The organism is Gemmatimonadota bacterium (assembly GCA_021295815.1).
GTDB lineage: Bacteria > Gemmatimonadota > Gemmatimonadetes > Longimicrobiales > Gaopeijiaceae > JAGWBQ01.
On record JAGWBQ010000004.1, the window covers coordinates 57672 to 115342 of the forward strand.

Here is a 57671-nt window from a genome sequence, read left to right on the forward strand (position 1 = left end):
CGTTTCCTCCGTCTGCTCGACGAATTCAAGGACCGCACCCAGTTCATAGTCATCACCCACAACCCGCGCACCGTCGCTTCGGCGGACTGGCTCTACGGCGTCACGATGGAGGAGGCCGGTACGAGCACGCTCGTCACCATGCGGTCGGACGGCGAACCTCTAAGCGAAGACCGGGGATCCGGCTCGGAGAAACCCGCAGCCTGACGCACCACCCGCGGCTCAGCGTGGACTCGCCGTCTGGCGCACCGCCAAACCAGGGAGAAGAGACGAAGATGCTCGTTGTCATGAGGCGTGACGCGCTTCCGGAGCAGATCAAGGCCGTGACCCGCGCGATCGATGAGATGGGCTACACCGCGCGTCCGATTCCGGGCGGGCAGAGAACGGCCATCGGAGTGGTCGGCAATCGCCGCGGAGTGGATCCCGGGGGGCTGCCCGCGCTCGCCGGCGTGCTGGAGGTCATCCCTGTCACGCACCCCTACAAGCAAGTGTCACGGGAGTGGAAGGCCGACGACACGATCGTGAACATCGGGGCGGGGGTCGCCTTCGGCGGTCCTCACGTGCCTCTGATCGCGGGGCCGTGCTCGGTGGAGGGTGAGAGCGAGATTCTGGAGATCGCCCACATGGTCCGGGCCGCCGGGGCCCACGCGCTCCGAGGGGGAGCGTTCAAACCCCGCACCTCGCCGTATTCCTTCCAAGGACACGGTGAACGCGGTCTCGAGATGCTTGCTCGAGCCCGGGAGGAGACCGGGCTGCCCGTGGTCACCGAGGCCGTCGACCCCGACGGCGTGAACTTGGTGGCCCAGTACGCCGACGTGGTCCAGATCGGGGCTCGCAACATGCAGAACTATCCCGTCCTCAGAAGAGCCGGGAGGTGCGGAAAGCCGGTTCTGCTCAAACGGGGGCTCTCCGCGACCATCGAGGAGTTTCTGCTGGCCGCCGAGTACGTCCTCGCCGAGGGCAACTCCGACGTCATTCTGTGCGAACGAGGGGTGCGCAGTTTCGACCCCTACACCCGGAACGTCTTCGACCTGACCGCCGTTCCCGTCGTCAAAGGTCTCTCGCACCTTCCCATCATCGCCGATCCTTCGCACGGTACCGGTCTGCGGGACAAGGTTCCGCCCATGGCCCGCGCGGCGGTGGCGGCCGGCGCCGACGGCCTGATCGTGGAGGTGCATCAGACGCCGAACCGTGCGCTCTCCGACGGAGCCCAGTCGATCTACCCCGAACAGTTGGAGGCGATGATGGCGGGCATGGCGGCCATCGCCGAGTCGATCGGGCGGAGGCTGGGGTCCGTCTAGGAGGCCCCGTCACGGCACGATGTCCCAAAACGACATTCAAATGCCCCGTTTGAAGGGTGAACTTGGATGTTGTGACTTACCATGCCAACTCCGACGGAGCCCTCCCGCCCCACCTGCTCGGACGCGGAGGCGAGCTCATAGCCAGGCGTCACCTCGAGGACGGCGGGTGGGAGATTCTGGCCACAAACTACCGTTTCGGGCGGCGCGAAGTGGATATCGTCGCCCGGCGGGAGTCGCTGGTCTCCTTCATCGAGGTCAAGACCCGCTCCGGAACCGCCTTCGGAAGCCCCATGGAGTCGATCACGTGGAGGAAGCGACGAGACATCGAACTCGTCGCCAGGGCCTATCTGGTCCAGAGCCGGCTCTGGGACGCCGATGTGCGTTTCGACGTCGTCTCCGTCGAGCTGCCGAGGAACAGCACGATCCGCTGCCAGCACATCGAAGACGCCTGGAGACCCGGGTGGCGTTGACCGCACCGCCGCGAGAAACTATATTTCCGCGTGCCTCAGGTCCGCGGGCCGCGCGCCCGTGAACCCCGTCAGGGCCCCGCAGGCAGCAGCGGTAAGCGTGGACGACGGTGCCGTGGAGCGCCTGAGGCACTTTTCTCTCCCGGCGCGGGAACCGACTTGGCGCAAACTGCATTAGCGAGGAAGTACCGGCCCCGTTCGTTTTCGGACGTCGCGGCACAGCAGCACGTCTCGGACACGCTCCGTCGTGCCGTGAGCGGCGACCGCACGGCTCAGGCGTATCTCTTCTGCGGTCCCAGGGGCGTGGGCAAGACAACCCTTGCGCGCGTGCTCGCCATGGCTTTGAACTGCCCGCTGCGCAGTACGGATCAGTCGTCCGAGACAGCAGGCGAGCCGTGCGGCGAGTGTGAGAGCTGCCGAAGCATCTGGGCGGGTCAGGCATCGGTCGACATCGTGGAGATCGACGCCGCCTCCAACCGGGGCGTGGATGCGGCGCGAGACCTGCGCGAGCGAGCCATGTACGCTCCCTCGGGCGAGTCCAGGCGCAAGGTCTACATCGTGGACGAGGCCCACATGCTCACCCGCGAAGCCTGGAACGCGCTGCTCAAGATTCTGGAGGAGCCTCCGCCGGGCGTCGTGTTCGTTTTCGCAACTACGGAACCGCAGAAGATCCAGCAGGCGGCCGGTCCCATACTTTCGCGCTGCCAGCGCTTCGACTTCCGACGGATCTCGGTGATCGACATCGTCGCGCGGATGAAGGACGTGCTCGCCGAAGAAGGTCTCTCGGCCGAAGACGCCGCTCTCACGGTGATCGCGCGCAAGGCGGACGGCGGGATGCGGGACGGTCTCTCCCTCCTCGATCAGGTTCTCTCCTTCAGCCGAGGGGAGATGACTGCGGAGGTGGTGCGCGGCGTGCTTGGGGTCGTCAACGAGGAACGCTTCCTCGAGCTTTTCGGCATCGTCGCCGAGAGACGCCACGCCGAGATCTTCACTTTCGTCGAATCCCTCAGCGACGACGGCTTCGACGTGGTCGAGTTTTACTACGGCCTCCTGGACATGTTGCGCCGCTTGCTCCGTTTGCGGCTCGCGCCTTCCGGGGCCGACGCCGGGAGCGATTCCGATACGCGATTTGCCGGTCTAGCGACCAGGTTCGAGCCGAGCGATCTCGTGAGGATGCTCTCCGCTGCGGCCGAACTCGAGACTCGAGGCAGTCTCCGACGCAGTCCCAACCCACGCATTCTCGTCGAGATGCTCCTCCTACGCATGAGCTACCTCGACCGGGCCGTCGAGATCGAAGAGGTGATCGCAGCGCTGGGCGGCGCACCGCGAAGCGGGTCTTCATCGAATCCGCCCGATGGCTCGGCTGGGGTGCCCGCGCCCGGGACCGCCCCGAGCCAAGGAAGCGGTCACGGGCCGAGCCGGCTTCCCGAGACGACGAAGCCCATCTCCCCTCACGTCGTCGCCCCCTCGCCGGCCCCCCAAGCCAAGGCCGCCGGTCCCCGCGCGGAAACCGCAGCTTCCCGCAGACCTGCCTCCACCGAGCCGGAACGGGACCTCCACCGGGTCGCCCGGAATCCGGAACCGGTCGATTCACGGGATGCTGCGTCGGTCGGCTCGCGGGGCGAGAAATCGGTCGGATCGCGAGGAACCGGAAAGCAGCGACCGAAGCGACGAACCGGGCTTCCCCCGACATCCTCCCGGACGTCCCCCGGACTCACGCTCGACAAGGTGCTCGAGCTGGAACCAGGCCTGCGACCGGCGGTAGAAGAGCTCGATCTGGAACTCGTCCGTCCACTCGATCGATAGCTGATGAACATCTCCCAATTGATGCAGTTAGGCCAGCAGATGCAGTCCAAAATGACTCAATTGCAAAGAGACCTCGACACCAGCACTCAGTCCGCGTCCTCGGGGGGCGGAATGGTCACCGCGACCGTGGACGGACGGGGAGCGGTGCAGGCCATCGCGATCGACCCGGTCTGCGTCGATCCCGAAGATGTGGAGATGCTCGAGGATCTCGTGCTCGCGGCCGTTTGCGAAGCTCAGGCCCAGGCGCTGAAGGTCTACGAACGTGAGATGAAGAAGGTGACCGGCGGACTCCCCGGCATCCCCGGAATTCCCGGGCTCCCGGGGCTCTCCTAAAGGGTCGAAACTCTCTCACGCCTGAACTCTCTGACTCAGGAACAAGGACAGGGGACCGCATGTCGGTGATCGACACCCTCACCGACGAGTTCACCCGCCTGCCGGGCATCGGCCGGAAGACGGCGATTCGGCTCGTGCATCATCTGCTGGGCAACACACGCGCGGACCCGGAGCGGCTCGCCACAGCCCTCTTGGAGGTCGCCGAACGGGTGAGCCCCTGCCCTCGGTGCGGCAATTTCACCGAGGAGGAGGTCTGCAAGGTATGCCGCGATCCGCGTCGCGACGAGGGTCTGATCTGCGTCGTCGAGAAGCCTTACGACGTGATGGCCATCGAGCGGACCGGCGAGTATCGCGGACACTATCACGTGCTGGGCGGCAGGCTCTCGCCCATGGACGGCATCGGCCCCGAACAATTGCGCGTCGACGAGCTGCTGGACCGGATTCGGGGGAGCGTTCGGGGGAGCGAGGAGAAAGTGGACGAGGTCATCATCGCCACGGCCCCGGACATAGCACACGACGCCACCACCGTATACCTTGAAGGCGTTCTTCGTCCTCTCGGGGTTCGGGTCACGCGTTTCGCCAGCGGCCTTCCCGTCGGGAGCGATCTGGAATATGTGGACGGCGCCACCATCGCGCGCGCTCTCTCGGGCAGAAGAGAAAGCACATGAACTGGGTACCCAACGCCATCACCATCGGACGTATGTTGGCGACCCCGGTCGTGCCCGTGCTCGCCCTCTCGACCGGTACCACGTGGCGGTACTGGGCGTGCGCCGCCTTCGTGGCCCTTGCACTCTCCGACGCTCTCGACGGCTACCTCGCAAGGCGCCTGAAGGTGGTCTCGAATCTCGGCAAGCTGCTCGATCCGGTGGCGGACAAGCTGCTCATGGTGGCGACCCTGCTGCCCATCTACGCCATCTCGCACCGCGGTCCGCCGACCGAACTCCTGCCCTGGTGGGGCGAGTTTCCTCTATGGGCGCTGCTCGTCATTCTCGGCCGGGAAGGGCTGGTGACCGGCTTCCGTCTCTACTCCGCGAAAATCGGCGTGGTGATCAGCGCCGACTGGACGGGGAAGTGGAAGATGCTCATCCAATCGATCTTCTGCGGAGCGGCGTTGCTGTGGTATCCGCTCAATCTGACCGCTACCGAGGAGGGCTGGAGTTCCCAGCTCTGGATACAGATTCGCGGTATCGGCGAGGCCATTGTGGGGGTCAGCCTGGCTGCGGCGCTCGTACTCACGATCTACTCCATGGCGCACTATTTGTGGAGCTATCGGACGCTCCTCGGGGCGAAGCCGTGACCGGTGCCGCCGCTCTCGTCGATTCTCTGCGCGGTCGCGGTCTCTCGCTGGCGGTGGCCGAGAGCTGCACGGGCGGGATGCTCGGAGCGGAGCTGACCGCGGTTCCAGGGAGCTCGGAGGTCTTTCTGGGCGGCGTGATCTCCTATGCCGACGATTTGAAACGGGAGCTTCTCGGCGTCCGGGACGCTACGTTGGCGTCCTGCGGAGCCGTGTCCGAACGTGCGGCTGCGGAAATGGCGGTGGGGGTCCGGAAGGTCGCGGGCGCCGACGTGGGCATCGCGGTCACCGGGATCGCGGGACCGGGAGGGGGGACCTCGGAAAAGCCCGTGGGTACTGTCTGGATCTGCGTCGCGGTCGGCGAAGAGCTGGGTGCGGAGGTGCACCGCTTTGGGGGAGAAAGGGATGAGGTGCGGCGCGCCTCGGTCGACGCGGCGGTGACGAGCGCCCTGCGCGCGCTGCCACAAACAACAGGTTGAAGAAATGACAGGGACCACCGAACCGAAACCGGGCGAAGACAACGAAGTCGGAAGCTGCGCTGCCGGATCCGATATTGAGCCCGGAGGTGCGGAGACAGGCGAAGACCGGCCGGCCGGCGCTGAGGAAGACGGATCTGCCGACGCAGGTGAGCCTGAGGGCGGAGCTCTCGCCGACAGCGTGGCGGAGCTCGAGGAACGCAACCTCCGGCTGCACGCCGAGTTTCGGAACTACCGTAGGCGCAGCGAGCGCGAGCGGCTCAATGCCTGGGCCAGGGCTCAAGCCGATCTGGTCCGCGGCATTCTCGACGCCCTCGACGATCTCGACAGGGTTTCCGCCCTGGAGCTCGATCAGGCGAGCGTGGAGTCGATCATGAAGGGCATCGATCTCGTCTCGGAGAAGTTCGCTCGTTCGCTCGCGGACGCCGAGGTCGAGATCATCAGGCCTGAGGGCGAGGTTTTCGATCCCGTGAGCATGGAGGCCGTGGTCCGAGTGCCGACGGAGTCGGAAGACGACGACGACCGCGTGGCGATGGTGGTCCAGAAGGGATACAGGCTCGGCGACATCCTGATTCGCCCCGCCAGGGTAGGCGTGTTCAAGAAGTGATGAGCGCTCCGCGGAAGGACTACTATCGGATTCTGGGGGTCGGAGCCAAGGCCTCTCAGGACGAGATCAAGGCGGCCTACCGCACGCTGGCCAAGAAGCACCATCCCGACAAGAATCGGAACGACCGTCGCGCGGCGGAGCGTTTCAAGGAGGTCGGAGAGGCCTACTCCGTGCTCAGCGACCCGAAGAAACGGCGAGAGTACGACAACATCCGCAGACTGAGCGCTTTCCGGCTGGGTCAGGCGTCGGGAGGGCGTTCCGGAACCGGGGCGAGGTCCGCCGGGAACGCCTCCGACTACTCCTTCGAGGATCTCCAGGGCGGTTTCGGCCATATCTCCGACCTCTTCTCCTCCCTGTTCGGTCAGGACCAGGCGGACGAGCCGAGCTCGGGCCGAACGGCGGGACCGACAAAGGGCGCCAACGTCGAGTACGTGCTCGATATTCCTTTTCTGACGGCGGTTCGGGGGGGCAAGGTCACGGTAGCGCTCTCCATGACGGAGAAGTGCGTAAACTGCGAGGGCTCGGGCGCCGCCCCCGGAACCGGGTTGGCGACCTGCGGGGAGTGCAAAGGGGTCGGCAAGGTATTCTTCGGGCAAGGCAAGTTCGCGGTGGAGCGACCTTGTCCGGCCTGTCTGGGCAGAGGGAGGAGGCCCGAATCCCCGTGCGACACTTGCGCGGGCCGGGGGGAGCTTCGCAAGCCCCGCAACGTGCGTGTCGAAGTGCCGGAAGGCACTGACAGCGGGACCAAGGTTCGACTTCCCGGCCGAGGCGAGCCCGGCGCAAACGACGGGCCTGCGGGCGACCTCCTCGTGACTTTCAAGGTCAAGCCCCACCGCTTCTTCGACCGAGACGGGCTCGATGTCCGCGCCAAGGTGGCGGTCAACCTAGCGCAGGTCACGCTCGGCTCCGCAGTGAAGGTCAGCACCGTCGATGGCAGAAAGGTCGTGATCAGGATTCCGCCGGGAACCCAGTCGGGCACCAAGTTCCGGGTGCGCGGCCGGGGAGTCCAGCGCGGGGAGCGTCGAGGCGACTTCTACGTCGAGGTCAGAGTCACCATACCGAAGGACCTGTCCGAGGACGAGCTCTCGGCGATGGAGGAGTTCGCCAAGGCGTCCGGCATGAGGCGCTGAGCCCTCTCGATTCTTCCTCCCCCTCGAACCTCGTCCGCTGCGGTAAGGAATACCGCCGACTGTCCGGGTGAGACCGCCCGCACCGGTTCGTCGAACTCGAAGCTCACCGATCCCGTGCTGTCGCGGCCGACCACTGTCCCGCTGGTGATTGCGCCTCGGTAGCGAATCTGAAGGCGGAGCCGCTCCCCCGCATCGGCCTCCGGGCCGAGCCAGTTGAGACTGTTGATCTCGACCCCCTTCGCATAGAGTTCATCCCGAGCGCCGACCACGACCTCCCGGGTCTCGGGTCGGATCTCCAGCACGAACATGCGCTCGTTCATGCCGCCCCCCAGGCCCCGCCGCTGTCCGACGGTGAAGCCGGAGTAGCCGTCGTGCCGGCCCACGAGGTCGCCGTTCCGGGTAACGACGGGTCCCGGCTGGAGCGCCGGGTGTCTGGCCGGCAGCCTCCGTGCGAGCAGGTCGCGGTAGCTCCCGGCAGGGACGAAGCATATGTCCTGCGACTCCGGCTTTTCGGCGGTGGCGAGCCCCAGCGCTCGAGCCCGTTCGCGGACCTCGGCCTTGGTCAGCTCACCCACCGGGAAGAGAAGTCGAGGCAGGAGCTCTGCGGGAACGCCCCACATGTAGTAGGACTGATCCTTGGCGGGATCGAGCCCTCGGAGCAGGCGGGAGCGACCGCCCTCGTGGACTATGCGCACATAGTGGCCGGAGGCGATCGTGTCGCAACCGAGGGCCTCGCCTCGTTCCAGGAGGCCGGCGAACTTGGTCGTGCCGTTGCAGTTGACGCACGGATTCGGAGTTCTGCCGAGGGCGTACTCCTCGACGAAGTCGTCGATGACGTCACGAGTAAAGTCCTCTTCCACGTCGAAGACGTAGTGCGGCACGCCCAACCTGTCGGCCACTCGCCTCGCGTCGAGTATGCCGTCGAGACCGCAGCAGGTGCGCGGGTTCTCGGGCGTCTCCTCGTAGCAGAAGGTCTTCATCGTGGCTCCCACCACCTCGTAGCCTTTCTCCACGAGCAGGGCGGCCGCGACCGAGGAGTCGACTCCGCCGGACATGGCCATCAGCACGCGGTTCACGACCGCCGCGCCATCACGCGCTCGACGGCCTCCAGCGTGAGCGAGATGTCGTCGTCGGTCGTGTCGCGACCGAGGGAGAAGCGCACCGACGCTCCGCCTCGTCCGGGATAGAGAGCGTCGATAACGTGGCTGCCGCTCGATCCGCTCGAGCAGGCGGATCCTCCGGAGCAGGCGATCCCTTCCATGTCGAGACCGAACACGATCGACTGGGTGTTGACGTCGGGGAAGTGCAGACTGGTGACCGAGCCTACGCGAGCTGCGGCGACGGCGTTGACGGTGACCCCCGGGTAGCGCCGTACGATCTCTCGCTCGAGCCGGTCGCGCAAGGCGGTCACCGTAGCGCAGCGCTCCTCTCGCTCGGCCTCCGCCAGATCGACCGCGAAAGAGAAGCCGACGGCTCCCGCCACGTCCTCGGTCCCGGGCCGGAGTCCGCGCTCCTGGCCTCCGCCGACCAGCAGGGGCGCGACCTTGGTGCCCCTTCGCACGACAAGTGCGCCGGTGCCCTTGGGGCCGTAGATCTTGTGACCCGTGATCGAGACCATGTCCACGGCCAGGTTCCGGAGGGAGAGGTCCGTCTTTCCGATGGCCTGGACGGCGTCGGTGTGGAGCATGCAACCTTCCCGCTCGGCGAATCGCCCGGCGATCTCGGCAAGCGGCAGCATCATTCCGGTCTCGTTGTTCACCCACATGATCGACGCCATGCAGGGGCCGCACTCAAGAGCCTCCGTCAGCCTGTCCATCTCCATCTCGCCGTCGGCCGTGACACCGAGCTCCAATGCGGGGGCGGCGGCATCGCCCTCTCCGGCGGTGCGCCTCACCGCGTCGAGCACGGCGTGATGCTCGACAACGGTCGTCGCGACTGTCGGCGGAGTCCCCTCGCTCTCGTGGAGCTGCCGACACCCGCCGACCACCGCCAAATTGTCGGCTTCAGTTCCGCCGCTGGTGAAGTACACCTCGACGGGCAAACAGCCGATGGCCCCGGCCACGCGCTCCCGGGCCTCCCACAGCGCCTTGGCCGCAGCCCGTCCCCAGCGATGGGGGCTCGACGGATTGCCGAAGGTTCCGTACAGGTAGGGAAGCATGGCCTCCCGAACCTCTTCGCGGACCGGCGTGGTCGCGGCGTTATCGAGATAGACTGACGGCATGACGAAATCTAGCGGCCTGCGGCGATACTCGCACGAGCGCCGAGCGCGGCATCCAGGGCGGATGCGGAGTCGCGCTGCTGCGGGAGGCTTTGGCCGGGGGCTGCTAGCCCATCAGAAGCTCGATACGCGCAGCTCAGCCAGATCGTGCACTTCCAGGGCTTCCCGTGCGCGGAAGGGTTCGCCGTAGCGCGCTCGGATCAGTGAACCGTAGTGCGCCAGCTTGGCCAGAACCTGTTCGGCTATCGGGCGATCTCCGCCCGGAAAGACCTCGCCCATCCCGGTCGCCCCTTCGAACTGCGAAGGGTAGGCGGCCATCGCCGCCATGCGGGCCTCGACGTGTTTCGAGATGTCCACGACGAAGTCGGGAGGGTCGGCGTCTTCGCGAAAGGCGGTGGCGTGGACTAGCTTGTGCGGGCGGAAGGCGGAACCTAGCTCGGGCCGGTACTTGCGAAGGCCGGCCAGGAACGAAGCATGCCTGACGAGCTCGGCGGTCCGTTCGTGGTCGGGGTGCCTGCCCGTTGTCCAGTGGGTGACCACGACTCGCGGACGCAGCTTGCGAAGGTGACCCGTCAGGAGCGAGAGCGAATCGGGATCCACGACGATGCGGGCATCGGGAAGACCGGCGTTCAGACGCAGATTCACGCCCAGAACGGAAGCGGCGCGGGCGGCTTCTTCGAGCCGGATCTCCGGCGTACCCGAACTACCCATCTCGCCTGCGGTCAGGTCGAGAACGCCCACCCTGCGACCGGCAGCGGCCGCCTTGGCCAAAGAGCCTCCGCAAAGCAGTTCGGCATCGTCCGGATGCGCCATGACCGCCAGGAGGTCGAGCCCGACGGCGGTCACTCCCTGCGCAGCGCTTCCACGGGATCGAGTCTGCTGGCCTTGAGAGCTGGCGCCAGCCCGAAAAGTATGCCGGTGAGCGCGGCCATCGCCAGTGCGACCGCGACCGACCAGAGCTGGAGCTGGGCTGGAATCGGGGTCCAGCGGGCGACCCCCTCCGCTATGCCCCAACCGGCGAGAATGCCGACCGCCGCACCGGCCACAGTCAGCGCGGACGCTTCGGTGAGGAATTGCCAGAGCACTTCGCCCCGGGTGGCGCCGAGCGCCTTGCGCACACCGATCTCCTTCGTGCGCTCGGTCACGCTGATGAGCATGATGCCGATCACGCCGACTCCGCCGACGAGCAGGCCTACCGAGGTGAGCCCGAGCATCACGAGGAAGAGGATGCCGGTGATCTGGTTGAAGAGGTCGAGGATCTGCTGGCTGGAAAGGAGCGCGAAGTTGTTTTCGTCGGCGGGATGCAGCCTGCGCGTCTGGCGCAGCTCGGTGATCACTTGGTCTTCGGCCTCCGCCTTCGTGACCGAGTCGGCGGGCACCACGTCGATGCGGGCTTGCCAGAACGACTCGCGCAGCCGCTTGCGCACGGTGCTCCACGGGAAGACGGCGAACTCGCCGAAGGCGTCGGAAAAAATGTTGGAGGCCATGCGATAGACTCCGACGACCGTGAAGGGCACCTGCGGTGTGCGCCACGTGGAGACCCGCACGCGCTGTCCGATCGGGTCGCGCTCTCCGAAGAGCTCGGTCGCCAGATCTTCCGAGATGACGACGACGGCGCGGCTGGCGCTTACTTCGGACTCGGTGAAATCTCTGCCGGCGATGAAGTCGCCGGGCGAGTAGGCGCTCCAGCCTGAGGAGACGGCGCTGCCCTGGGCCTCCCGCACTCGATTGCCCAAAGCCTCCATCGAGCCGACTCCAAAATCCATCGTGTAGAGGGCTTCCTGGACGGCCGGGAGAGTCCGGATTCGACGAGCCTCTTCCGGGGTGATCTGCGGCTTGTTCCACCAGGGCGGCCTGTTGTTGCCCTCGTCCGAGATGCGCACGGCGGTGAAGTCGAAGCGTACGACGGAGAAGTTGTCGGGGCCCGCAGACTCGACGGCGCTGACCACCGAGGTCCGGATCCCGACCACCAGCGCCGCTATCGCAACGACCACGGACACGCCGACTGCGACGCCCAGGATCGTAAGGCCGGTGCGCACCAGGTTGTCGCGCATTGTCCAGAACGCTATGACGAGGCCTTCCCAGAGCCCGGTGATCCGGCGCCCGAGAGTCGTCGGTTTCCTATTCATAGCGGAGTGCGTCCACGGGGTTCATTCTCGCGGCCCGGGCGGCGGGGTAAACCCCGGAGGCGATCCCGACCGCGATGCCAAGCACTACGCCGATGGTCACCCAGAGGGGCGAGATGGCGGCGGGCAGCGGCGATAGAGCGGCAGCCAGCATGGCGATCCCGATTCCCATGGCGACGCCGAGCCCGGCGCCTACCGTGGTCAGGGTGACCGACTCGATGAGCACCTGCGTCAGAATGTCGCGTCTGCGGGCGCCGAGAGCCTTGCGCACGCCGATCTCGCGTGTCCGTTCCATGACCGAGACGAGCATGATGTTCATGATCACTATCCCGCCGACCACGAGCGAGATGCTGACCAGGCCGGGCAGGGCGGTGAAGAGCACACGCGAGATGTCGTTCCAGAAGCTGATGGCGTCCTCGGAGGTCTCGACCGCGAAATTGCTCTCCTCGAACGGGCGGAGCCGGCGCTGAACCCGCATGATGCCCTCGACTTCGGACTGGGTCAGCGCAACATCGTTGGGATCCAAGGGCTGAACGATGATCTCGTCGACGACCCCGAGCGGATTGAGCCAGCGTTGGAGGGGCGAGGTGGCAGGTACGTAGACGAAGTTGTCCAACGACTGGCCGAAGAGCGAGCCGCGCTCCTCGAGGACTCCGATGATTCTGTACGGAGTGCCCCTGAGCCGAATCCGCCGTCCGACCGCCTCTTCCTGAGGATAGAGAACCTCGGCGGTTTCCTTGCCAACGACCGCTACCGGGAGCCCGCGCTGAGCCTCCTGATCGCCGAACACCCTGCCTCTCGCCACGTCGAGACTCCGGATGGCGAAGGCCTCGGGCGAGGAGCCCACCAGGCGTACGTTGCTGGCGGTGCGTCCGTTGTCGGCCACCACTTCCGACGAGGCGTCGCTCTCGATGGCCACCAAAGCGGAAACGGCGAGTTCCTCTCGGATGGCGTCGGCCTCCCGGGTTCTGAGTCTGGGGAAGCGCTGCCGACGGCGGACCACGGACTCGTCGCTGCTGAGGTCGTCCGGGAAGCGGCGAACGGTGAGCGTGTTGATGCCGAAGATTTGGGAGGTGACCTCCTCGCGCATGTAACGGTCGATCCCCTCGATGGCGGTTACCACCGTGATCAGGAAGGTGATGCCGAGGATGACGCCGAGAAGCGAGAAGACGCTCTTCATCTTCTGGGTTCGTATCTGCTGCATGGCGAGGCGAACGCCTTCCCATACGTTCACGTCAGTTGACCACCGGCCTGTCGCTGACCCGGATCCGGTCGCCCGTGTCAAGGATCCGCACCGCCTGATAAGGCCCCGCCACCACCGAGTCGCCCTGGCTGACTCCGGCCACGACCTCGAAGTAGTCGCGGCCCGTGATCCCCACCTCAACCGGTGTGAAGGTCACGATTCCGCCCTCGATCGTGAAAACGCCCTCGACCGGCTCGGCCTCCTCCTCGGTGCTCGACAAGCTCCGATTGAGGCCGACGGAGGTCTCTTCCTCGTTGCCGTCGTCCCGCCTGATCATGCCGCCGTCCCCTTCGCGGGCCGTCAGGGCGATGAAGGGCACCGAGAGGGTGCCCACGCGCCGCTCGGTGACGATTTCCGCCGTAGCGGAGAGGTCGGGCCTGAGCTCGACCCCTGTGGGAGCGAGGGTGATCACGACCTCGAAGTCGATCGCCGCCTGCGTGCCGGTGTTCTGCTGCGACGGGGGCACGATGGCCGAGTTGCCGATCTCCGTGACCGTACCGAGGAACTCCATTTCGGGGAAGGCGTCGATGGCCACGACGGCGTCGTCGCCGATCGAGATGTCCGGGACGTTGGTTTCGTCGACCTTGACGACGACCTCCATTACCGAGAGGTCGGAGATGGTGAGCACCAGGCTTCCGGGGTTGTTCATCGTCCCGATTATGACCGTTTCTCCCTCCTCGACATTGAGGCGGGTGACCCGGCCGTCCATCGGGGCGGTGAAGACGGTCTTGGAGAGTTCCTCCCCGGCTTCGCTCACCGCGGCCTCGGCCTGCTCGACGCCGTGGCGGGCCGAGGACACGTTGGCCTCCGCGATCTGCAACTGCGTGCGTGCGTCCTCGAGCTGCTGGTCGGAAACGAGACCGTTGCCGCCGCGGGCATCGAGGCCTTCCATTCTTTCGAGAGCGCGCGTTGCGCTCGCGAGACTGGCCTGCTGCTGCTGGAGACCGGCGTTCGACTGGGCGAGCGCGGCCTCGGTCCGGTCTAGGGCGGCCTGGTAGCGGTCGGGCTCCAGACGCAGGAGCACCTGCCCGCTCTTGACGTAGTCGCCCTCTTCCACCAGAACCTCGGTGACCTTGGCGGAAACGTCGGAGCTGATGTCGACCGTGCGCACGGCCCGGATGTTGCCGCTGGCCTCCACGAACTGGAAGAGATCGCGGGCCTCGACCGTGGCCACTCGCACGAGTGTGCCGACCGAGTCGTCTCGGTTGCGGGAGATTACGGCGGCGGCGGCCAGAATGCCGACTATGCCTACGGCGATGATCGCCTTGAGTGTGTTGCTCATGTGCCTGAGGCTGGAGAAAATGGGGGGTCAGCGCAGCCGGCGACCGACGAACGCCTCGAGAGCCGTGACCGCGTCGTGATATGCGAACAAGGCGATGGCGCGGTCGCGTTCCGCCTGGGCGAACAGCGTCTGCGCGTTGGTTAGTTCAACGAAGGTGATGACGCCCAACTGGTATCTTTCCCGTGCCAAGGTGAGCTGGGTGTCGGCCAGATCCCGATTGCGGGACTCGAGCTCCGCGCTCCGATATGCCGTCCTGACGTTGCCGACCGCTATCAGGATGTCGGCGGTCACGGCCAGCTCCCGCTCGCGCAACTGGTGCGCCTGGTCCTGGCTCGCAACCCGAGCCGCCTCGACGTTCCTCTCCCTGCCCAGCCCCTGGAAGATTGGGACGCTCACATTGAAGGAGACGGACGGAGGAGAGCCTTGGAAACTGAAGGGGAACTGGGAGTTGGCGTCCTCGATTGCCCGACGGGTGGCGTCGGTGAACTCGATTCCCGAGCAGTCCTGGGGGGGGAGGGGACGGGCCAGGCGCGAGTAGAGATCGTTGATGGTCTCGCAGGAAGCCCGTTGAGAAGCGACCGCAGCTCGCGCCTGAGCGATCTGGCCGTCGACCGAGCTGGCCTGTCTGGTGAATCCGCTCCAGCCGGTGGAGACGGAAAAAGACGGCAGGTAGGCGGTCCTCGAGATCTCGACCCCGAGATCGGCCGCCTCCTGATTCGCTCGGCCGGCTATCAGTACGGGGTTCTCGACGAAGGCGACGTCGATGAGCTCGTGCTCTTCCCATAGCGGCTCCTCGAGCTCGAAGGTGGTCGTGAGCACGAACTCGGGATCGCCAGTGATCCCCAGTTGCTGGAGCAGCCTTCTACGGGAGGTTTCGACGGCGTTCCCGGCCTGGAGGACGCTCACTTCGGCGCGTCCAACCTGAACGGCGGCGGTTCCCACATCTATGGAAGTCACCGCGCCCACCTCGAATTGGCCCTCGGCCAGCTCGAGGTTCAAGGCCGCGTTTTCGAGCTGAAGCTCCGCGAGCCTGAGTCCCTCCATCTGGCGCAGAACATCCACGTAGGCCTGAGTTACCTGCGATACCAGGTTGTGGTTGGCCGTCGCCCCGGCGGCCGCGACGGCCTTGCGGTTCGCCTTGGCCTGAGCGGGTCCCTTGAGGCTGGCGAAGGAGAACCCCATCCCCAGGCTGAGTCCGTAGTTGGAGAAGTAGTACGAAGGCTGATTGGCGTACCCGAGGTCGCCGAGCGTGAGCGATCCGAAGCGCTGTTCACCGCCTCCCTGCCACGAGACGCCCGTGTTGGCGGATATCGACGGCAGAAATGCGGAATAGGCGTTCCGAACGTCCCAATCCGCCACTCGATGGTCGTTGGTGGACTGGAGGTAGGTCGGATTGTTGCGCGTGGCGATGCCGATGGCGTCGTCGAGGGTGAGCGGGCCTCGAGCTGTCGCCTGAGCGGCGACACCGGAGGCCGTGATCGAGAGAACGGCGCAAACGAACAGCGCGTGCCGACGGAGCGCCGGCGGCGTGGTGAGCATACGTAGAGGTTCCTTGGTCCTTGAGTCCCTGTTGGTTACGACTGTGGAAGGTACGGAGAGCCGAGGGGCATGGTTTCGGACACTCGGGGGCGAAAAACGCTGAGCGCTCCGGTCCCTACCTCGGTTCGTTCCGCCACATACCGGTGCTCCCGGATCTCGACCCGGATGACGCGATTCCGGGCGTCGAACCAGACGAAGTGTCCCTCTCCCATGCCCGCGAAAGCGACCTTGCGGGTTGGGAGTTCGACTCCGCCGACGGTCAACAGGTCATCCTCTTCCGCAGTGACCTCGATCCGCCCCGATCTGCGCTCGCCCGGGACGATTACCGGGACGACCTCCCCAGGCTCCAGAGCGGCCAGAAAGAAGTGATGGTGGGCGACCTGCGCCTCCAGCACCCGAGTAAGAGGATTGCCCGCGTACTCCCTCGTCTCCTGGCCGTATTCCGAAGTGTAAGTCGAATTGAAGCGAGGAGTCGAGAAGGCGGGGATCGATACGGTGAATGACTCGGGATCGCCCTCTAAAGAGAGCTCGTAGACCTCGCTCTCGCCGTCCGGGGCGCTCGCCCTCAGAATCGTGGTCCGGACACTGCCCCCGAGTTCCACTCTCGCGTTGGCCAGATACGCGCCCGAGGCGTCGCCGAGGCTGCGGATCACGAACTCCTCGGTACCGACAGGAACGCCTTCAACCGTTATGCGGAAAGCGCCCTCGTCCATCACCCCGACCTGCGACGCGTGGAAGCCCGTTCGCACGAAGGCGGGCGTCGTCGAGACGGAGGCGGCGAGCGGGATCAGCCATGCCGTCGCGTGCAATACCCTCCGGTTCGGTATCTTCATCCTCATGCCACTCCCTACGCTAGCCGTCCAAGCCGGTTCCTTTTCTCAATAGCCGCCGCCGGTGCCCAATTCACCAACCTCCGAACGAACGCGGTCGGCCCGCCGCCCCGGGCCGGTTCGACGCACCGTCGAAACCTTCGCCTGGCTGGGCGCCTGGATCGGAGTGGGCGGCCTGTCTCTCTGGGCCGCGCTCGGGTGGAGCGGCGCGCTCTTCGCTGCGGCGGCCGGAGTCGGGATCTTGGTGGCGGGACGTCTTCTGCTGAGGAATGTGACCTGGACTCTCGGGATCGCGGTTGCTCTCCTGGGAGTGACCGCAGCCTTTTGGGTCGATCACAGGGCGACGGAGACCGTTAACGGATGGGAGGCCTACTGGAACAGTCGCAGCGAGTGGCTTGAAGACGAGTTCAGGGAGCGGCTGAGCGATCGGGTCGCCGGTGCCTACGAAGCCGCGGTCGTCCTCCATGAGATGCCCGAGCTCAGGAGCGGGCCGGTGAGCACGGACGCTGCCGCCCCTCTCCGGACCCTGCGTTCGGAGGCCGGTCTGGCCGCGCTCGCGCTCTACTCGTCCACCGCCAACCTCCTTGCCTGGGACGGCGTGCACCGCGGACAGGTCCCGCCGGAGGTGCAGGGCGGTCTCAATCTCTATTCGTACCTGGACCAGCCCCTGTTCGCCTACCTCCATGTCGCGGCGATCACCGGCAGCGGGGAAACCGCAGTCGCGGCGCTGCTGATCCGAACGGATCTCTCGCCCGCTCTGGTGGCACGGCCGGGGGATTTCACAACCGAGTTCGCACGGGATGTGGGCGAGCGGGTCTCCGTGACGCGACCTGGGATCTCCGGCGAGACGACCTTCGACGTGACCTTGGGCGACGTTCGAGTCCCGATGACCCGGCCGGGATCCGGCCTAGCCGAGCCGGTCGCCGAGGGCGCGGTCGAGGGTACCGTGCTGACGTCGCTTCCCGACGACAGCGTCCTCTTCAGCGTCACGATCGACGAGCCCGTCCCGAACGAACGGGCGGCGCGCTTACTCGATCCGTGGCGTCTGCGCATCGCCGTCATGGCTCTGCTTGCATGGATGCTGCTCGCCGTCCGCGACCCGCGTCGCTTCGCGAAGGGGTCTTCGCGCAGGTTCCTCGGAGCGCCGGCGCAGGCGTCGATCCTGCTGCTGATCGCCGCGACCTTTCCGGTCGGCGAGTTCGCCGCTCTCTCCACGCTCTTCGATGTGGAGACGTTCCGACTGCAGGGGCCCGTGCCGATGACGTTGGGCCGCTTCATCATGGTGATCGGTGCCGTGCTCGCGCTGGCGGCGGCGGTCGGTCCGGTGAGGGCTCGCCTGCCGGCATGGCTCGTGACCATGGCTCTGGGGGTCGGGCTGTGGCGGGCGACGGTCTGGTTCCTGGACGGACTGGGTCCGCTCGGCCATGCGGACGGCAGGCTGAGCATGATAGGGTTCGCGGTCGCGCTCACAGGGCTGCTCACTCTCGTTACCGCGGCGGCGCTGGGGCTGGTTCGCGACAGTCTGCGCATAAGCGCCGAGCCGAGAAAGGCCCGCGGACGGCTGTATTTCGGCGTGGCCGGCGCTCTGTTCGCTCTGGCAACGGCTTCGGGCGGGGCGGCTCTGGTCGTCTATCTGGCCGTCCTGCCCGAGTGGTGGCCCGCTCTCTCCGCGCTGACGGGATTTGCGTTCGTGCTGGCACTCTCCGGCTTGGCGGAGAGAGGGCGTTTCGCGCTGCTGTGGGCCTCTGCGGCGGTCGTGGGGGGGAGCGCGGCGCTACCCATGGTGTGGTCGAGCGCCCTGCAGTCGGAGATAGAGGACGGGGCCGACCTGCTGAACGTGCTGGAAGCCGTCGACGAGCCCGACCTCGAGCAGTCGCTGCGAATCCTAGCCGAGTCGGCGGACTCCCTGACGGCGACGGGCCTTTCGGAGGTCGAGGTCATGTACGGGGCGTGGCGAGCGAGCGGACTGACTCGGTCGCGATATCCGCTGCGGATAGCGGTGAACGACCCGGCCGGGTCTTCCAGGGAGGAACTCAGGATCGGCGTGGAGACCGAAGAGCGCCACCGGGAGCTGATGGCTCTGGAAGAGGAGGCGATCGCCACCGCCGCGGGAGGCACCAGGGTCTTCGAACTATCCCGGTATGACGCCTACTACCTGGTCGTGCGCCCCCTTGTGAACGGCGCCGTCCTCACGGTGACCGCGGCGGCTCTGCCGGCGGGGTCGGTCCGCTCGACGCTGGGAGCCCTGGTCGGCGGCGTCCCGAGCAGCGACGGCTGGCCGATGGCGGGCGCATCCGAGCTCGTCCTGATCCCTCCTCCTCTGGAAGCGCGGGACTCGCTGGCGGACGGCCGACCTTGTGTCAGCGAACCGCCGAACTGGGCCCGGACGGAGACGGTCTGGCAGGTTACCCGCGACCTGTGCTTCGTGGACGATCTTCTGCACGCCCACTATCGCGTAGCGATGCCGGGTGCGCTCATGATCGCCGCGCGGGGCACCATCGTCTTCCTGATCGGCTTCGTCTTCCTCCTCGCGTTCTGGCTGATCGGGAGAGCGCTGGCAGGGGAGCTCGTTCCGGAGGGGTTGAGCGCCGGCTCTCTCATGCGCTCGTTCCGGGCGCGGGTGACGATGGCCCTCTTCGGCTTCTTCGTGCTCGCCGTGGCCATCTTCGGCACCCTCGCGTACCGCACCCTGAATCAGGCGGCGGTGCGGTCGGCCCGCGTCATAGCCGAAAGGGTGGTGTCGGATGCGGTCGCATCCTTCGCCGCCGTGGAGGCGGCGCCCGGCCAGAGAATCGAAGCCCTATCCCGCCAGGTGAGGGCGGAACTGCTAGAGTACCGGGGAGGGGAGCTGCGCGGCGGAGGATCGGTGTCGGAGCTGGTGGAGCTCGGCCTTTACGAGGGTTGGATGCCGATGCGGGAGCACCTCCGGCTCGACGGCAGCGAAGGCGTCGCCGGCCTCACCGAGACCTCGTTGGGGGACTGGCGCTACGTGACCGCCTACCGCCGGCTTCCCGACGGGGATATCCTCGGGGCTCAGGTTCCATTCCAGGCCGGCACCACGGCCATCCGGACCACCGACCTGATCGAATTGCTAGCCTTCGCCCTCCTCGTGGGCGCTCTGCTCTCTTTCTCGCTCGCCTGGTTGAGCGGTCGCGCGCTCAGTTCTCCCATGGAAGAGCTGCGCAAGGCGTCCGAGGTCGTGGGAAAGGGCGATCTGGCGGTTCGTCTGCCCGGCGAACGGAACGATCAGTTCGGCGTCGTCTTCACCGCCTTCAACCAGATGGTGAAGAATCTGGCGGATGCCCGTGACGCGCTGAACCGCACTACCCGACGCACTCAGGACATCATGAACGAGGCGTCCGCGGGGATGGTCGCACTCGACGACGACGCCCATGTGATCCTCGTAAACCCTTCAGCGGGCGAGATCCTGCGGAGGGAGATCAGGGTGGGAGACCCGGTCCCGGAGGACGGCGAGCTCGGCGAGGCTCTCGGACCTTGGCTGCGAAGCTTTCTGGCGGGTGACGAGGACGAAAACACCGCTGAACTGAAGGACGGAGAGCGGAGCGTGAGGGTCAGGGCGCGGCGGTTCCGTTCGCAGTCCCTCGACAGCAGGGGAGTGGTCGTGACGCTCGACGACATCACCGACGAGCTCCGCAGCGCGAGGGTGCTGGCCTGGGGAACCATGGCGAGGCAGGTGGCGCACGACGTCAAGAACCCCCTGACTCCCATGAAGCTCGCCGTTCAGCATCTCCGCAGGGCCTGGAAGAGGAAGGACGAGGAATTCGAGGACATCCTCATGCGCAACGTCGAGGTGATGCTTACCGAGATCGAGAGTCTGGCGACCATGGCCAAGAGCTTCCGCCGCTTCGACGTGCCGGGAGAGGACATCGGCGCACCGGTGGCCCCGGTCGATGCGGGCGATGTGGTGTCCGAGGTCGTGCGCCTCTATGGAAGTGGAGGCTCCCCGATTACCTTCCGGGCCGTGATCCCGCCGGATCTGCCGGCGGTTTCGGCACGACGCGACGAACTCAAGGAGGTGCTGGCGAATCTTCTGGAGAACTCTCGCCGGGCGGTTGTCGAGGACGGCGTCATCGTCGTGACCGCCCGGAAGTTCGGAGGCAAGGTCCTGATCGACGTGGAGGACGACGGCTGCGGCATACCTGAAGCGATACAGGCGCGCATTTTCGAACCGAGGTTCTCGACTCGATCGGGCGGATCCGGGCTCGGCCTCGCGATAGTCTCACGGATCGTCACGAGCTGGGAAGGTAAGGTCGGCGTCACGAGCACCGAAGGGGAAGGCGCGGCGGTGAGGCTGGAGCTCAAGATCTGGAGCGAGGATGCCTGACGCCAAGAGGGATGACCGACCATGACCGACCTTCCACTCTCCGAGTTCCGTAGGCAGGCCCGCCGAGTCGCCGAATGGAACGCCGACTTTCTGGAGCGCGTCGAGTCGCTTCCGGTCCGCGCACGGTCCGAGCCCGGAACGGTGCTCGCGGCGCTCGCTCCCGAAGCGCCTGAGGAGGGGCGCGGCTTCGACGATCTCATGCGGGAATTCGACGAGTTGATCGTTCCCGCGCTGACCCACTGGGCTCATCCCTCCTTCTTCGGATACTTCCCGGCCGGCGGGTCGGGCCCCGGCGCCCTTGGGGAGATGCTGGCGGCGGTGCTCAACACCAACGCCATGGTGTGGCAGGCCTCGCCGGCGGGAACCGAGCTGGAACTGGCGGTGACCGGTTGGCTCGGCCGGCTGCTCGGTCTTCCCCACGAGGTGGGCGTGATCAACGACACCGCGTCTTCGTCCACGATGCACGCCCTCGCGGCGGCTCGCGCCCGCGTCTACCCGGACGCGGAGGAGCGCGGCCTCTTCGGAGCGCCCAGGGGCCGGGTCTACGCCTCGGAGGAGGCTCATTCGTCGGTCGAGAAGGCTGCGCGCGCGGTCGGACTCGGGAAGCCGAGATCGGTGAGGACCCGCGCGAACCTGAGCATGTGTCCGGTCGCTCTGGAGGAGGCGATGCGGAAGGACGCGGAGCGGGGGGACCGGGCCGTGGCGGTGGTCGCGACGCTCGGCACGACCTCGACCGCCGCCATCGATCCCATAGCCGGGATCGCCCGCGCGGCGCGCGGTTTCGGCGCCTGGGTCCACGCCGACGCCGCTTACGGCGGGGTCGCTGCGATGGTCCCTGCGGTACGTCGCCGTTTCGCGGGCTGGGAGGACGTCGACTCCGTGGTCGTGAATCCGCACAAGTGGCTCTTCACGCCCATCGACTGCTCGGTGCTGTTCTGCCGAAATCCGGATGACCTTCGGCGCGCGTTCTCGGTCAGACCCGAGTACCTGGAGGGCAGGAGAGCGGCCCAGGGCGATCTTACGGACTACGGCCTCGCGCTGGGGCGCCGGTTTCGGTCTCTCAAGCTCTGGTTGACCCTCAGTTGCTTCGGACGCTCGGGCCTGGTCGAAAGGCTTGCCGGCCACATGGCGTGGTGCCGCAGTCTGGAGGGATGGATCGACGCCGAGGAGGGGTGGGAGAGGGTCGCCTCTTCGCCTCTTGCCACGACCGTCTTCCGCCGCCGGGGCGACGACGCTGGCAATTTCGCGATCCTCGAGTACGTCAACGATTCGGGGCGCGCCTTCATCACGCATACTCGAGTCGGCGGCCGGGTGGCGCTGCGCGTGGCGATCGGCAACATCCGCACCGAACGGCGTCACGTGGAGGAGCTCTGGGAGTTGCTGCGGGAGGCGGCGAGGGAAGTGGGGTAGATCTACGCCTCCGATTGTCCGGGCCCCCGATCGAGGGTGCGGAACTGGAGAGCCTCCAACACGTGTTCCTCGCGTAAATCCCGTTCACTCGCGAGGTCGGCCACCGTGCGGGCCACCTTGAGGATCCTGTGGTAGGCGCGCGCCGAAAAGTTGAGCCGGTCCACGGCCTTCTGGAGCAAATGCGCGACCGAAGGTGAAGGCCTGCACCAACGCCTGAGCGCCTTGGCGCCCATTTCCGCGTTGGTGGCGACCCGGCTTCCCGATCCCTCAGCGAGCCGCTCCGCCTGAACCTTGCGGGCGGCGATCACGCACCGTCGGAGCCCAGGACTCGACACTCCCGCGGCTTCCTCGACGAGTCGGTCGAAAGGTACGACGGCCAACTGCGCATGGAGGTCTATTCGATCGAGCAGAGGACCGGAGATCCTGCCCAGGTAGCGTCTCACCTGGTTGGGCTCGCAGATGCAGCGCCCGCTTCCGTCTCCCGAGAATCCGCACGGGCAGGGGTTCATTGCCGCGACGAGCATGAAGCGCGCCGGGAACCGTGCCGCCGCCCGAGCCCGGGATATGCGCACCGTCCCCTCCTCGAGCGGCTGGCGCAGGACATCGAGAACGGAGCGTCTGAACTCGGCGAGCTCGTCGAGGAAGAGCACGCCGTTGTGCGCGAGCGACGTCTCTCCCGGTCGGATCGGCGCCCCCCCGCCGATGAGCCCGGCGTAGCTGACCGTGTGGTGAGGAGATCTGAACGGACGCCGGGTGACGAGCGCCGCGCCGTCGGGAAGCTCACCGGCGACGGAGTGCACTTCGGTGGTCTCGACGGCTTCTTCGACCGAGAGCGGCGGAAGAATGCCCTCCAGCCTGCGCGCCAGCATCGTCTTCCCCGTGCCCGGCGGGCCGACAAGTATGAGATTGTGGCCGCCGGCCGCAGCGATCTCGAGGGCCCGCTTGGCGAGCGCTTGGCCCCTGACGTCGGAGAGGTCGGGAATGTCGGCGTCCCGGGTGTCGATGAGTCCGGCCGGATCGACCGACACGCTCGGCAGAGATGCGCCCTCGCAAAGGCATGCGAGCACCTCGGCGAGCGAGGAGGCGGCACGAACCTCTATTCCGCCGACGACGCTCGCCTCGGGCGCGTTGGCGGCGGGTAAGAACACGGTGGCGATCTCCGCCTTCGCGAACGCCGCCGTCATGGACAGGACTCCGCGGACCGGCTTCAGAGCGCCGTCGAGGCCGAGTTCGCCGACGAAGGCCCGCCCCTCGACAGCGGTACGGTCGATGACGCCGGTAGCGACGAGAAGACCGACGGCGATCGGGAGATCGAAGCCGGTCCCTTCCTTGCGGACGTTTCCGGGCGCGAGGTTGACGGTCACTCGGCGCACGGGAATGGGACGGCCCGTGTTGCGAAGGGCGGCGGCTACCCGTTCACGCCCCTCCCGCACCGCTCCTTGCGGGAGTCCGACGACGGTGAAAGCCGGCAGTCCCGCAGCGAGATTGACTTCGACGTTGACGATGAACGACTCGACGCCCTGGATCGCCCCGGTGACGATACTTGAAAGCATGCATCAAGGCTAAATGTTCGGGCGGGGCGTTCGAATGTCGTTTTGGGACGACGACGCGCCGTCGGTCCGTGGACCGGGTCGAACGGCCTCGACCCTACCGGGCGCCCGAAGCACGTTGCCGGCCCATGGTCGATCAAGTAGACTACCCGACCACGGTGAGCTTCCGTTTTTCACGTGGGCCGTCGCGGCGGCGGACGATATGGGCGCTCATCTTACACACGTCAGACAGCCAAGGAGGCGACAATGGCCGCGTACGTCTGCGAAGCATGCGGAATGAGCATCGGCACCATGACCTGCGGCAGGTGCGGCAAGGAGCTCGAGCACGGGACTCTCACTCTTGAGAACGGTGGCTCGGTTCAGGTATCCGAGTGTCCCGAGGGGTGCGGCAAGGTCAAGTCGCCGATGTGCTGCGCGAAGGACATGACCTGTTCGACGTGAGCCCTTAGGGACCTGACCGAGCTCTCGAGCACGTTCCGCTCTCGACGCTCGCGCGGAAGGATTCGCAGGTCGTGAGTGCACGTCCCGCCCGGCCGTCTACCTTGGGATGCCCCGGCTGAAAATGACCTCGAGATTCGGTCCCACCGCCTCTTGGTCCACTTCCGAGGGCGGACCGTCGAGAATGGCGCGAATCCGGCCCGTCTCGGGATCTCGCAGGATCGTCATGGGCGTGTCGGAATCGCGGTCGAGCTTCGCCGAGCCCCTCGGGCCTCGGAGGGTGATCTGTGCCAGTTCCTCCTTCCAGGTCACCGGCACCGAGAAGGTGAACCCGGCTCCGGCATCGCCGGCGTCCGCGATCTCCGCCATGACGAAGGATATTGAAAACAGCACGGATCCGTCGGAGTCCTTGCCGCTGATCGACCAGGGGCCGCCGGTCCGGGGCAGCGAGGGCGAGGCGTCAAAGAAGAAGGAAGGCCTGAGGTACGGGGCGCCGTCATCGTCGAGACCGCCCCATACGAGGAGGATGGTATCGGAGGCGGTTCGCGATTTTCCGAGTGCGGAGATGTCGTTATCGCTTGTGCGCGCCATCTCCGGGCCCGAGGCCGTTACGTCCAGCCTCGGCATGGCGAACGCACCGCCGGGGACGCCGATCAGGGCGAGCGCGGCGGCCCGGATGCCCGCTCTCCACGCCCGATGCCTCGCGCGCCTTCCTCCATGCGGGTGGAGTACGGTGCTCATGCGGTTCGGTTCTCCATGGGGCATGACTTATATTGAGTGATCCTGCCGACCCGCGGTAGGGCGACCGGTCGCTATGGGGGACGTTTCGTTATGAGGCTGACAGCCCGTGGACAAAGCCTCCTGCGGAAGCCCGCCGCCGCATCCGCGCCGGTCCGGGTCGCTCTTCGGGCGATTGGTCGTGCCGTTCGTCCCTCGTTGCGCCGTGCGCGGCAGCTACATCGCTCCGGGTGCTCTCGCGAGCTTCGCCAAATGCTGCTAAACGCCGAAGATCGAGCGGTTCCTTGAGCACGGAGGCCCAGAATTTTCCAGTGACCGCCGAGGCCGACGTCGACTCCAATCGGCCCCCGGCTGCCGAGGGTTCGTTCCGAAGGGCGCGGAGCTCATCCGATGGCATCGACTCTCGCCAGCTCGCCCGTCACTACTCGCGCTTCAGCGTCACGAAACGGGTACTGCTGACCGGACATTCGCACCAGGCGTGGCCCGACCTCGCGTTCGAGGCTCAGGCCCAGGCCTGGCTCGATGCCGCCGAGCTCGTGGACCACAAGTGGGACCGGGCGTTCGCGGTGGCGGACGAAGTTCGGGCGGGATACCGCCGACTCCTGGACGATCCGGACGGCCACATCGCCCTCGGTCAGAACACGCACGAACTGGTGCTTCGATTTCTGTCGGCTCTGCCCCTGCGAAAACGTCCTCGGCTCGTTACCACGGACGGCGAGTTCCACTCCATCCGACGGCAGCTCGACCGGCTGGCGGCGGAGGGTGTCGAGATTGTCCGGATACCTGTGGACGGGCGGGCGTCGATAGCCGCGAGAGTGATCGAAGCGGTCGACCATCATACCTCGGCGGTGCTGATTTCATCCGTGTTGTTTCGGGATGCCCGGATCGTGGAAGACCTTGATCGTGTGGCTGCGGCTTGTGAACGCGTGGGGGCGGAACTTCTAGTGGACGCCTACCACTCGCTCAATGCGGTGCCGTTCTCCGTCGTCGACATGCGCCTGGAGAACGCGTTCGTGACAGGCGGCGGCTACAAATACTGCCAAATGGGCGAGGGGAACTGTTTTCTTCGGTTTCCGACCAGGTGTTCGCTGCAACCTGTGATCACGGGATGGTTCGCGGAGTTCGGCACGCTGGCGGAAGCCCCGCGCGGCAGCGAGGTCATCTACGGCGGAGGCCACCTGCGCTTCGCCGGAAGCACCTACGATCCGGTCAGCCACTATCGGGCGGCCGCCGTGTTCGGGTTCTTCGATCGCCAGCGGTTATCCACCGAACGCCTGCGCGAGGTTGGTCTGCGGCAGATCCGCCGGTTGGCGGCGGGCGTGGACGAGCTCGACTCCGATCCGTCGCTGCTGAGCCGGGACCGGTCGATGCCGCTGAGTAGCCGGGGCGGTTTCCTGACGCTCCTTTCGCCCCGGGCCGGCGAACTCTGTCGAGCCCTTAGGGAGCAAGGAGTCCACACCGATTTCCGAGGAAGTACGCTGCGCCTGGGCCCGGCCCCTTACGTCACCGATGAGCAGCTCGACGATGCGGTCGCCGTCCTCGGGGAGTGCCTCAAGGGGATCCGCTGTGACCCGGCTCCAGGGAAGCGACGGGCGGCCGCCGCTCGCTAGCTCGGTGCGGGTGAGTCGGGAAATGGTCCCTGGCAGGCTCGGTTCGGCAGGGCGGAAATCCATCGGCTGACCGACGATGACGGTTGACCGGCGGCGGTCCCGATCGCAAGATTGCGGTCAGCCACTCAAGAGACGTCAATCGATGCCGAACAAGCCGCGCGGTCACGGAGAAGCTCCCGGTCCCATCGCCTACATGGCGGGAAACGGTGTCGCCGCCAACCTCCTGATGATCGCCATACTCGTCGCCGGCGTGGCGTCTTTGCTTGGACTCGAGCTGGAATCGTGGCCCACGGTGCCCTTCAACCAGGTGGAGGTCTCCGTGGCCTATCCGGGCGCCTCCCCGGAAGACGTGGAGGAGGCCATCGTCGCGAAGATCGAAGACGAGGTCGACGGGTTGGACGGCGTGAAGTCGGTGAGATCGGTTGCCGCCCCCGGCATGGCTTCGGTCAGAGTGGTGATGCGCTCGGGCACGGACATGAACGACGCGCTGGCCGATGTCGAGGCGGCGGTCGCTCGCATTCAGACTTTTCCGGGCGAGGCCGAACGTCCCCAGATCCGGGAGCTGACCAACGCGCTGAGCGTCTTGCGCCTGATCGTCTACGGCGATGTGAGCGAGCGGTCGCTGAAGGGGATCGCGTACGGCATCGAGGACGAGCTCGCCGCGCTGCCCTCCGTCTCACTGGTGGAGACGAGCGGCGTGCGCAACTACGAGATCTCGATCGAGGTGCCCTTGCAGCGACTGCGAGCCCTCGGTCTCACGCTGGAAGACGTTGCCAACGCCATTCGTCGCGGCTCGCTGAACCTGTCCGCCGGAAGCATCGACACCGAACAGTCCCGGGTCCGGGTACGCACGCTGGGACAGAGCTACGATCAGCAGGACTTCGAGGATATCGTCCTCATCGGCCGCACCGACGGCGCCGCGGTCCGGTTGGGCGATGTCGCCGACGTACGTGACGGGTTCCAAGCCACTGGTCTGATCGTCAGGCACGACGGCTTGCCGGCGGTCTTCATAGAGGTCTCGAGGGCCGACGGGGAGAGGGTGATGAACGTGGTGGGAGCCGTTCGAGGCCACCTCGCCGACGAGGTCGTCCCCTCCCTCCCGGAGGGTGTGAACGTCACCATCTGGAACGACGAATCGGGCGCATTCGAAGAGCGTGCCGCCATCCTCATCAAGAACGGTCTCATCGGGCTTCTGCTTGTACTGATCGCTCTGGGGCTCTTTCTCGAACTCCGGCTCGCGTTCTGGGTGGCGGTCGGTCTCGGGATTTCGGCCGTCGGCGCCTTGGCCGTCATGTTCGCGTTCGACATGGCGATCCACGCGGTCTCCCTGTTCTCGTTCGTCCTCGCCATCGGGATCGTCGTCGACGACGCGATCGTCGTTTCCGAACACGTCCATCTCGAACGAATGCGGGGGACGCCGGGCCTGGCCGCGGCGATTCGCGGTGCGCGACGGATCAAGACGCCCCTCATCTTCGCCGTGCTCACGACGATCGCCGCGTTCGTCCCACTACTCTTCATCCCGGGGGGCGTGGGCCAAACCTGGAAGCCGCTTCCGACCATCGTGATCGCGATGCTGGCGATCTCCCTGATCGAGTCGCTTCTGGTGCTGCCCAACCACCTTTCCCTCCATCTCCAAGGCCCGGACTGGAAACCCGGAACGCGCTTCGAGAGATTCGTGGTCGGAAATCAGGGTCGCGTCAATTCTCAATTGGCGAGGTTCGTTCAGGGTCCGCTCCACCGGGCTGTGAGCGTCGCGACCGACCGACCCGGATTGACGCTCTCGGTCGCCGTCGCGCTGCTCATCGTGTGCGGCGCCATGGTGCCGGCCGGCATCGTGCGGTTCACGTTCGCGACGGAGGTCGAGGGGGACTTCGCGATCGCCACTCTCGAGATGCCCGACGAAACCACGGCCGAACGCACCTACGAGGTGGCGCGAGAACTCGAGGCGGCAGGCCACCGGGCTATCGAAGCCCTCTCCGAAGATCGGCCCGCCGATGCGCCTCCGCTCCTGTCGGGCGTCATTATCACCGTGGGTCAGCGGGCGGGGGCCGAAGGTGGCGGTCTGAGTCCCAACCCCAACCTCAACCCCGAGGCCAACGTGGCCACCGTTTCGCTGAAGCTTCTGGAAGCTCAGCATCGGACCATTCCCACGGGAGAGGTCGTACAGGCCTGGCGCGAGGAGGTGGGCGCGCCGCCCTACGTGCGCGGCATAACCATCAGCGGCCAGATCTACACTTTGGGCAACCCCGTCGAGGCAGTGCTCTCCCATTCGGATCCGGAACGACTCGCCGTCCTCGCGACCTCCGTCGTCGACGGCCTTCGCGAGGTCGGAGGCGTCCACGACATCCGTTCGGGCGTCACGGCCGGCGTCCCGGAAATCCAGCTCGAACTCCTGCCCGAGGCGAGAACGCTCGACCTCACCCTTGCCGACCTCGCCTCGCAGACCAGAGGCGCGTTCTTCGGCGCGGAAGCGTTGCGCGTCCAGCGCGGCCGGGAGGAGGTTCGCGTCTACGCGCGGCTTCCCGAGGACCAGCGCAACTCGATCGCCGACATCGAAGGCTTCCTCGTGCGGACGGCGAGCGGCGCCGAGGTCCCGGTCAGCCGTGTAGCCGCGCTGAGTCTGGGCAGGTCGCCGACCGCCATTCATCGCGAGGACGGCAAGCGGGTCGTCAGGGTGACGGCGGATGTGGATCCGGCAGTGATCTCCGGCGGGCGGGCCACCGGAATTCTGGAAGACAGGATCCTGGCGCCACTGGTCGCCGAGGACCCCGAATTGAACTACACCTTCGGGGGCGAACAGCAGGAGCAGCTGGAATCCATGAACGCGCTGGGCCCCGGATTCGGAATCGCGATGATCCTGATCTTCTCTCTGCTGGCCATTCCCCTACGCTCCTACACCAAACCGTTCATCATAATGGCCGCGATCCCGTTCGGGCTCGTCGGGGTGATTCTGGGCCACTGGATTCTGGGCGTCGCCCTGAGCTCCGAGTCCTTCATCGGGCTCTTCGGCCTGGCCGGCGTCGTGGTGAACGACTCGCTCGTGATGATCGACTTCATCGACCAGGAACTCGAGAAAGGACTTCCCACCCGGACGGCGATCATCGAGGGAGCCAAGGGGCGGTTCCGTCCGATCATGCTGACCTCTCTGACCACCTTCCTCGGCTTCACGCCCCTGATCCTGGAAGACGCGATTCAAGCGCAGTTCTTCGTCCCCTTCTCGGCTTCCGTCGGGTGCGGCGTCCTCTTCACGACGGTCATCCTGATGTTTCTGGTGCCGGCCCTGACCTCGGTCCGGCTGAGGTGGGTCGCGCACCGGGAAAGGGCTCGGAGTCGCCCCGATGTCGGTGTCGGCAAGGCGGTCGCTTCCGCAGCTCCCCGATACCGCCGGACATGGCCCTGAACGGCCGATCGTTCAAGGTGAGGCCGCTGGCCGTCAACCCGACAGAAACGCCGCGAAGAGCAGCAGCCCCATCAGGCCCGAGTACGCTCCGCTCAGCAAGACGCATTTGAAGAAGGTCCGTACCCAGCCCTCCCGGTAGAAGCGGCGAAGGCCGATCAGGAGGTAGAACCAAGGTATCACGAGGAAGACCGTTCCGATCAGTGCGGCCACCGCGTTCGACCTGAACAGCATCAGGGCGCCGCCGCACAGTGTGAGGAGAGCGAAGCTGAACGTCTGAACGTGCATGGTGAAGACCAGGTGCTCGATCAGGAAGCGCTTGTGTCTGAGATGAAACAGCTTCAGCATGACGGCCAAGACGGGCAGAAGGATGAACATCGCGACCGGCATTCTGCCGAGCATGTCCTGCCAAAACGTGTCCGCGTCGTGGGCGAGGGCGATCAGGCTGCCCGCCAGCTGGCGGGCCAGGATGGTGTCGAACCCACCGTCCTCGTCACCGGCGTCATCGTTGTCATTCTCCTCCTCGGCGGAGTCCTGGTCCTCGACGCTGTCGGCGTCCGACCCGTCGGTGGAGTCCGGGGTCGATGCCTCCACGTCCACGAATGGCCCGGCCGTTTCCGTGGCCGAATCCGCCACCTCGGCGACCGTGCCACCGTCCGTGTCGACCATCTCCGTTCCGGCCTCGGAGGATGCCGTAGCGGCGTCCGCGACGTCGTCGGCAGCGTTCTCCGGGCCGGCGGTCGTACCGTCCTGCCCGAAAATCACCAGAACCAGGTAGAGCAGATCCTTGGACCACTCGCCCTCGGGCCGGAAGAGCACGTCGTCCATTTGCGAGGCGCGCCGCGGTCCGACGAGCTCCTTCACCTTGCTGACCTGCGCCGGATCGACATCCGCGGTCCTCGGCGCCTGTATGGGCTCACCGCCGGAAGTGAACGCCAGGTCGGGTTCCGGTCCACCGCCAAGGGAGCCGTCGAAGAAGATCGAGAGTACCATGAAGCAGAGGAAGCTGGCGAAGAGGTAGAGACGCACCGGCGACGTGTAGCGGGCCCGTCGGTTCTTGGAGAACTCCTCCGTGAGCGAGCCGGGGCTGAAGAAGAGGCGGCGCAGCGTCCTTGGTACCCGACCGTCCACCTCGAACGCCTCGCGCACGAACTCCCACACCACGCTCAGCAGCGGGCGGACCAGGTTGCTCGAGCTCTGCCCGCAGCGCGCGCAGAAGCGATCGGCGCGAACCCCTCCGCAATTGAAGCAGAGCTCGGTCGGTGCGGACACGGCGGCCGGTAAGGAGTCGCGTGGCGTCTTGGGCATGGCTAGGTGATGACAGTTCCCGACTTACGGGGTCGGTGTCGAAAGCTAGAGTGTCGACAATACCCAAGGTGCGTCAACGCTGCGGTCTCGTCAACGGAGGGGACCGGATGCGACGCCCGCATCCCGCCGGGCTGGCCTCGGGGCCGGTGACGGCGGTAGGTTTCACCTCGTCACTCCCGCCAGCAACCTCAACGGAGGTCCCGATCCATGCACCGCTCGAGAATCGCCAGCTTTTTCGCGCTTCCGGCGATAGCGTTTCTGACGCTGTCCAATTCCGGAATCGCGTCCGCACAGTCGACGACCACCAATCCGTTCCGGCCCGTCTACGGCTGGGGTGAGCTGCCCGAAGGCAGGACCTGGGGCTCGACGAGCGCCGTCGAAATCAGCCCGGAAGGCAACGTCTGGGTGGCCGAGCGCTGCGGTCGCAACAGTTGCGTGGGCTCCGACCTCGACCCCGTCCTTCTCTTCGACACGGACGGCAACCTGCTGCGCTCGTTCGGCGGCGGGCTGATCGCATGGCCGCACGGCATCGACGTGGATCACGAAGGCAACGTCTGGGTCACCGACGCCTGGGCCGCCGGAGCGGAGACCACCGGCCACGCCGTCCTGAAGTTCTCGCCCGAGGGCGAGCTGCTCATGACGGTCGGCACCCCTGGCGAAGCCGGTGATCCGCCCACCCACCTGACCCGCCCGTCCGACGTGGTCGTGGCCCCGAACGGTCAGTTCTACGTGGCCGACTCGCACGATCGCACGAAGGGACGCATCATCCGTTACGACACCGACGGTTCCTGGATCGAGACCTGGGGCGAGCTCGGCTACGGACCCGGGCAGTTCCGCGATCCGCACGCGCTGGCGATGGATTCGCAGGGCCGCGTCTTCGTCGGCGACCGTTACAACAACCGCATCCAGATCTTCGACCAGGAGGGCGACTTCCTCGCAATCTGGACTCAGTACGGACGTCCGAGCGGCCTCTACATCGATGCCGACGACAACATCTATGTCGCCGACTCGGAGTCGAGCCCCGCGCCGAACGAATTCACCGGTCAAAGGAACGCGGGCTGGGAGAAGGGAATCCGCATCGGTGACGCCCGCGAGGGCTGGGTGCACTACTTCCTCCCCGACGACATAGCGAATCCCATGGGTTTCAGCGGCCCCGAGGGTGTGGCCGTGGACCACGACGGCAACGTCTACGGCGCCGAGGTCTCGCAGCGGCGGATCACCAAGTGGGTGAGGTTCCGAAGATAGTGAAGCGGCACATTGCCGCCGGGCCGGCGGCGGCGTTCGCACTCGCCTGCTCGTCGACTCCCGATCCTGTCTCCGTCGTCGAAACGACCATCCCGGAGATTCGGGACTCGGTGCTTTCGGGCGGAACCACGTGCAGGAACGTGGTCGAGGCGCATCTCGACCGGATCGAGGCGTACGAGGAGCGGTTGAACGCGATCACCGTCGTGAATCCGCGAGCTCTCGATCGCGCGGACGAGCTCGACGATGCCATCGCCCGAGGGGAGGGTGCCGGACCGCTCTTCTGCGTGCCCATGCTGGTGAAGGACAACTTCGACACCCACGACCTGATGACGACGGGCGGGTCGGCGGCCCTCATGGGCAGCCTGCCGCCCGACGACGCCTTCATGGTGAGGCGCATCCGGGAGGCGGGCGCGATCGTGATCGCCAAGACCAACATGGCCGAATGGGCGTTCAGTCCGCGGCAGTCCGTCAGCTCCTCCTTCGACACCACCCGCAACGCCTACGCTCTCGACCGCGTGCCTGCGGGCTCCAGCGGAGGGACAGCCTCGGGCGTCGCCGCGAGCTTCGGGGTGATCGGCCTCGGGAGCGACACCGGAAACTCCATCCGGGGGCCGTCTTCCCGGCTGGCCTTGGTGGGCATCCGCTCGACGATCGGACTCACCAGTCGCGATGGGGTCGTCCCGCTCTCCTTCGACCGCGACATCGCCGGGCCGATGGGGCGGACCGTGGAGGACGTGGCCCGCGTCTTTTCCGTCGTCGCCGGATACGATCCGGCCGACCCCTATACCGAGCCGGCCCGCGACCGTCTTGCGGAAAACTACCTCGAACGGCTCGATCCGCGCGGTTTGGAAGGTGCTCGCATCGGGGTGCTGCGAGCCCTGGCGGATCCTGAGGAGACCGATCCGGAAATTGCTCGGCTCTTCGAGAGCGCCTTGACGGATCTTGCCGGACTGGGGGCGGAGATCGTCGATCCTCTCGCGTTCGACGTGCGCGCGCAGCTCGAGCGCGAAGGCATGTTTTGCAGACGCTTCCGCTTCGACATGCGGGCGTACCTGGCCTCACTGGGCGCCGCCGCTCCCATTTCAGACGTGATCGAGGTCCTGGAGACGGGTGACTTCGGAGAGGACGCGGAGCGGTCGCTGCGCTCGTACGAGGACGCCGTTTTCGACCTCCATCCTTCCGAATGGGATCCTCCCTGTCCCGACTACACCGACAACGCGGGACGCCAGGCGTACCTCGCCGACCTCGTGTCCGCCATGGACTCGGCGGGAATCGACGCCCTCGTCTATCCGACTTGGCTGAGCCTGCCCGCGCACATCGACCGGGCGAACGAGGAATACTCAGGCGACAACTCCCAACGTGTCGCACCTGCGACCGGAATGCCCGCTATCACAGTACCGATGGGCTTCACCGGAGCCCACCCGGCCGGACTTCAAATTCTTGGCCGCCCCTGGGACGACGGCCTGCTCTTCCAGTACGCCTACGCCTACGAGCAGGGCACGCTCCACCGCCGTCCGCCGCCCGGATTCCCCGAACTCGCAACCCACACGTCACTTCGTGAATAAGGCAGGATACCCATGCGAACCAATGCCTTCGCCCTCGTGCTGGCACCAACCACCGTCCTCCTCACCGCCTGCGGTACGTGGAGACGCTGGGACGGCGCGGCGAGGGTCCCGGCGAGTTCACCGAGGCGGAGGCCGTCGCTGCGCTGCCGGGCGGGCGCCTTGCCGTGCGCGATCCCGAAAACCAGCGGGTGACGGTATTCGGCCCCGGGCGGGGCGAGATCGCCGAGTGGAGGTACACCGGGACCGTCTCCTCGTTCTTGCCTCTGTACGTGGACACGCGCGGCCGGATCCATCTGGTCGCCGGCGACCTGTCCCGCCTGGATGAGCTTGGCACGGAGATCATCGTTCTGGCCCCCGATGGGACGCATCTCGACACCCTTCCCGAACCCTCGAGCGACTACGAGGCGCCCTTCGTGAGGGCGGAGGCGCCCGGCGGCCTGCGAGTGACCTACGGCGTTCCCTTCAATCCCCGGTTTCACTGGACCATTCACCCGAGCGGCCACTTCCTCACCGGCCTGTCTTCCGACTACCAGGATCGACCTGGCGCGGGACGATGGCGTCCTCCGGATCGAGCGCAAACAGGGTCCGGTCCCGGCATCGGACGCGGAGCGGACCCATGCGCGCGACCTCACCGTCTCGCGCATACGGTGGTCGCTCCCCGGCTGGGACTGGGACGGCCCGGCAATCCCGCGCCACAAACCGTTCTTCCGCGCGTTGCGGGCTGGCCGGGACGGGCGCATCTGGGTGCGCCTGTCGACCGAGGGACGCCCGGTGGACAACCCGGATCACGACCCCGACGAACCGGGCTCGTTCGCCGTGACCTGGGAGGAAGACACCCGGTACGATGTCTTCGAGCCGGACGGGACCTACCTAGGCGTCGTAGTCGCGCCGCACGAGTTCACGAGCTTCCCTGTGCCGGTCTTCGGCCGCGACCATGTGTGGGCGGTCAGTGTGGACGAGCAGAGGGTGGAGCGGGTGGTGCGGTACCGAATCCTCACCGAAGGTTCCTGAGTCCGCCCCTGCAGCGGTTCGAGTCTCTCCGCATCGGACCTTAGCCGACATCATAGTTGCCATTTCCGACACCAGATGTAAGATAGGTTTAGGCTTCGCGTGACGCTCGCCGCAATCGGCAAGTTCCTCGACTCCCTTGACCGGACGAAAGCGCCCGCTTGCCGATTCCTCCTGATGGTAGCCTCAAGATGCGCCTGAATCTATCTCTACCGGTCTTCGCACTCACAGCGATGCTCGCCGTCGCCTGCGCCCAGGACGACGCGGCTTCCCCCAGCGACCTCACTATCATTAGCGACACCGTTGGTAACGTCATCCACGTCACCAACAGCGGGACACCGCCCCTAGCGCGCCTCGAACTTGTGGAGTCGATCGGGCCGACGACCCTGACCGACACGGGCTCACCGGAAGAGTTCGGCGGCGTGAACAGCGTGGCCCCCGGGCCGGCCGGGGAAGTCTTCGTGGCCGACGGACGCAACTTCGAGGTGAGGGTCTTCGGTCTGGATGGTGCCCACCGACGCACTTTCGGCCGGCAGGGCGAGGGGCCGGGTGAGTTCCGCAGCCTCTATTCGCTGGCGTGGGCGGGCGACCGGCTCCTGACCTACGATCCCGCCCAGGGCCGCATCGGCGAGTGGTCGGCCGAGGGTCAGTGGCTCGGGCAGCAGGCCACGGAGGGTGGATATTCGGGCCCGGTCAGCAGGGTGCGGCTGTACCCTGTAGGCCCCGACGAGTTGTTCCGGCCCGGGCTCGGCGCCAGTTACGAGTCGGAATACGGCTCTGCCTTAAAGTCGCTCTTGATCGGTCTGAACAGCCGCGGGGAGACGGGCGACACGCTGGCGCGGCTGGACGGCCCCGCTGGCGGTTTGCCATCCGGCATAACCTGCCAATCCGAGGGAATGATCAGCTTCTTCACGATCCCGTTTGCTCCACAGTTCGTTCAGCACCCCGGGCCGGGAGGCGTCATGTACTCCGCGCTCACGAGCACTTACCGCATCGCTGTCACTCGTTACGACGGTACCGACACCCTGCGGGTGATCGAACGACGGTTGCCGGTTGAACCCATCCAGGACGACGAATGGGAGGCCGGCAATAGGGACTACGAGGAGTGGCGCGCCGAGCAACGCGGCGCTTCCTGCGAGCCATCGGGACCCACCCGGCCCGACGGGAAGCCATTCATCGACGATCTCTTCATCGCGCCGGACGGCAAGCTCTGGGTGGAGGTGATGCGGACGGCCGGCAACCGTTGGGAGGTCTTCGACACCGGGGGCAAGCTGCTCGCCAGCTTCTCCGCACCGGAGCGCGGTGGGAGGGTCGTGCCGGCCTTCGGCCCTTCCGACCACCTGCTGACGATCCGCAAGGACAGCCTCGACCTAGACCACGTCGACGTGTGGCGCCTCGAACGGGGGAACTGAGGACGCGGGCAACTCCCCGAACTCTTGGTACCCCTTCCGGCAAAAGCCTCACCACGGTTTCGGGCACAAACGGCCTCGTCAGGACGAGCTTAAGCGCGCTTCCGTCACGCTCTCTGCGAACTGCCCGGAACGGTTGCCCGCCGGACCGTCGCAGGGCAAGTCCGGCCTCTCGGCCGCCAGCCTCACGGACAACGAGGGCGAAAATCTTCTGGGCACTTCCTGCCTCACCGCCACTGGAGGCGCCTGACCACTACTGTCTTCACATCGAGCTCGTCCCTTTCGATGAATGCGACCAGCCCATCGGGGCCGAAGGTGGCCAACCCAACCGGACGCACGGCAGTCTGCAATTGGAGCGTGCCCGCCGGGAACGTGCCACGGTAACGACCGTGCATGTCCAGCACATCGACGGGGCCGTACCTGTCTGCCGGATCCTCCCCGTGCCGCTGAACCCAGATTTCGCCGTCCCAACCTGTCTTCAGGTTACGGATGATGGAGACCTCCTCGAAGAACTGCAGTTGTTCGATCCGCTCAAGGGCCCTCGCACGGCTGCCCCGGGGGGATTCGCGCACGCCGCTCAGCACGCTTCCACCACCCGAGGCGCTCCTCTGTTGACGCTGCTTTTCCGCTTCGATCACCCGGTTCGTTACGGGGATCGGCTGGAGAGGCCGTTTCAGGATTCGCCAGACACCCTCTCCGGGGCGAGCGATCTTGACTTCGTAGGCCGACGAGTCCGAAAACGCCACGCTTCCATCGGGGAGAACGCCGACCAGCATGAGTGGACCAAAGGTCTTGTGCAACGGAAGATCCAACGTGACAAGGTCGCCGACCGTGTACGAGCTCGGCTCGCCGTCCGGCAACCAGCCATTCGCGACCGTGTCTTTCCTGGCCACCCTGTCCGTGAGTATCACGCGCACCACCGGGCGGGTTGTGTGACGGATGGTCCGTGCGGAACCCCCAATAACCAGGCCAAACGTCTGACTCCCAACCGCCGAAAAGACGGCCTGACCACCCGGATCCGGCAGCAGCTCCGTCAGTGTCAATGGGCCCGGCTCGGATGCCATGCGGACCCGGCGCTCGAATTCGCCTTTGGCGTCGAACAAGTGGTATGCACGATGACCTATGTCGGCGATTACGACCCGGCCGCCCCGCATGACCACGAGTCCATCGGCGTTCTGGAACTCGCCGGGACCTTCACCTCGCCGCCCGAAGGCGCGCACGAATCCGCCGTCGGGGCTCACCAAGGTGATGCGGGAGTTCTGGTTGTCGAGGATGTACAGCTGTCCCGCCCCGTCGAAACCCACCAAGCGCACATTCCCGAATTTCTCCCAATCCTCGCCGGACAAAACTCCGACCCGGTAGAGCTCTTCGAACCACAACTCCAGATGGTGGTCCTCCGCAGGCAGACTGATGATCTCCTGAGCACCTCCCGGGCCGCTTACCACGAGACCGGCTACTACGAAAAAGCTTCCGATTGATTTTCGGTTCATGCCCTTACGCCCTCGTCCTGCCGCCGCCTTCCGCCACCTTGCGCATCTGCGCTCTGCCGAGTCCGATGGAGAGCAGGATCCAGAGAGCCGCGAGGGGCCCGGTGGACGCTGCCGCCCATGCGAGGGTGAGGCCGAGAAGAGCGAAGACGGCATCGACGCCGGCTCCCGCCGCGTCGCCGAAGCGGTAAAGGAAGACGTCCACGACGGGTTTGGCCTTGTACTTTTCGGCCGGCGACAGCACGCTGAAGAGAGTTTCCCGCGCCGGACGTGAAATCGCGTACCGAGTCGCGCGGTGGATCGCGGCGAAGATGAGCATGACGCCGAACACGGGCCAGATCGCCAGCACGACGAAGCCCACCAGCGTCACGAGCGGCAGCACGGCGAGCGTCCAGCCGACTCCAACCTTGCGAATGACGTGCGTGGTTATGAGAACTTGGATGATCAAGGTCACGCCCTGCGCGACGTAGTCGAACTGCGCGAAATTGGCCACCAGGCTGCTGAATCCGTCGGACCCGGTGAGCACGATGTTCGCCTGGGCGAAATAGACCAGCGTGTTGCTGACCGCCATGAAGACGATCCAGAGTCCTACGCCCAGGAGGTAGCGCGATCTGAAGACGGCGGGGATCCCCTCCCAGAACGAGCCGCCGATCCTGGCGTCGGGTCCGGTGGGCGAGGGTTCGGTCTCGGCCTCGGCGGTCGCCGAGAGTCCGGATTCCGGGCCCGTGGTCGCAACGGGTTCGTCGGTGGCGTCCGACCTTGCCCGACGTGCCATTCCGTCGAGCACGAGCATCACGACGATCGCCAACGCGAAACAGAACGCACCGGTCATCATGAGTCCGGCCGGAAGATAGGGCGTGTCCGTGAGCGCGCTGATCCGGTTGGCGGTCCAACCGCCCGCGAGCGCTCCCAGGGTTCCGCCGATTCCAATGAATGCGAAGAGTCGTTTGCCCTGATCCACGTTGAAGATGTCCACCATGAAGGCCCAGAAGACGGCCGTGGTGAAGAGATTGATGGTCGTCAGCCAGATGTAGTAGGTGTACCCGATCCCTCGGGAGAGACCGGTCTGAGCGTCGGTGCCGATCACCCCTCCGCCGGACCTCACGTCGTAGACCAGCAGCGCCGCGAAGATCAGCAGGCACCCGATCACGAAGAGATAGGCCGTCGGGATGAAGCCGCGGCGATTCATTCTCGCCACCACTCCCCCGAAGAAGAGCACCGCGATCAGGGCGACAGCGGCGTTGACCACGAAGAGCACGCGCAGCTCGCCGAGCCCTCTCGCGACGCCCATCGCCTCCCGCAGAGGCCGCAGGAAGAAGTAGCCGCAGAGGACCAGGAAAAAGAAAAGCGCCGACATCGCGGCGAGCGGGAACTCTCCGCGCTTCATGTTGAAGAGGCGCCTCATGGGCCTATTCGGCGAGATTTCCCGCATGTGCGACTCCAGGCTGTTGAGCGTGGCGGAAGGTGGGCGGAGCTCGGCTAGCCGGTCGGCTCTCCCATCGCGTGCCATTCGGCGAGCGCTTCGGCTTCGCGTTCGGCCGAGACTCCGGACCGGAACTCCGCCTGACGTTCGGCGGAGCGGGAGAAATGGAAGGCGAGCGTCGAGGCGGTCGTGTCGGCCAGCGAGCGAAAGGTCAGCCCCTTCTCGACCTCGGGGGTGAGATCGAAACGAGCGAAGCCCTCGGCGCCGTCGCGGGCCGGACGCCAGACCGGGAGTTCGGCGTAGGGGCGCAGACCGGCATTGATGAGGAAGTCCGTTTCCACCCAGGTGAAGGTGGTCTCGGCCGTGGTGACCGCCCTCATTCCGTAGAGCAGCTCGGTCATGGGCCGGGGAACGGCCGGTCCGACCACGTTGTACGTGCCGCTCTCGCCGTCTTCGCACATGCGCACGAGCCAGTCGCCGAAATCGCGCACGTCGATGACCTGTACCGGGTCGGTCCCGTCGCCAGGCGCCAGCACCTCGCCGCCGCGGTGGATGCGAACCGGCCAGTAGGTGAAGCGGTCCGTTGGATCTCCGGGGCCGACGATCAGGCCGGGACGGAAGACGATGGTGCGATCCGCACCGAAGTGATCGCGTGCGATCTGCTCGCTGAGAGCCTTGGCGAGACCGTAGTGGCTCGACTCGTTGCCGGGTTCGATCCCAGCGGTCTCGCGGGTCCACACCGGCGCCTCGATGTTCATGGGAACGCGGCTGGTGTCGGAATAGACCGACCGGGTGGATACGAAGACGTAGCGCTCGCAGGAATCCTTGAGCAGGTCCGCGCTCAGATCGACCCAGTCCGGGGCGCGGGTGGCCGAGTTGTCGACGACCACGTCCCAGGTACGCCCCTTCAGCGCCTCCAGATCGTTGGCGCGGTCACCGATGAGCGTCTCGACGTCGGTGAAGAGATCGGGATTCGTGCGACCTCGATTGAAGAGCGTGACTTCGTGACCGCGCGAAAGGGCGTAGCCGACCTGATGGGGGCCTATGAAGCCGGTGCCGCCGAGGATGAGGATGCGGAGCGATCGTGAAGGCGGCGGTGGCTCGGGACGGCCCGGGAACCCGGCGGCGTCCGGTCCCGCATTCGCGTTCCGGGCCCCCTCGGTCTCCGAGCTCTGAAGCGAGCAGCCGCCGACGGCGGCCGATCCCACCCCGGCCGCGAGAACGCCTCCGGCCGCGGCCGAGGTCTTGAGGAAGTCGCGTCGAGTGGTGTCCATGGCGCCGGATCCTTGCGGGTTGAGGGGTCGAACGGCTCACGACGCCCGCACGGGCCGCCTGCCGCTCACATATTACGCCGGGGGAGGCGACGAGCGCAACCGTTCGTCAGGGCCCGCTTCCATCACTCGGGGATCCGTAGCCCGGCAGGCCTCATCCGTCCGTCTCCATCTCCACCGCCCGGGCCTCCGATTCTCCGACCGCCGGCTCCCGGCGGCGAAAGACCGAACGAAGTCGCTCGCTCCACGACCGCCGGCGCGCGAGCACGATCTGCACCCGCTCCCCCGCCGTCGTGACGTCTCGCTCTTCACGGACGCGTCCAGCCTCGCATCTTGCTCCGCCACCGAGACCGTCCACGTGGACGAAGTGCACGTCTTCGCCCGGTTCGGGGCATGCGATCCGGTATCTCCGGCCGTCCCAGATGAAATCCTCGTAAGCTTGCCCGCGCCATTCCCGTTCAAGGAAAACCTCGTCCTCCACCGCCCATGCGCACGGTCCCAACCGCTCCCCGCGACGGTAGTAGTCCGCCTCGAAGGAGTCCCCGCGGTATCTGCGGAAGCTCTGCTCCATCGCGTGGTCGACGTCGCCGAGATCGTCCGCGTCCACCAGGGATTCGAGGTGGTGCTGGAGCTCGTGGGTGACGGTCTCGTAGATCTGTTCGCGCCAGTCGAACTCGGGGTCGATCTCCGCAAGCGCCCGGAACGAGCCCCAGTGGAGAATGATGAGCGAGCGGACGGTTTCCGGCCCCTCCCAGCCCGAGGGATATGACTCGGTCAGGCACTCCCCCAATGTGAACACGTCCTCGAAATCAGGGTGTGTGAGCCTCTCCCTCTTAATTGTGAGCCCGTCCACACCGGTCCGGTAGGCTGGGGGTATCTCCTCGAAAATTCGTCGCGCCGCGACTTCGAACGAATGGAAATCCATCAGGCGGTGACGGACGGTCTCCGGCCCGACCGGCTTAGGGTCCCGACGGAGTCACCGGCAGCGGGCGGTTCCGGTGCCGCAGCCTTCAAGCCGCACCCTGTCAGGGAGAGGGCGACGGGGCTCGCCGCCGGCCATCGAAGGATTTCGCGACGGCTCGCGGACGCCCCTGGTCCTGCGGACGTGCTCGACGGCTCGACCATTACCGACATGAACGAGCCTAAACCGGCTCGGCCAGCGCCCGCAGGATCTCCTCGGGGCTCGGAAAGCGTCGCAATTTCTTCTTCGAGAAAATGAGCCTGCCGTCGGACTCCACCTCGAAGCGACCGCCAGATGACGACACCAGCTCGATGTCGGCGTCAGGGTGACGGTCGGTGATGCTGGCCGCCAAACTGACGGCTTTAGGCTTGTAGTTTCACATCGAGCAGTATTCGATCGAGATGCGCATTGCGGTTCGATGGCTGGATGGGACGGGCGTCGGGCGGGCCGGACGCGGCTCCCAATGTTAGCCGGAAATCTGTGGCCGGGCACGGTTTCCCGGGCTGGGCTTGAGCTTCCGATGCGAGGGCGTGAGTCCGGGAGTCGAGACGAGAGGTCGGGTGCCGCCGTGCTGAACACGGGTCCTGGTCGCCCGCACCCTGGGTCGACAACGAGCCTGGTCGCAGGCGGTCCGGACCTCATGGGCAGGGGATTACCAGCCCAGACTCTCGCCTCCGTCCACTACCAGCGTCTCGCCCGTCACGTAGGACGCGCTCGCCAGGAATACCACCGCGCGGACAACGTCCTCGGGCGACGGATTCGCGGCCAGCGGCACCATCCGACGAACGCGCGCGACGTCTTCCGCGTCGAAGTGCTTCGGGGAAAGCACGTCGCCGGGCGCGACCGCGTTCACCCGCACATCGGGAGCCAGTCGTCCGGCTGCGATCCGCGTTAGCTGCAGAAGCCCCGCCTTCGCGACCGAGTGGTGCGGATGGCTCGTCCACGGCCGCACGGCCGAAAGATCCGCGATGTTGACCACCGAACCTCGCCTGGCGCGCAGAAGCGGCGCCGTCTCCCGGATCATTAGGAAGGGCGCCCTCAAGTTCAGGGCCAGCACCGCGTCCCACTCGTCCGCGCCAGTGTCGAGAATATCTCCAGAAACGAAGCTCGCAGCCGAGTTCACGAGCAGATCGAGCTTCCCGAAGGCCTTCTCGAGCTTGCGGCACAGGGCAACCGCGCCTGCTTCTTCGGTGAGATCGGCCTGCACGACATGAGCGCGTCTTCCGAGCCCCCGGACCCGGGCGGCCGCGGTCTCCGCCTCGGCTTCCGACCGATTGTAGTGAAGGAGGAGGTCCCAGCCTCGTTCGGCCAGCCCGACCGTGATCGCGCGGCCGAGTCGAACGGCTCCGCCCGTGACGAGCGCCACCCGGCGATTCCCGGTCCGTTCCCGGTCGGTACCGCCCCGATTGTGGAAACCCTTCGGCGTCGGGCGATGCTCGTCCACCGTGAGAGGTCGCGTGCGGACCGTCAGGTCAGGTAGCGCCCCTTCAGCAGACGTCGGTGATGATCCGAGTGACCGGCGACGATCCAGAGCAGTCCCCGCACGGAAAACTTCCGCCCCGATGCCTCGCCCACCCTGTCCCACATGTCCCCGTCGAGACCCTGCGCCAGAGTGGAGGTCGCGGCGCGCACGCTCCGGAACTCGGATGCGAGCTCCTTGAGCGGCCGCTCGTGAGCGTTCGAGTGACGGGCGTAGGAGTTCTCGTCGAAGCCGGGGTACGGACCGCGGTCGCCGCGGGAGAACGCGAGCGCTCTGGAAGCGAACATCCGCTCGGCGTCGACGACGTGGCCCACCACTTCGCGGACCGACCACTTGCCCTCCGCGTATCGGTGGCGCTCGAGAGCGGGCGTGACATCGGCCACGAGCTCCTCCCAAGCCTGCGAGTCGTTTTCGAGAGCCTCCTCGAGCGTCTCGCCGACAACCCGCTCGACGTAAGGAGCGTAGAACGGATGAATCTCGAAGGATGCGGGTCGGTGCGACAAGGGAGGACGGATCATGGATTCCGGAGCTCGGTGAGCAGGGGAGCGAAGTGCGTCCTACCGCGCGAGTCCGGCTTGGTTTCAGCGGAACCGAACCGTCGACTCAAAGGCTCGCGTGCTGATCCGGCAGCTCGCACCGGGAATCCCGGCTAGTTCCGCATCTCTTCGAGCTGGGCGACGTCGAAGCCGTCGCGAATGCCCTCGAACTCTTCCACGGTGACGGCGTCGGCTTCCATCAACACGAGAAAGCGGCCCTCGACCAGGATCGCGAACTCGACGTCTCCCTGCCCGCCGTCGGAGCCGCGCCGAGGTTCGAACCCCATGTACCCGGGGTGGCCGCGGTACGTTATCGAGCGAGCCCAGCCCTGCCCGTCCCGTTCGTCAAGCTCCTGCCCGAACTCTCCGATCACGCCGTCGGGTCCGTGTAGCGGAAGCGCGCCAACGTCGACGACGACGACCTCCAGGTCCGTCCTGCCCGGACCCGAGTACGTCGCTGTCGCGATCGCAAGCGTGTATCCGGCCAACCCCACGCGCTCCCGGTTACGGTCCAGGCGATCGAGCTTCCCGAGCTCGTCGGGAAGGAGGTCGTAGAAGTCCACCGGATCGACGGCCTCTTCCACCAGCTTCTCGCCGAGAAGCGAGTCGCTCCATTCAAAGGGGAGCGCGTAGAGATCCTCGATGATCGCGGGCAGACTCGCCTGGATCTCTTCCGCCAGCTCCTGCACGCTCTCCGAGATCGCGTCGGCGACGTCCTGAACGGCTTCGGAGATCGCACCGGCTAGCTCGGCCGATCCCTCGTCCGCCTCACGCCGGAGGTCTTCCGCCGCCTCGGAGATCTCAGGCACATCGACGTCGTTCTCGTCGGAATACTCGCAGCCGGCGACCGCGAGGCCCGCGAGCGCAGCGACGAAAACGGTGGTGCGGGTTATCTTCAACGACATGGCTGTTCGCTCCGTTCCCGTGATACGTGATAGTTAAAGGGTGTTGCACCTGCGGGCCGTTACGCTCGGCGGGTGGTCCCGGTTTCAGAAAAGTACGACCGTTGAGGCCAGACCGTCCATCGCGGAACGGGATGTGCCGACCCGGACGTCAGTCTTCGCAACCTTGCACATCACACCCGACCCGCGCCATCTTCCGCGCATGAAAATCTCACCTCTCGCGCTGATCTGCATGCTGAGCGCCTGTTCCGCAGCCACCATCGGCCCCGGCGCCTCCGCGCCGAACTCCTCGTCGGGGCCTGCGACCGCGAGTGCGCCGGAGGAGCCGACGCCCCTACCCGCCAACCCTGCGGCTATCCCTGCGGAAGAGGCCCCGGCCTCCCCTTACGAATCCGAAACCGAGGCTCCCGCTCTCGCCTTCTCCATCGACCAGGCCAACTTCGGACGCGACGTCTTCAGGGCGTCGTGCACCGCGTGCCATTCGTCGAGCGAGTTCAGCGACCGTTCCTTCAAGTTCAAATGGCGCAGACGCAGCGCCGGCGATCTCTATCGGCACATGTACTCCACCATGCCGGAGGACGCTCCCGGATCCCTGGCGCCTTCGGAATACGTGGCGCTGGTGGCGTACGTGCTCCGGCTGAACGGAGTGGATGCAGGCGAGGGCGAGCTCCCGGCCGACGAAGAGGCGCTCGAAGGCCTCAGCTTGGCCGCGATCGCCAACTGACCCCCCCTCAAACCACCACCCAGATGATCGACAGACGCGATTTCCTGAAGACCGCCGGGAAAGGGGTCGGCATAGCGGGCGCCGGCCTCGTCCTGCCGACCGGAGGCCCGGCGTCCGGAGGGAACCGCAGCCCTTCGAGCGAACGGCAGGAGGGTGGGGCGCCGTTCGTCCGTTCAGGGCAAATGCCGGACGTGGTGGTCGTGGGCGCCGGCAACTTCGGCACCTGGACCGCCTATCACCTTCGGCGGCTGGGAGCGAGAGTCACCCTCGTCGACCAGTACGGACCAGGCAACTCCCGATCGGCGTCCGGAGGCGAGACCAGGGGAGTGCGCACGTCCTACGGGGACCGCCCGCACGGGATCGACTGGTCGAAGTGGGCCGCCCGCGCGATCGAACGCTGGCAGGAGTGGGACGAGGAGCACTTCGCGAAAGGCATGCTCCCGCGCCTCTTCTTCACGACCGGCGACATCATCATGCGAGACGAGATGACGCCCTTCATGGAGCAGTCGATCGAGAACTGGCGGGAGATGGACTGGCCCTACGAGGTGTTGAGCGCGGACGAGATCCGCTACCGCTGGTCCGTCATCCGCACGCCGGACGTGGACGTCGGCCTCTACGAACCCCGGGCCGGCGTGGTGCGCGCGCGCAGGGCGATGGAGTCGGTGGCACAGGTATTCCAGATGGAAGGCGGCGAGCTCGTGATCGGCAAGGCGCGGCCTCCGGAGGCTGCCGGGCGGCGGATCGACCATGTCCTGGTGGGCGACGGCGAGAGGGTGGCCGGAGGCGCCTTCGTCTTCGCGCTCGGTCCGTGGTTCCCCAAGTACTTCCCCGAACTCATGGGAAGGCGGCTGCGCACGAGCACGGTAGGCCACACCTACTACTTCGCGACTCCGCCCGGAGACGAGGGCTACCGCCACCCGAACTGTCCCAGCTACAACGTCCCGGGTGTGACGGGCTGGCCGGCGCTCGGCAGCGATTCCCGCGGATTCCGGATCCGCACCGGCGGCGCCAGCTTCGACGATCCCGACACAAGCATCCGCTGGATCCCGGAGGATCGCCACGACCGCCCGCGCGGAGTTCTCGCCAAGTACTTTCCGGCTCTCGCCGAGCTGCCCATCAACGAGACCCGGGCCTGCCACTACTGCGGCACGGTCTCGCGCAACTTCATCATCGACCGGCATCCCGGCTTCGACAACGGTTGGTTGGCGGGCGGAGGATCGGCCGAGTCCTTCAAGCAGGGGCCGGTCCTCGGCGAGTACGTCGCCCGGCGAGTCCTCGACCAAAGGGCTTCCGACGATCCCGACGTCGCTCTGGACGAGGGCTTCCGGCTCGCGGAGGAGGAGTTTCCCGAAGACGAGGGCAACTGGTCCGATGGGGAAGGGGAGGGTTGGGTCGACCGGTAATCGGTCGCAATATCGCTGCGGACAGTGATTCCGAGACCTCGAAGCATGATCGGGCGGCACGGCCGCGCGGGTGGGCGCTCCGGCGACGTGATCGCACATCCGGACGGAACGATCCCGACGGTCGGCGCTCTCCGAGCTCCGACCATGGACCGCCAGCTCACCCTGACTCGCTTCATCGAACGGGCCGGGTCACTCTTCGGCGCCCGCGAGGTGGTGAGCTGTAACGGCGGCGAACGCGAGCGGCTCACCTGGCGTGGGATCGCGGATCGGACGGCACGTATGGTCGGAGCCCTGAGGCGGACGGGCGTGAAGCCCGGGGACCGGGTGGCGACGCTTGCCTGGAACCATCACCGCCATCTCGAGCTCTACTTCGCCGTTCCGGCGATGGGTGCGGTGCTGCACACGGTCAACCCGCGGCTCGCGCCCGGACAGATCGACCGCATTCTCATGGACGGCGGCTCCAGACTGATCTTCGCCGACCCCGACCTGCGCGACCTCGTGCCCCACCGGCTGGAGGTGGCCGACCACGAGGCCCTAGTGAACGCCGGACCGTCGGAGCCCTTCCCGGAGCTCTCGGAGTGGACGGCGTGCGGTCTTTGCCACACTTCGGGAACGACCGGCGACCCCAAGGGCGTCCTCTACTCTCACCGCGCCCTGGTGCTTCATGCGCTGGCCATAGCTCTTCCGGACGGCTTCGGTATCGCGGAGCGCGACACCGTGCTCCCGGTCGTGCCGATGTTCCACGCTTCGGCCTGGGGGATGCCCTACGCCGCGGCAATGACCGGAGCGGGGCTGGTGCTTCCCGGTCCTCGCCCGAACGCCCGGCGCGTCGCGGAGCTGCTGTCGGCGGAATGCGTGACCTTTGCCGCCGGAGTGCCCATGATCTGGAACGAGGTGCTCGATGAGCTGCGCCGCGAACCGCGGCCGCTTTCGCCGGACTTGCGCATTCACGCCGGCGGCGCACCTTCGCCACCTTCTCTTGTCGACGCCTGGGAGAAAGAGTTGGGCGTCGAGGTGATCACCGGCTGGGGCATGACCGAGATTTCTCCGGTGGGTGCCGTCACCCATCCGCGAGCGAACCGGCGGAGGCCGGGCTCGGCTACCGCCCCGGTTCGGCCTCGGGACCCGGATGGCGCCCCGGATTCGGGCTCGGCGTTCGGCTGGGCGGAGGGCTCGTCGGCCCGGTACTCGCAGGGAACACCGCTTCCCCTGGTGGAGACGCGCATTACCGACGACGACGCCCGCGAGCTGGCCCGTGACGGCATCGGCGTCGGCGAACTTGAGGTGCGCGGACCGTGGGTTGCGGGCTCCTACTTCGGACGCGACCCGGAGGACGACCCCGATGCCTTCCGCGACGGATGGCTGCGTACCGGCGACATCGCCACGATGGACGCCGAAGGCTACATTCGGCTCGTGGACCGCTCCAAGGACCTGGTGCGTTCAGGCGGCGAGTGGATATCGTCCGTTCAGCTCGAAAACGCCATCGCCGGCGTCGGCGGCGTGGCCGACGCGGCGGTGGTGGCGATGCCCCATCCGCGCTGGCAGGAGCGGCCTTGCGCCTTCGTGGTCCCGAAAGCGCCGCCCGATACGTACGCGGAGCACTCCCTCAGAGGAGAGGTCCTCCGCGAGCTCGGCTCCCTTTTCCCGAAGTGGTGGCTTCCGGACAGAATAGAGTTCATCCGCGAGATTCCGCGCACCGCCACGGGCAAGATCGACAAGCGCCGGCTCCGTATCGCCGCAGCTTCGCCGGAGGACGGAAAGTGAATCCCGACTCGAACGCCCGCTTCCGCTTCCACCATCCCGTGGAGGTCCGGTTCGTGGATCTGGATGCGGCATCGCACGTTCACCACTCCAGGGTCCTCGTCTACTTCGAAGAAGCGCGCTGGGCCTATTGGACCGAGCTGATGGGGTGGCCCGAGGAGGGCGAGTGGGGTTTCGTGCTCGCCAGGGCGCATGTGCGCTGGCGAAGGCGCATCTTCTGGCCGCAGACCCTCACGGTGGGAGTGCGCGTGAGCGCCATCGGTCGCCGCAGCTTCGAAATGGAGTTCGAGGTCGCCGACGCCGAGGGTGACGTTCTGGCGTGCGGAGGCAGCACCCAGGTCACCTACGACTTCGCCAAGGGGCGCTCGATCGCCGTGCCTGAAGACCTCCGGGAGAAGTTCACCGACTTCGACGGCCCCTTTTCAAGTGGCTGACGGGCGCGAGCGGCTTCCGCGGCACCCGGACCTGGAATGGCGAACGGACCGCGGACGGCGAGGGGCGTGAGCGGGCGGGATGGCGCCGGATGCGCCGACCGCGACCAACTTTACGTGGTATCGTTATGTGCTTAACTTATTCGTCCACTTTAGACCGATGGCCAGTGAGAGCCGGCCACCGGAGAAGAGCCCAGATACGTCGCGGAACCTGCGACGGACGCACACCCGCGGAGGGTGTGAAGCGGGGAAGGCACCCCGGGAGAGAACAGGAAATGGTTGGAAGGTTCGTAGCTGCCGTCGCGCTCGCGACTCTGATCGTCGACGCCCCGGTTGATCTGGCGGCGCAGGATGCCGCGCGCCCGCGCATCCTGATCCCTTACTTCACGCCGGCCGAGGAGGTCAGTGACCGCTTCGGGAAGGAGATCAGCAAGAAGCTTCAGGAGATCATCAACCGGACGCACCCGCTCTACGTCGCGATCCCCGAGAGAGAGATCAAGGACGCCGTCAAGAACTTCGACCTGAACATCGAGGACCTCACCTGCGTCCAAGCCCGGCAGCTCTCGAGCCACATCGACGCCGCCATCGTCATGTGCGGCTCCTATACGGAGGAGGCCGGCAAGCGCTACGCCTTCGTTTCGGAAATCTGGGACATGAAGACGAGCGAAAAGCTCGATATCACGCCCCACACGGTTGCCGAGAAGGATTACGAGCAAGCCGCCGACCACATCCTCGGGGAGTTCGACACCTACGTCGAGATTGTCCGGTCACGCCAATTCTGCGCCGAATCTCAGGCGAGCCAGCAATGGGAGAACGCCCTGCGCCAGTGTGACAACGCCCTCCGACTCAATCCCACCGCAAACTCGGTCAGATACCGTCGGGCCCGCATTCTCATGGAGATGAACCGTCTCCCGGAGGCGCTCGAGGAGCTGGAAACCGTGATAGCGGCGGACGCCGTTCACGCCGAAGCTTACGAAAGCGCCGGCTACGTCGCGACGCAGATCGCCGAGACCGAGGAAGACAAGCTCGTCGCGCGGGGCTATTTGGAGAAGTACCTCGAGCTGAACCCAATGAACGCTGGGACACGCATGACCGTCGCGTGGGGGCTGGCCCAGGCCGGAGACCCTGTCGGCGCCATGGGGCTCATCTCCGCCGGTCTCGAACTCGACGCCGAGAACGTCGACCTCTGGGAGCAGTACGGCAATTTCGCCTTCAACGCCGCCGAGCAGGCCAACACCGGCGGGGCCGCCGCCGAGCTCAATCCGGAGACGGAGCGCCACTACCGCGAGGCCATCGACGCTTACGGTCGCTTGTACGACGCGAGGGGTGCCGAGACCCAAGTCGGGCGGCTTCGCAACGTCATGGCCGCCTACCTCCAGTTAGGTGATGTCGATGGCGCCTTGGAGCTGGGCGCGAGGGCGACGGAGACCCACGCGGAAGAGCCGGATATCTGGTCGATTTACGCCCAGGGGCTCTTCGATTCCGGTCACCTCGACGAGTCCTTGGAGGCATTGAACCAGCTCGAGGCCATCAACCCGAACTACCAGAACCTCGCGGTTCGCAAGGCGACGATCCTGTTGGTGCAGGACCAACTCGAGGATGCCGTCGCTCTATTGACCCGTGCGGTCGCCACCGGTCGGACCGACGCCGATGCGGCCGGCAACATCCTGTACAACGACGCCGCCTTGAACGGCTACCAGAAAAACGACTGGACGTACACCATCACGCGTCTGGTGCCGGCCAAGCAGATCGAAGGCGTATCGTCCGGCTTCGTGAGCAAGGCGGATTTCCTGCACGGCTACTCTCTCTATGAGTCCGCTGTCAGGCGCCAGGAGCCTAGCACCTTGGCGAGCGCGAACGCCACGCTGCCCGACTTCAGGCGGGTAATCACCCTTATGGACGGAGCAGCCGAATACGCTGCCTCCAGCGGTAGGACGGCCAACGTAAACGAAATCGTGGCGGCGGCGACCCAGTACGTCGACATTCAGGAGGCGATCATCCGCCGGGGCGGCGTCTGACGAACCGACTTTTCTTTTAGACACCCGGTCTTCCCTCCCCCGGTGACGGGAGGGGGATCGGATCAGGCCCCGGAGCCGCCTGATGCGGCCTCGGGGCTTTCTGTTGCTCGGACTCTCTCGGGTTTTCTGCATCAAAGGCGACCGCTCGGCCGCTCTGCCAGCGTCACGGGCGACCGTCTCTCGGCGACGAAAAACGTCGAAACGCGACAATTGACGCGTCATGGACGGTCCGAGCGGACGTTCGGTATTATCGGGAAACGTTCGGAAATAGCCCGTGTTTCGGAGCCTTGGCAATAGGCCATAAACCCAGTGTTCGTAAGGGTTTACGGCACGTCGGCGACCTGCCGCCCCGGACGAGGAGTTTCGGTAAACTCCAAGTTGCGTATCTACGCCCCTCCCGCTAACTTACTTCCACGGCATCTTGTAACCATTCTCTCGCCAACTCACTACCAGGTTACCACCAAGGCTTCATGCAAGGCGACTTCGCGACCGGCTACGATCATCGCATCGACGGTGCGGGAAGGATCAATTTGCCTGCACAGCATCGCCGGGCCGTGCCCGGCGGATCGCTCTGGGTCGTGCAGCTCCACCGGGATTTCCTGACCCTCTACACCGCCGAGGGCTTCGAGGCGTTGAAGGAACGACTGACGGCCTACCGGCTTCAGGGTCCGAAGCAGGCGAGAGCGTACAGAAAGGCCTTCGGAAGTGCCACTCCGTTAGAGGTCGACGCGACGGGTCGCGTCCTGATTCCGAAGAAACTCCGGGAAAAGTGCGGCCTGGCCGGCATCGTGAAGGTCCTGGGCGCCGGAAACCGGATCGAGCTGTGGAACCTCGACAGATATAACGAGGTTGTCGGCGACGACTTCGAGGATGTCGACATCCCGGAGGACATCTTCTGATGACCGGCCCGAGCTACCACGAACCGGTGATGACCCGGGAGGTCGTCCGGCTGGTCGCGCCGAGGGACGGGGCGCTCTACCTGGACGGTACGGCAGGCGGCGGTGGCCACGCCCGCGCGATTCTGGGCGCGGCGGCCGAGTGTCGACTTGTGGCGGTCGATATCGACCCGGAGGCGATAAGCGCCACGGGTCGAGTCCTCGGAGATGGAGGATTTACCGGGCGGTTCCGGCTCGTGCTCGGCAACTTCTCCGAGATATCCGCAGACGAGCTCGACTCGGATGGGCTCGACGGAGCCCTGCTCGATCTCGGTGTGAGCTCGCATCAGCTCGACGACGAGGCGCGCGGTTTCACCTTCGCTCGCGGCGCCCCGCTGGACATGCGCATGGCGCGGGGCGGAGAGGATGATCGGGAGAACGCCGCCCAACTGCTCGCCCGTTCGACCAGGGAGGAGCTCACTCACTTATTCAAGGCGTACGGCGAGGTGGTCGGAGCGCGGGCGTTGGCCAAGCAGGTCGCACGCAGGTGTCGAGAGGGGTGCATGGCGACGAGCGACGACCTGGTGGCCGCCCTCGCCAGAACCCTGGGTCGCCTTCCGAAAGCGCAGGAGAAAGCCAGAGTCTTTCAGGCCGTGCGCGTCGCGGTGAACCGGGAACTGGAGTCGCTCGGTCGCGGACTGGAGGTCATAAGGGACCTGCTCCGCGCGAATGCCGTGTTGGTCGTGATCAGCTACCATTCCCTCGAGGACCGCATAGTCAAGCGGGCCTTCCGGGAGTGGAGCGGCGGCTGCGTCTGCCCGAGCGGACTGCCGGCCTGCGCCTGCGGAGCCCGTTCCTTGGGCGAAGTCGTGACCCGGAGGCCGCTCCGGCCGTCGGATTCCGAGATCGGGCGCAACCACAGGGCGCGATCGGCGCGCCTGCGGGCGTGGAGGAGGGCGGCCTGATGCGCGGCCGAGTCTACCTGGGAATCGTGGTCCTGATACTGGCGGCGCTCGGGGTGCTCGGCGCGGTCGCGAGCCGGCAGGCATCGAGCCTGGACGCGCTGGAGCGCCGGGACGAGCTCCGCCGCCAGAACGCGCAGATGGAAGAACGCGTCACTCTGGTGAGCGAGGAGCTTCGGGCGCTTCTCTCCCGTCGGATGGTCTCGTCCCGGGCATCCGAGCTCCTGGGCATGCGCACGCCCTCAGGAAACGAGCTGGTGCTGCTTCCGGTGGGGAACGACCGATGAAGCTCTTCCGATCGAGGAGACGACGCTCCCTCTCGCCGGGTTCGGCCCTGCGCAAGGCCACGAAGCGCCCGCCCGCCCCCGACAAGGCGGTCCTCAGGCCGCCGGCGCCGGGACCGCGTTCCCGCGACCGGGAGGCGCCCGCCGAGGACGCTGGCCGCTCGACCGTCCTCCTCGTGCTTCTGATGCTCGTCGGAGCGACCGTCATCGGGAGGGCCGCCCAGGTTCAGCTCGTGGAGCATCGCGAGTGGAGCGAGCTCGCGGCTCGGCAGCACATCGGCCAAGAGGAGGCTCTTGCCCCTCGAGGTCGCATCCTTGCCCGCGAAGGCACTCCCATCGCGATCTCCGTCACACGTTACTCCGTAGGGATCTCTCCTCGGGAGCTCAGGGAGGCCGAGGCCGCGATCAGACTCTTGAGCGCCGAGCTGGGACTCGACCAGAGACGGGTACGGAAGGCCGTCGAATCCGACCGCCTCTGGGTCGTGCTGCCGGGACGCTATTCGTCGATCGCGCTCTCGGCCTTGAACGAACTGGACGGCGTCTATCTCCTTCCCGAGATCTCGCGCCACCTTCCGCAAGGCGAGCTCGCGCGCCATCTGATCGGCCAGGTCAGCGACGGAACCGGACTCGGCGGGATCGAGCAGGCTTTCGACTCCTTCCTGGAAGGCACGCCCGGACGCGAGATGCTCGTTCGGGATGGGCGGAGGAGGGAGATTCCCGGCCGCCGCGTCGTGGTCGTGCAGCCGGAGGCGGGGCTCGACGTCGTGACCACGATCGACCTCGGGCTCCAGGAGATAGCGCTTCAGGCCATCGACGAAGCGATTCTCGAAACCGGGGCGGTCGGTGGCGACATCGTCATGGCCGATCCCAGAACCGGAGAGATACTGGCTCTGGCGTCGAGGAGAGACGGCGCAGCCTCGCTCGCGGCGGTCACCACGCCGTTCGAGCCCGGTTCCACCCTGAAGCCGATCACGGTGGCGGGGCTGCTGGAACGCGAGGCGGCCTCGCTCGACGATTCGGTGGAGGTGAACGACGGTAGGTGGACGATCAACGGCCGCACTCTCCACGACGTGGGCGCCCAAGGGGCGATGACGGTCGCCGATGCGCTCCGGATCTCCTCGAACGTGGGAGTGGCGAAGGCGGCGCAGGCCCTGAGTCCGGGAGCCCAGTACGAGCTGCTTCGCGATTTCGGGCTGGGCACCCCGACCGGGATAGAACTGCCCGGCGAGGTCTCCGGGATGCTGAGGCGTCCCGAGGCGTGGACCGCCCAGTCGGCGGCTTCGCTGGCCATCGGCTACGAGGTTTCGGTGACCTCGATCCAGCTGGCCATGGCCTACTCGGCCCTTGCCAACGGTGGCAGGCTCATGAAACCGCTCCTCGTCCGGGAGGTTCGCGACCGGAACGGCGCCGTGGTGGCGTCGAACGAGCCTGCCGCAGTTCGGCGTCCGGTCTCGGCGGCGACCGCTGACGCGATCATGGAAGTGCTGACGGAGGTGGTCGAGGACGGGACGGCCACGGCGGCCCGCCTGGCAAGCTTCAAGGTCGCGGGCAAGAGCGGCACGGCCAGACTTTACGACCCGGACAGGGGCTATGAAGACGGGGCCTACTCGTCGTCGTTCGTCGGAGCCTTCCCGGCGGAGGCGCCGCAGCTCCTCATCGTGGTCAAGCTCGAACGCCCGCAGGGGGAATACTACGGCGGTGCGGTGGCAGCGCCGGTCACCCGCGCCGCCATGCAGGCGATTCTCGCCTCGCGCGAGCAGCATCTCGACCGACGAGCTCTGCTGGCTCAGGCCGAGGAAGGTCGCCCGAACGCCTTCGTCGGCCGATCCTTCCGGTCGGACGGTGAGGCTGCCGGCCCAAGATTCACCGCATTCGGATTCGAAGGCTCGGGACCGTCCGGCTCCGGGTCAAGGTCGCTGGGAAGCCCACCGATTCCCGAACCGGGCGTCGTGCCGAAGGTGGAGGGTCTGGAGGCCCGGGTCGCCGCCAGACGACTGCACGCCGCAGGCCTCAGGATCGTTTGGGCAGGTTCCGGTCGGGTCGTCGGGACCGTCCCGACCGCAGGCGAGGCCATCTCCCGAGGCGACACCGTTCGCATCATGACCCGGGGTTCCCCGTGGGCGGGCAGACGCTAGCGGCCGTCGCTCAGGTACTGGCCGGAGCCGGGGTGCTGGTCGGCTCCCGGGGCGACTTGCGCACCGAGGTTGCGGGCGCGAGCCAGGATTCGACGAATACCGCGGCGGACGACCTGTTCTGCGCCTGGAAGGGGAGCATTGTGGACGCTCACGACTTCCTGCCGGTTGTAGCGCGGCGCGGCGCGTCGGGAGCAGTGGTCGAACGAGCCGTGGAGAGTGTGCAGATTCCGCAGCTCGTGGTCTCGGACGGCAGACGGGCGGCCGCTGTGGCGGCGGCGTTCCTCGCCGACCACCCGGACCGCAGCATGACGATGGTGGGGATCACCGGAACGAACGGCAAGACTACGACCTCGCTCATCACGCGACACCTCCTGGGCCGACTCGGGCCGGCGGCGGCGGTCGGCACCGTGGGCGTGGTCGGTACGCGGACGCCCGCCGAGCCGGGATCGGCCCTCACGACGCCGGGACCGGTCGAGACGGCCGCCACCCTGCGCTCGCTGGCGGACGCTGGCACCGTCTCCGTCACCATGGAAGCCTCTTCTCATGCGCTCGACCAGCGGCGCCTGGACGGGATCGAGTTCGACATCGGCGTCTTCACCAATTTCACGCAGGATCATCTCGACTACCACGGCGATCTGGCTAGCTACCTCGACGCCAAGAAGCGACTGACCGAGCTGATCGCCGCCGACGGCTCGATCGTGGTAAACGCCGACGATCCCGCCTGGAACGCTCTGGATGGCGGAGGAAGGCGGATGCGGACCTTCTCGCTCGCCGGCGGCGAGGCGAGCGTCGGGGCGGAAGATGTGGCGGCCTCCTCCCTCGGCTCCGAGTTCACCTGCCGCTGGTACGGCGAACGGATCTCGGCCAGGCTGCCGTTGCCGGGCCGGTTCAATGTCTCGAACGCCTTGGCCGCCCTGAGCGTCGCGGAGCTGGCGGGCGTGGATCGGCGCGACGCCGTGGCCTTGCTCGCCGAGGCCCCCCAGGTACCCGGGCGGCTCGAACGGGTCGTGGAGACCCCCTTCTCGGTCTACATAGACTTCGCGCACACCGCCGATGCGCTGCAGAACGTGCTCGCGACACTGAAGCCGCTGACCAAGGGCCGGCTGATCGTGGTCTTCGGCGCCGGCGGAGACCGGGATCGAGGCAAGCGCGCCCAGATGGGAGCCGCCGCGCGTTTGGCGGACACGGTCGTTCTCACATCCGACAATCCCCGCGGCGAAGATCCGGAGAGGATCATGGACGACATCGCCGCCGGCCTCGGCGGAACCCGGTTCGCGCGCGACGCCGACCGCCGCCGGGCGATCTCCCTCGCCATTGACGGGGCCGAGCCAGGCGACACGGTGCTTCTGGCCGGGAAGGGCCACGAGCGCTACCAGATCTTCGCTGAGGGCAGTGTCCCCTTCGACGAACGCGAGGTAGTCCTCGAGGCGGTCGGGAAGCGAGCGGCCGGCGGGGGAGGAGGCTCATGAGCCTCTACCGCTGGGACGACGCCCGGGTGAGGGCGGCGCTTGAGCCGCTGCTCGGCGGCGAGCCCGACGCGCCAGATGCGGGCGACCGAGTCTACACCGGGATCTCGACCGACTCACGTTCGGTCGCGCCCGGCGAGCTCTTCGTCGCCCTGGTGGGCGACCGGTTCGACGGCCACGCCTTTGTGGGCCGGGCCGTAGCCGGGGGAGCCGCCGGAGTCGTGGTGTCGAGGAGTCCGACCGGCGGAGCCCTCGTCGGCGAGGGAGGCGTCCTCGAATACCGGGTCGCCGACACGCTCGAGGCCCTGGGAGCTCTCGCCGCCTACCGCCGCTCCGCAGCCGAGGCGCCCGTCATCGCAATCACCGGCTCGTCGGGCAAGACGACCACCAAGGACTTCACGGCCGCCGCCCTGAGCGCGGCCTTCTCGACCCACGCCACGACCGGCAACCGCAACAATCGCGTCGGAGTACCGCTGACCCTTTTCGCCATGCCGACCGACGCCGAGGCCGCCGTGCTCGAGCTGGGCACGAACGAGCCCGGCGAGATCGCGGCCTTGGCGGCTATGACCGCTCCGGACCTGGCGGTCGTAGTCACGGTCGGCGACGCCCACATCGAGAAGCTCGGCGACCTGGAGGGAGTGCTCGCGGAGAAGCTCTCGCTGCTCCGGGCGCAGCCCGCCGTGGCAGCGCGTCCGATCGTCGGGGACCGTCCGGCGATCCTCGCCGAGCGAGCGCGGGAGATCAGGAAGGATGTCCGGGTCGCCGGTACGAGCCACCTCGCCGATTCCGACCTCCGCGCTCGCAACGTGCGGCACACTCCCAACGGCGGGACGCTCTTCACCTGGCGAGATCTCGAGGTGAGGCTCCGCATTCCCGGGCG

Annotated in this window: 49 protein-coding genes (2 of these 49 cut by a window edge); 30 read left to right on the top strand and 19 right to left on the bottom strand. The window is 66.6% G+C overall.

The features are described 5' to 3' along the window. The 10 genes from J4G12_02340 to dnaJ all read left to right on the top strand — a co-directional run. Positions 1-204, top strand: partial view of an AAA family ATPase gene (locus tag J4G12_02340; protein ID MCE2454643.1) — the end only. Its footprint begins 1737 nt before the window's first position; the window shows 204 of its 1941 coding nt (coding positions 1738-1941); the start codon falls outside the window, past its left edge; the stop codon is at positions 202-204. Positions 205-272: 68 nt separating this feature from the next. Beyond that, positions 273-1298 carry a 3-deoxy-7-phosphoheptulonate synthase gene (gene aroF / locus J4G12_02345; protein ID MCE2454644.1) on the top strand — a complete coding sequence of 342 codons (1026 nt, stop codon included), beginning with the start codon at positions 273-275 and terminating at the stop codon, positions 1296-1298. Positions 1299-1411: 113 nt separating this feature from the next. After that, entirely contained in the window at positions 1412-1768 is a 357-nt protein-coding gene (locus J4G12_02350) for a YraN family protein (GenBank protein MCE2454645.1), read from the top strand. Between the two features lie 156 nt (positions 1769-1924). Next, positions 1925-3571, top strand: coding sequence for a DNA polymerase III subunit gamma/tau (dnaX, locus tag J4G12_02355; protein ID MCE2454646.1), 1647 nt, complete (start codon positions 1925-1927; stop codon positions 3569-3571). A gap of 3 nt (positions 3572-3574) precedes the next feature. Beyond that, positions 3575-3904, top strand: a complete 330-nt coding sequence (locus tag J4G12_02360; protein ID MCE2454647.1) for a YbaB/EbfC family nucleoid-associated protein — start codon at positions 3575-3577, stop codon at positions 3902-3904. A 59-nt stretch (positions 3905-3963) separates the two neighbouring features. Next, the gene (recR, locus tag J4G12_02365) at positions 3964-4572 is read left to right on the top strand and encodes a recombination mediator RecR (protein ID MCE2454648.1); all 609 of its coding nucleotides are present in this window, start codon (positions 3964-3966) and stop codon (positions 4570-4572) included. Beyond that, positions 4569-5201, top strand: coding sequence for a CDP-diacylglycerol--glycerol-3-phosphate 3-phosphatidyltransferase (gene pgsA, locus J4G12_02370; GenBank protein MCE2454649.1), 633 nt, complete (start codon positions 4569-4571; stop codon positions 5199-5201). Before recR ends, pgsA begins: the two co-directional genes overlap by 4 nt. Continuing rightward, the gene (locus tag J4G12_02375; GenBank protein MCE2454650.1) at positions 5198-5677 is read left to right on the top strand and encodes a CinA family protein; all 480 of its coding nucleotides are present in this window, start codon (positions 5198-5200) and stop codon (positions 5675-5677) included. The genes pgsA and J4G12_02375 overlap by 4 nt, the downstream gene beginning before the upstream one ends. Positions 5678-5681: 4 nt before the next feature. Continuing rightward, positions 5682-6281, top strand: a complete 600-nt coding sequence (locus J4G12_02380; GenBank protein ID MCE2454651.1) for a nucleotide exchange factor GrpE — start codon at positions 5682-5684, stop codon at positions 6279-6281. Beyond that, positions 6281-7411: a molecular chaperone DnaJ gene (gene dnaJ / locus J4G12_02385; GenBank protein ID MCE2454652.1), complete on the top strand. Its 1131-nt coding sequence runs from the start codon at positions 6281-6283 to the stop codon at positions 7409-7411. Before J4G12_02380 ends, dnaJ begins: the two co-directional genes overlap by 1 nt. Here the strand turns inward: dnaJ and mnmA are convergent. From mnmA to J4G12_02425, 8 genes are all read right to left on the bottom strand, one after another. After that, a complete protein-coding gene (gene mnmA / locus J4G12_02390; protein ID MCE2454653.1) occupies positions 7315-8472 on the bottom strand; it encodes a tRNA 2-thiouridine(34) synthase MnmA in 1158 nt (385 codons plus the stop codon). The genes dnaJ and mnmA overlap by 97 nt on opposite strands. 11 nt (positions 8473-8483) lie before the next feature. Further along, positions 8484-9632: a cysteine desulfurase gene (locus J4G12_02395; GenBank protein ID MCE2454654.1), complete on the bottom strand. Its 1149-nt coding sequence runs from the start codon at positions 9630-9632 to the stop codon at positions 8484-8486. A gap of 111 nt (positions 9633-9743) precedes the next feature. Then, a complete protein-coding gene (bshB1, locus tag J4G12_02400; protein MCE2454655.1) occupies positions 9744-10475 on the bottom strand; it encodes a bacillithiol biosynthesis deacetylase BshB1 in 732 nt (243 codons plus the stop codon). Further along, positions 10472-11758 carry an ABC transporter permease gene (locus tag J4G12_02405; protein MCE2454656.1) on the bottom strand — a complete coding sequence of 429 codons (1287 nt, stop codon included), beginning with the start codon at positions 11756-11758 and terminating at the stop codon, positions 10472-10474. The genes bshB1 and J4G12_02405 overlap by 4 nt, the downstream gene beginning before the upstream one ends. Continuing rightward, on the bottom strand, positions 11751-12989 hold the full coding sequence (locus tag J4G12_02410; protein MCE2454657.1) for an ABC transporter permease: 1239 nt from the start codon (positions 12987-12989) through the stop codon (positions 11751-11753). Before J4G12_02410 ends, J4G12_02405 begins: the two co-directional genes overlap by 8 nt. Position 12990: 1 nt before the next feature. Next, positions 12991-14280, bottom strand: a complete 1290-nt coding sequence (locus J4G12_02415) for an efflux RND transporter periplasmic adaptor subunit (protein MCE2454658.1) — start codon at positions 14278-14280, stop codon at positions 12991-12993. Positions 14281-14307: 27 nt separating this feature from the next. Beyond that, positions 14308-15819 carry a TolC family protein gene (locus J4G12_02420; GenBank protein MCE2454659.1) on the bottom strand — a complete coding sequence of 504 codons (1512 nt, stop codon included), beginning with the start codon at positions 15817-15819 and terminating at the stop codon, positions 14308-14310. A gap of 35 nt (positions 15820-15854) precedes the next feature. After that, entirely contained in the window at positions 15855-16652 is a 798-nt protein-coding gene (locus tag J4G12_02425) for a hypothetical protein (protein MCE2454660.1), read from the bottom strand. Between the two features lie 61 nt (positions 16653-16713). Here J4G12_02425 and J4G12_02430 point away from each other — a divergent pair, with 61 nt between their 5' ends. Both J4G12_02430 and J4G12_02435 read left to right on the top strand, forming a co-directional pair. Beyond that, the gene (locus tag J4G12_02430) at positions 16714-20994 is read left to right on the top strand and encodes a HAMP domain-containing protein (protein ID MCE2454661.1); all 4281 of its coding nucleotides are present in this window, start codon (positions 16714-16716) and stop codon (positions 20992-20994) included. A 21-nt stretch (positions 20995-21015) separates the two neighbouring features. Continuing rightward, positions 21016-22404 carry an amino acid decarboxylase gene (locus tag J4G12_02435; protein ID MCE2454662.1) on the top strand — a complete coding sequence of 463 codons (1389 nt, stop codon included), beginning with the start codon at positions 21016-21018 and terminating at the stop codon, positions 22402-22404. Between the two features lie 2 nt (positions 22405-22406). On the opposite strand, the gene J4G12_02440 is transcribed toward J4G12_02435, so the two are convergent. Beyond that, entirely contained in the window at positions 22407-23957 is a 1551-nt protein-coding gene (locus J4G12_02440) for a YifB family Mg chelatase-like AAA ATPase (GenBank protein MCE2454663.1), read from the bottom strand. Positions 23958-24200: 243 nt separating this feature from the next. Here J4G12_02440 and J4G12_02445 point away from each other — a divergent pair, with 243 nt between their 5' ends. Then, positions 24201-24395 (top strand): hypothetical protein, encoded by a 195-nt coding sequence (locus tag J4G12_02445; GenBank protein ID MCE2454664.1) that lies wholly within the window; start codon positions 24201-24203, stop codon positions 24393-24395. 96 nt (positions 24396-24491) lie between these two features. On the opposite strand, the gene J4G12_02450 is transcribed toward J4G12_02445, so the two are convergent. After that, entirely contained in the window at positions 24492-25133 is a 642-nt protein-coding gene (locus J4G12_02450; protein ID MCE2454665.1) for a hypothetical protein, read from the bottom strand. Positions 25134-25525: 392 nt separating this feature from the next. Here J4G12_02450 and J4G12_02455 point away from each other — a divergent pair, with 392 nt between their 5' ends. Next, entirely contained in the window at positions 25526-26740 is a 1215-nt protein-coding gene (locus tag J4G12_02455; protein ID MCE2454666.1) for a kynureninase, read from the top strand. Between the two features lie 142 nt (positions 26741-26882). Further along, positions 26883-30140, top strand: coding sequence for an efflux RND transporter permease subunit (locus J4G12_02460; GenBank protein MCE2454667.1), 3258 nt, complete (start codon positions 26883-26885; stop codon positions 30138-30140). A 33-nt stretch (positions 30141-30173) separates the two neighbouring features. Here J4G12_02460 and J4G12_02465 read toward each other — a convergent pair whose 3' ends face one another. Then, complete coding sequence (locus J4G12_02465) at positions 30174-31445, bottom strand: DUF3667 domain-containing protein (GenBank protein MCE2454668.1); 1272 nt, start codon at positions 31443-31445, stop codon at positions 30174-30176. A 207-nt stretch (positions 31446-31652) separates the two neighbouring features. Between J4G12_02465 and J4G12_02470 the strand changes: the two genes are divergently transcribed. From J4G12_02470 to J4G12_02485, 4 genes are all read left to right on the top strand, one after another. Further along, complete coding sequence (locus J4G12_02470; protein ID MCE2454669.1) at positions 31653-32690, top strand: hypothetical protein; 1038 nt, start codon at positions 31653-31655, stop codon at positions 32688-32690. Positions 32691-32701: 11 nt separating this feature from the next. Beyond that, complete coding sequence (locus J4G12_02475) at positions 32702-34255, top strand: glutamyl-tRNA amidotransferase (protein MCE2454670.1); 1554 nt, start codon at positions 32702-32704, stop codon at positions 34253-34255. A 771-nt stretch (positions 34256-35026) separates the two neighbouring features. Continuing rightward, positions 35027-35266, top strand: a complete 240-nt coding sequence (locus tag J4G12_02480; protein MCE2454671.1) for a hypothetical protein — start codon at positions 35027-35029, stop codon at positions 35264-35266. A 188-nt stretch (positions 35267-35454) separates the two neighbouring features. Further along, complete coding sequence (locus J4G12_02485; protein ID MCE2454672.1) at positions 35455-36675, top strand: hypothetical protein; 1221 nt, start codon at positions 35455-35457, stop codon at positions 36673-36675. 224 nt (positions 36676-36899) lie between these two features. Here J4G12_02485 and J4G12_02490 read toward each other — a convergent pair whose 3' ends face one another. The 8 genes from J4G12_02490 to J4G12_02525 form a co-directional block, all read right to left on the bottom strand. Further along, positions 36900-38162, bottom strand: a complete 1263-nt coding sequence (locus tag J4G12_02490) for a hypothetical protein (GenBank protein MCE2454673.1) — start codon at positions 38160-38162, stop codon at positions 36900-36902. A 4-nt stretch (positions 38163-38166) separates the two neighbouring features. After that, positions 38167-39669: a hypothetical protein gene (locus J4G12_02495; protein MCE2454674.1), complete on the bottom strand. Its 1503-nt coding sequence runs from the start codon at positions 39667-39669 to the stop codon at positions 38167-38169. Beyond that, a complete protein-coding gene (locus J4G12_02500) occupies positions 39639-40856 on the bottom strand; it encodes an NAD-dependent epimerase/dehydratase family protein (GenBank protein ID MCE2454675.1) in 1218 nt (405 codons plus the stop codon). The genes J4G12_02495 and J4G12_02500 overlap by 31 nt, the downstream gene beginning before the upstream one ends. A 151-nt stretch (positions 40857-41007) precedes the next feature. Beyond that, positions 41008-41778 (bottom strand): metallopeptidase family protein, encoded by a 771-nt coding sequence (locus tag J4G12_02505; protein MCE2454676.1) that lies wholly within the window; start codon positions 41776-41778, stop codon positions 41008-41010. 217 nt (positions 41779-41995) lie between these two features. After that, positions 41996-42166, bottom strand: coding sequence for an Rdx family protein (locus tag J4G12_02510; protein MCE2454677.1), 171 nt, complete (start codon positions 42164-42166; stop codon positions 41996-41998). A gap of 300 nt (positions 42167-42466) precedes the next feature. Then, a complete protein-coding gene (locus J4G12_02515) occupies positions 42467-43258 on the bottom strand; it encodes an SDR family oxidoreductase (GenBank protein ID MCE2454678.1) in 792 nt (263 codons plus the stop codon). Positions 43259-43281: 23 nt separating this feature from the next. Further along, on the bottom strand, positions 43282-43812 hold the full coding sequence (locus tag J4G12_02520; protein MCE2454679.1) for a DinB family protein: 531 nt from the start codon (positions 43810-43812) through the stop codon (positions 43282-43284). Between the two features lie 131 nt (positions 43813-43943). Further along, positions 43944-44735 carry a hypothetical protein gene (locus J4G12_02525; protein ID MCE2454680.1) on the bottom strand — a complete coding sequence of 264 codons (792 nt, stop codon included), beginning with the start codon at positions 44733-44735 and terminating at the stop codon, positions 43944-43946. A gap of 199 nt (positions 44736-44934) precedes the next feature. Between J4G12_02525 and J4G12_02530 the strand changes: the two genes are divergently transcribed. From J4G12_02530 to J4G12_02580, 11 genes are all read left to right on the top strand, one after another. Continuing rightward, positions 44935-45456, top strand: a complete 522-nt coding sequence (locus J4G12_02530; protein ID MCE2454681.1) for a cytochrome c — start codon at positions 44935-44937, stop codon at positions 45454-45456. A 23-nt stretch (positions 45457-45479) separates the two neighbouring features. Then, positions 45480-46859 carry an FAD-dependent oxidoreductase gene (locus J4G12_02535; GenBank protein ID MCE2454682.1) on the top strand — a complete coding sequence of 460 codons (1380 nt, stop codon included), beginning with the start codon at positions 45480-45482 and terminating at the stop codon, positions 46857-46859. Between the two features lie 144 nt (positions 46860-47003). After that, complete coding sequence (locus J4G12_02540; protein ID MCE2454683.1) at positions 47004-48623, top strand: AMP-binding protein; 1620 nt, start codon at positions 47004-47006, stop codon at positions 48621-48623. Continuing rightward, positions 48620-49054, top strand: coding sequence for an acyl-CoA thioesterase (locus tag J4G12_02545; GenBank protein MCE2454684.1), 435 nt, complete (start codon positions 48620-48622; stop codon positions 49052-49054). Before J4G12_02540 ends, J4G12_02545 begins: the two co-directional genes overlap by 4 nt. 272 nt (positions 49055-49326) lie before the next feature. Then, positions 49327-51069, top strand: a complete 1743-nt coding sequence (locus tag J4G12_02550) for a tetratricopeptide repeat protein (GenBank protein MCE2454685.1) — start codon at positions 49327-49329, stop codon at positions 51067-51069. Between the two features lie 470 nt (positions 51070-51539). Continuing rightward, positions 51540-51968 (top strand): hypothetical protein, encoded by a 429-nt coding sequence (locus tag J4G12_02555; GenBank protein MCE2454686.1) that lies wholly within the window; start codon positions 51540-51542, stop codon positions 51966-51968. After that, on the top strand, positions 51968-52909 hold the full coding sequence (rsmH, locus tag J4G12_02560) for a 16S rRNA (cytosine(1402)-N(4))-methyltransferase RsmH (GenBank protein MCE2454687.1): 942 nt from the start codon (positions 51968-51970) through the stop codon (positions 52907-52909). Before J4G12_02555 ends, rsmH begins: the two co-directional genes overlap by 1 nt. Then, positions 52909-53193, top strand: coding sequence for a hypothetical protein (locus J4G12_02565; protein MCE2454688.1), 285 nt, complete (start codon positions 52909-52911; stop codon positions 53191-53193). The genes rsmH and J4G12_02565 overlap by 1 nt, the downstream gene beginning before the upstream one ends. Continuing rightward, complete coding sequence (locus J4G12_02570; protein MCE2454689.1) at positions 53190-55325, top strand: PASTA domain-containing protein; 2136 nt, start codon at positions 53190-53192, stop codon at positions 55323-55325. Before J4G12_02565 ends, J4G12_02570 begins: the two co-directional genes overlap by 4 nt. Next, positions 55307-56794, top strand: coding sequence for a UDP-N-acetylmuramoyl-L-alanyl-D-glutamate--2,6-diaminopimelate ligase (locus J4G12_02575; GenBank protein MCE2454690.1), 1488 nt, complete (start codon positions 55307-55309; stop codon positions 56792-56794). Before J4G12_02570 ends, J4G12_02575 begins: the two co-directional genes overlap by 19 nt. Continuing rightward, positions 56791-57671 carry the 5' portion of a UDP-N-acetylmuramoyl-tripeptide--D-alanyl-D-alanine ligase gene (locus J4G12_02580; protein ID MCE2454691.1) on the top strand. It continues 598 nt past the right edge of the window, so the window shows 881 of its 1479 coding nt (coding positions 1-881); it begins with the start codon at positions 56791-56793; its stop codon lies beyond the right edge, outside the window. The genes J4G12_02575 and J4G12_02580 overlap by 4 nt, the downstream gene beginning before the upstream one ends.

Bases quoted from the DNA above. Each gene is read 5' to 3' on its own strand.
- J4G12_02500 (MCE2454675.1), bottom strand. From the start codon at position 40,856: ATGGACACCACTCGACGCGACTTCCTCAAGACCTCGGCCGCGGCCGGA.
- J4G12_02485 (MCE2454672.1), top strand. From the start codon at position 35,455: ATGCGCCTGAATCTATCTCTACCGGTCTTCGCACTCACAGCGATGCTC.
- J4G12_02425 (MCE2454660.1), bottom strand. From the start codon at position 16,652: ATGAAGATACCGAACCGGAGGGTATTGCACGCGACGGCATGGCTGATC.
- J4G12_02565 (MCE2454688.1), top strand. From the start codon at position 52,909: ATGCGCGGCCGAGTCTACCTGGGAATCGTGGTCCTGATACTGGCGGCG.
- J4G12_02490 (MCE2454673.1), bottom strand. From the start codon at position 38,162: ATGAACCGAAAATCAATCGGAAGCTTTTTCGTAGTAGCCGGTCTCGTG.
- J4G12_02415 (MCE2454658.1), bottom strand. From the start codon at position 14,280: ATGAGCAACACACTCAAGGCGATCATCGCCGTAGGCATAGTCGGCATT.
- J4G12_02460 (MCE2454667.1), top strand. From the start codon at position 26,883: ATGCCGAACAAGCCGCGCGGTCACGGAGAAGCTCCCGGTCCCATCGCC.
- J4G12_02540 (MCE2454683.1), top strand. From the start codon at position 47,004: ATGGACCGCCAGCTCACCCTGACTCGCTTCATCGAACGGGCCGGGTCA.
- pgsA (MCE2454649.1), top strand. From the start codon at position 4,569: ATGAACTGGGTACCCAACGCCATCACCATCGGACGTATGTTGGCGACC.
- J4G12_02555 (MCE2454686.1), top strand. From the start codon at position 51,540: ATGCAAGGCGACTTCGCGACCGGCTACGATCATCGCATCGACGGTGCG.
- J4G12_02470 (MCE2454669.1), top strand. From the start codon at position 31,653: ATGCACCGCTCGAGAATCGCCAGCTTTTTCGCGCTTCCGGCGATAGCG.
- J4G12_02520 (MCE2454679.1), bottom strand. From the start codon at position 43,812: ATGATCCGTCCTCCCTTGTCGCACCGACCCGCATCCTTCGAGATTCAT.
- rsmH (MCE2454687.1), top strand. From the start codon at position 51,968: ATGACCGGCCCGAGCTACCACGAACCGGTGATGACCCGGGAGGTCGTC.
- J4G12_02570 (MCE2454689.1), top strand. From the start codon at position 53,190: ATGAAGCTCTTCCGATCGAGGAGACGACGCTCCCTCTCGCCGGGTTCG.
- J4G12_02380 (MCE2454651.1), top strand. From the start codon at position 5,682: ATGACAGGGACCACCGAACCGAAACCGGGCGAAGACAACGAAGTCGGA.
- J4G12_02420 (MCE2454659.1), bottom strand. From the start codon at position 15,819: ATGCTCACCACGCCGCCGGCGCTCCGTCGGCACGCGCTGTTCGTTTGC.
- J4G12_02360 (MCE2454647.1), top strand. From the start codon at position 3,575: ATGAACATCTCCCAATTGATGCAGTTAGGCCAGCAGATGCAGTCCAAA.
- J4G12_02495 (MCE2454674.1), bottom strand. From the start codon at position 39,669: ATGGCACGCGATGGGAGAGCCGACCGGCTAGCCGAGCTCCGCCCACCT.
- J4G12_02445 (MCE2454664.1), top strand. From the start codon at position 24,201: ATGGCCGCGTACGTCTGCGAAGCATGCGGAATGAGCATCGGCACCATG.
- J4G12_02505 (MCE2454676.1), bottom strand. From the start codon at position 41,778: ATGGATTTCCATTCGTTCGAAGTCGCGGCGCGACGAATTTTCGAGGAG.
- J4G12_02440 (MCE2454663.1), bottom strand. From the start codon at position 23,957: ATGCTTTCAAGTATCGTCACCGGGGCGATCCAGGGCGTCGAGTCGTTC.
- J4G12_02395 (MCE2454654.1), bottom strand. From the start codon at position 9,632: ATGCCGTCAGTCTATCTCGATAACGCCGCGACCACGCCGGTCCGCGAA.
- mnmA (MCE2454653.1), bottom strand. From the start codon at position 8,472: ATGGCCATGTCCGGCGGAGTCGACTCCTCGGTCGCGGCCGCCCTGCTC.
- J4G12_02450 (MCE2454665.1), bottom strand. From the start codon at position 25,133: ATGAGCACCGTACTCCACCCGCATGGAGGAAGGCGCGCGAGGCATCGG.
- J4G12_02535 (MCE2454682.1), top strand. From the start codon at position 45,480: ATGATCGACAGACGCGATTTCCTGAAGACCGCCGGGAAAGGGGTCGGC.
- J4G12_02405 (MCE2454656.1), bottom strand. From the start codon at position 11,758: ATGAATAGGAAACCGACGACTCTCGGGCGCCGGATCACCGGGCTCTGG.
- aroF (MCE2454644.1), top strand. From the start codon at position 273: ATGCTCGTTGTCATGAGGCGTGACGCGCTTCCGGAGCAGATCAAGGCC.
- J4G12_02435 (MCE2454662.1), top strand. From the start codon at position 21,016: ATGACCGACCTTCCACTCTCCGAGTTCCGTAGGCAGGCCCGCCGAGTC.
- J4G12_02550 (MCE2454685.1), top strand. From the start codon at position 49,327: ATGGTTGGAAGGTTCGTAGCTGCCGTCGCGCTCGCGACTCTGATCGTC.
- dnaJ (MCE2454652.1), top strand. From the start codon at position 6,281: ATGAGCGCTCCGCGGAAGGACTACTATCGGATTCTGGGGGTCGGAGCC.
- J4G12_02525 (MCE2454680.1), bottom strand. From the start codon at position 44,735: ATGTCGTTGAAGATAACCCGCACCACCGTTTTCGTCGCTGCGCTCGCG.
- J4G12_02465 (MCE2454668.1), bottom strand. From the start codon at position 31,445: ATGCCCAAGACGCCACGCGACTCCTTACCGGCCGCCGTGTCCGCACCG.
- J4G12_02530 (MCE2454681.1), top strand. From the start codon at position 44,935: ATGAAAATCTCACCTCTCGCGCTGATCTGCATGCTGAGCGCCTGTTCC.
- recR (MCE2454648.1), top strand. From the start codon at position 3,964: ATGTCGGTGATCGACACCCTCACCGACGAGTTCACCCGCCTGCCGGGC.